The 55,551-nt window shown below is 46.5% G+C and carries 63 protein-coding genes, 1 tRNA gene and 1 pseudogene (2 of these 65 running past the window's edge); 21 read left to right on the top strand and 44 right to left on the bottom strand.

Features of this window, described 5'->3' with window-relative positions:
• The 9 genes from MTBPR1_RS01920 to MTBPR1_RS01885 form a co-directional block, all read right to left on the bottom strand.
• Positions 1 to 21 carry the 5' portion of a substrate-binding periplasmic protein gene (locus MTBPR1_RS01920; RefSeq protein WP_069185842.1) on the bottom strand. It extends 747 nt beyond the left edge of the window, so only the first 21 of its 768 coding nucleotides appear in the window; it begins with the start codon at positions 19 to 21; the stop codon falls past the left edge of the window.
• A gap of 491 nt (positions 22 to 512) precedes the next feature.
• A tRNA-Pro gene (locus MTBPR1_RS01915) sits at positions 513 to 589 on the bottom strand.
• A gap of 72 nt (positions 590 to 661) precedes the next feature.
• Positions 662 to 1,384, bottom strand: coding sequence for a MerR family transcriptional regulator (locus MTBPR1_RS18255; RefSeq protein WP_083222826.1), 723 nt, complete (start codon positions 1,382 to 1,384; stop codon positions 662 to 664).
• 25 nt (positions 1,385 to 1,409) lie between these two features.
• Positions 1,410 to 1,706 (bottom strand): integration host factor subunit alpha, encoded by a 297-nt coding sequence (locus MTBPR1_RS01905; protein WP_069185841.1) that lies wholly within the window; start codon positions 1,704 to 1,706, stop codon positions 1,410 to 1,412.
• 111 nt (positions 1,707 to 1,817) lie between these two features.
• A complete protein-coding gene (locus tag MTBPR1_RS01900) occupies positions 1,818 to 2,786 on the bottom strand; it encodes a beta-ketoacyl-ACP synthase III (protein WP_069185840.1) in 969 nt (322 codons plus the stop codon).
• Between the two features lie 18 nt (positions 2,787 to 2,804).
• A complete protein-coding gene (gene plsX, locus MTBPR1_RS01895) occupies positions 2,805 to 3,842 on the bottom strand; it encodes a phosphate acyltransferase PlsX (RefSeq protein ID WP_069185839.1) in 1,038 nt (345 codons plus the stop codon).
• 26 nt (positions 3,843 to 3,868) lie between these two features.
• Entirely contained in the window at positions 3,869 to 4,051 is a 183-nt protein-coding gene (rpmF, locus tag MTBPR1_RS17690) for a 50S ribosomal protein L32 (protein WP_083222825.1), read from the bottom strand.
• Positions 4,052 to 4,138: 87 nt separating this feature from the next.
• Positions 4,139 to 4,681, bottom strand: coding sequence for a YceD family protein (locus MTBPR1_RS01890; RefSeq protein WP_069185838.1), 543 nt, complete (start codon positions 4,679 to 4,681; stop codon positions 4,139 to 4,141).
• 2 nt (positions 4,682 to 4,683) lie between these two features.
• Positions 4,684 to 5,238, bottom strand: a complete 555-nt coding sequence (locus tag MTBPR1_RS01885; protein ID WP_083222823.1) for a ubiquinol-cytochrome C chaperone family protein — start codon at positions 5,236 to 5,238, stop codon at positions 4,684 to 4,686.
• Between the two features lie 93 nt (positions 5,239 to 5,331).
• On the opposite strand from MTBPR1_RS01885, the gene MTBPR1_RS01880 reads away from it, so the two are divergent.
• The gene (locus MTBPR1_RS01880) at positions 5,332 to 5,781 is read left to right on the top strand and encodes an outer membrane protein assembly factor BamE (protein WP_083222822.1); all 450 of its coding nucleotides are present in this window, start codon (positions 5,332 to 5,334) and stop codon (positions 5,779 to 5,781) included.
• A 35-nt stretch (positions 5,782 to 5,816) separates the two neighbouring features.
• Here MTBPR1_RS01880 and MTBPR1_RS01875 read toward each other — a convergent pair whose 3' ends face one another.
• The 14 genes and pseudogenes from MTBPR1_RS01875 to icmF form a co-directional block, all read right to left on the bottom strand.
• A complete protein-coding gene (locus MTBPR1_RS01875; RefSeq protein WP_069185837.1) occupies positions 5,817 to 6,278 on the bottom strand; it encodes a hypothetical protein in 462 nt (153 codons plus the stop codon).
• A gap of 71 nt (positions 6,279 to 6,349) precedes the next feature.
• Positions 6,350 to 7,300 carry a thiamine-phosphate kinase gene (gene thiL, locus MTBPR1_RS01870; protein ID WP_083222821.1) on the bottom strand — a complete coding sequence of 317 codons (951 nt, stop codon included), beginning with the start codon at positions 7,298 to 7,300 and terminating at the stop codon, positions 6,350 to 6,352.
• Positions 7,301 to 7,302: 2 nt separating this feature from the next.
• Positions 7,303 to 7,803, bottom strand: a complete 501-nt coding sequence (nusB, locus tag MTBPR1_RS01865) for a transcription antitermination factor NusB (protein WP_069185836.1) — start codon at positions 7,801 to 7,803, stop codon at positions 7,303 to 7,305.
• Between the two features lie 5 nt (positions 7,804 to 7,808).
• On the bottom strand, positions 7,809 to 8,270 hold the full coding sequence (locus MTBPR1_RS01860; RefSeq protein WP_069185835.1) for a 6,7-dimethyl-8-ribityllumazine synthase: 462 nt from the start codon (positions 8,268 to 8,270) through the stop codon (positions 7,809 to 7,811).
• Position 8,271: 1 nt separating this feature from the next.
• On the bottom strand, positions 8,272 to 9,405 hold the full coding sequence (gene ribB / locus MTBPR1_RS01855; RefSeq protein ID WP_069185834.1) for a 3,4-dihydroxy-2-butanone-4-phosphate synthase: 1,134 nt from the start codon (positions 9,403 to 9,405) through the stop codon (positions 8,272 to 8,274).
• Positions 9,395 to 9,988, bottom strand: coding sequence for a riboflavin synthase (locus MTBPR1_RS01850; protein ID WP_069185833.1), 594 nt, complete (start codon positions 9,986 to 9,988; stop codon positions 9,395 to 9,397). The genes ribB and MTBPR1_RS01850 overlap by 11 nt, the downstream gene beginning before the upstream one ends.
• A 27-nt stretch (positions 9,989 to 10,015) precedes the next feature.
• A complete protein-coding gene (gene ribD, locus MTBPR1_RS01845) occupies positions 10,016 to 11,176 on the bottom strand; it encodes a bifunctional diaminohydroxyphosphoribosylaminopyrimidine deaminase/5-amino-6-(5-phosphoribosylamino)uracil reductase RibD (protein WP_338031268.1) in 1,161 nt (386 codons plus the stop codon).
• Positions 11,145 to 11,603 (bottom strand): transcriptional regulator NrdR, encoded by a 459-nt coding sequence (nrdR, locus tag MTBPR1_RS01840; RefSeq protein ID WP_069185832.1) that lies wholly within the window; start codon positions 11,601 to 11,603, stop codon positions 11,145 to 11,147. Before nrdR ends, ribD begins: the two co-directional genes overlap by 32 nt.
• A 25-nt stretch (positions 11,604 to 11,628) precedes the next feature.
• Positions 11,629 to 12,912 carry a serine hydroxymethyltransferase gene (gene glyA, locus MTBPR1_RS01835; RefSeq protein WP_069185831.1) on the bottom strand — a complete coding sequence of 428 codons (1,284 nt, stop codon included), beginning with the start codon at positions 12,910 to 12,912 and terminating at the stop codon, positions 11,629 to 11,631.
• A 58-nt stretch (positions 12,913 to 12,970) separates the two neighbouring features.
• Positions 12,971 to 13,417: a ribose 5-phosphate isomerase B gene (gene rpiB / locus MTBPR1_RS01830; protein WP_069185830.1), complete on the bottom strand. Its 447-nt coding sequence runs from the start codon at positions 13,415 to 13,417 to the stop codon at positions 12,971 to 12,973.
• 107 nt (positions 13,418 to 13,524) lie between these two features.
• Positions 13,525 to 13,752: a DUF6898 family protein gene (locus MTBPR1_RS01825; RefSeq protein WP_069185829.1), complete on the bottom strand. Its 228-nt coding sequence runs from the start codon at positions 13,750 to 13,752 to the stop codon at positions 13,525 to 13,527.
• A 61-nt stretch (positions 13,753 to 13,813) separates the two neighbouring features.
• Positions 13,814 to 14,689 (bottom strand): annotated as a pseudogene (locus MTBPR1_RS01820) (hypothetical protein); the annotation flags it as partial.
• 17 nt (positions 14,690 to 14,706) lie between these two features.
• Entirely contained in the window at positions 14,707 to 15,156 is a 450-nt protein-coding gene (locus MTBPR1_RS01815) for a Crp/Fnr family transcriptional regulator (RefSeq protein WP_069185827.1), read from the bottom strand.
• Between the two features lie 314 nt (positions 15,157 to 15,470).
• Positions 15,471 to 18,734: a fused isobutyryl-CoA mutase/GTPase IcmF gene (gene icmF / locus MTBPR1_RS01810; RefSeq protein WP_069185826.1), complete on the bottom strand. Its 3,264-nt coding sequence runs from the start codon at positions 18,732 to 18,734 to the stop codon at positions 15,471 to 15,473.
• A gap of 434 nt (positions 18,735 to 19,168) precedes the next feature.
• Here icmF and MTBPR1_RS01805 point away from each other — a divergent pair, with 434 nt between their 5' ends.
• A complete protein-coding gene (locus MTBPR1_RS01805; protein ID WP_069185825.1) occupies positions 19,169 to 20,461 on the top strand; it encodes an O-acetylhomoserine aminocarboxypropyltransferase/cysteine synthase family protein in 1,293 nt (430 codons plus the stop codon).
• 84 nt (positions 20,462 to 20,545) lie between these two features.
• Positions 20,546 to 21,559, top strand: a complete 1,014-nt coding sequence (hemB, locus tag MTBPR1_RS01800) for a porphobilinogen synthase (protein WP_276204524.1) — start codon at positions 20,546 to 20,548, stop codon at positions 21,557 to 21,559.
• 78 nt (positions 21,560 to 21,637) lie between these two features.
• Here hemB and MTBPR1_RS01795 read toward each other — a convergent pair whose 3' ends face one another.
• Both MTBPR1_RS01795 and MTBPR1_RS01790 read right to left on the bottom strand, forming a co-directional pair.
• Positions 21,638 to 22,150 (bottom strand): chemotaxis protein CheW, encoded by a 513-nt coding sequence (locus tag MTBPR1_RS01795; protein ID WP_069185823.1) that lies wholly within the window; start codon positions 22,148 to 22,150, stop codon positions 21,638 to 21,640.
• Between the two features lie 148 nt (positions 22,151 to 22,298).
• Positions 22,299 to 23,141: an alpha/beta fold hydrolase gene (locus MTBPR1_RS01790; protein WP_069185822.1), complete on the bottom strand. Its 843-nt coding sequence runs from the start codon at positions 23,139 to 23,141 to the stop codon at positions 22,299 to 22,301.
• 97 nt (positions 23,142 to 23,238) lie between these two features.
• On the opposite strand from MTBPR1_RS01790, the gene MTBPR1_RS01785 reads away from it, so the two are divergent.
• The gene (locus tag MTBPR1_RS01785) at positions 23,239 to 24,018 is read left to right on the top strand and encodes an enoyl-CoA hydratase-related protein (RefSeq protein WP_069185821.1); all 780 of its coding nucleotides are present in this window, start codon (positions 23,239 to 23,241) and stop codon (positions 24,016 to 24,018) included.
• A gap of 36 nt (positions 24,019 to 24,054) precedes the next feature.
• Here the strand turns inward: MTBPR1_RS01785 and MTBPR1_RS01780 are convergent, their stop codons facing one another.
• Positions 24,055 to 24,528: a flavin reductase family protein gene (locus MTBPR1_RS01780; RefSeq protein ID WP_069185820.1), complete on the bottom strand. Its 474-nt coding sequence runs from the start codon at positions 24,526 to 24,528 to the stop codon at positions 24,055 to 24,057.
• Between the two features lie 130 nt (positions 24,529 to 24,658).
• On the opposite strand from MTBPR1_RS01780, the gene MTBPR1_RS01775 reads away from it, so the two are divergent.
• The 5 genes from MTBPR1_RS01775 (at position 24,659) to MTBPR1_RS01755 (ending at position 29,468) form a co-directional block, all read left to right on the top strand.
• Positions 24,659 to 25,156, top strand: coding sequence for an RDD family protein (locus MTBPR1_RS01775; RefSeq protein ID WP_069185819.1), 498 nt, complete (start codon positions 24,659 to 24,661; stop codon positions 25,154 to 25,156).
• A 20-nt stretch (positions 25,157 to 25,176) separates the two neighbouring features.
• Entirely contained in the window at positions 25,177 to 25,899 is a 723-nt protein-coding gene (locus tag MTBPR1_RS01770; protein WP_069185818.1) for an arginyltransferase, read from the top strand.
• 169 nt (positions 25,900 to 26,068) lie between these two features.
• Positions 26,069 to 27,202, top strand: a complete 1,134-nt coding sequence (locus tag MTBPR1_RS01765; protein ID WP_069185817.1) for a TRAP transporter substrate-binding protein — start codon at positions 26,069 to 26,071, stop codon at positions 27,200 to 27,202.
• Positions 27,203 to 27,348: 146 nt separating this feature from the next.
• Positions 27,349 to 27,894, top strand: a complete 546-nt coding sequence (locus MTBPR1_RS01760; RefSeq protein ID WP_240492842.1) for a TRAP transporter small permease subunit — start codon at positions 27,349 to 27,351, stop codon at positions 27,892 to 27,894.
• A 2-nt stretch (positions 27,895 to 27,896) separates the two neighbouring features.
• Positions 27,897 to 29,468 carry a TRAP transporter large permease gene (locus tag MTBPR1_RS01755; protein WP_069185816.1) on the top strand — a complete coding sequence of 524 codons (1,572 nt, stop codon included), beginning with the start codon at positions 27,897 to 27,899 and terminating at the stop codon, positions 29,466 to 29,468.
• Positions 29,469 to 29,598: 130 nt separating this feature from the next.
• Here MTBPR1_RS01755 and bioB read toward each other — a convergent pair whose 3' ends face one another.
• The 3 genes from bioB to recO form a co-directional block, all read right to left on the bottom strand.
• Positions 29,599 to 30,597: a biotin synthase BioB gene (gene bioB / locus MTBPR1_RS01750; protein WP_069185815.1), complete on the bottom strand. Its 999-nt coding sequence runs from the start codon at positions 30,595 to 30,597 to the stop codon at positions 29,599 to 29,601.
• Between the two features lie 278 nt (positions 30,598 to 30,875).
• The gene (gene parC / locus MTBPR1_RS01745; RefSeq protein WP_069185814.1) at positions 30,876 to 33,107 is read right to left on the bottom strand and encodes a DNA topoisomerase IV subunit A; all 2,232 of its coding nucleotides are present in this window, start codon (positions 33,105 to 33,107) and stop codon (positions 30,876 to 30,878) included.
• Positions 33,108 to 33,162: 55 nt separating this feature from the next.
• Positions 33,163 to 33,879: a DNA repair protein RecO gene (gene recO, locus MTBPR1_RS01740; protein WP_069185813.1), complete on the bottom strand. Its 717-nt coding sequence runs from the start codon at positions 33,877 to 33,879 to the stop codon at positions 33,163 to 33,165.
• A gap of 110 nt (positions 33,880 to 33,989) precedes the next feature.
• On the opposite strand from recO, the gene MTBPR1_RS01735 reads away from it, so the two are divergent.
• Both MTBPR1_RS01735 and MTBPR1_RS01730 read left to right on the top strand, forming a co-directional pair.
• The gene (locus MTBPR1_RS01735) at positions 33,990 to 36,179 is read left to right on the top strand and encodes a tetratricopeptide repeat protein (protein ID WP_069185812.1); all 2,190 of its coding nucleotides are present in this window, start codon (positions 33,990 to 33,992) and stop codon (positions 36,177 to 36,179) included.
• Between the two features lie 12 nt (positions 36,180 to 36,191).
• On the top strand, positions 36,192 to 36,548 hold the full coding sequence (locus tag MTBPR1_RS01730) for a hypothetical protein (protein WP_126464943.1): 357 nt from the start codon (positions 36,192 to 36,194) through the stop codon (positions 36,546 to 36,548).
• 14 nt (positions 36,549 to 36,562) lie between these two features.
• Here the strand turns inward: MTBPR1_RS01730 and MTBPR1_RS01725 are convergent, their stop codons facing one another.
• From MTBPR1_RS01725 to folK, 10 genes are all read right to left on the bottom strand, one after another.
• Positions 36,563 to 36,868, bottom strand: a complete 306-nt coding sequence (locus MTBPR1_RS01725; protein ID WP_069185810.1) for a hypothetical protein — start codon at positions 36,866 to 36,868, stop codon at positions 36,563 to 36,565.
• Positions 36,869 to 36,885: 17 nt separating this feature from the next.
• Complete coding sequence (era, locus tag MTBPR1_RS01720; RefSeq protein WP_069185809.1) at positions 36,886 to 37,800, bottom strand: GTPase Era; 915 nt, start codon at positions 37,798 to 37,800, stop codon at positions 36,886 to 36,888.
• Entirely contained in the window at positions 37,797 to 38,489 is a 693-nt protein-coding gene (gene rnc / locus MTBPR1_RS01715; RefSeq protein WP_069185808.1) for a ribonuclease III, read from the bottom strand. The genes era and rnc overlap by 4 nt, the downstream gene beginning before the upstream one ends.
• Positions 38,490 to 38,492: 3 nt before the next feature.
• Complete coding sequence (gene lepB, locus MTBPR1_RS01710) at positions 38,493 to 39,197, bottom strand: signal peptidase I (protein ID WP_069185807.1); 705 nt, start codon at positions 39,195 to 39,197, stop codon at positions 38,493 to 38,495.
• 62 nt (positions 39,198 to 39,259) lie between these two features.
• Positions 39,260 to 39,670 (bottom strand): holo-ACP synthase, encoded by a 411-nt coding sequence (gene acpS / locus MTBPR1_RS01705; protein ID WP_069185806.1) that lies wholly within the window; start codon positions 39,668 to 39,670, stop codon positions 39,260 to 39,262.
• Positions 39,671 to 40,408 (bottom strand): pyridoxine 5'-phosphate synthase, encoded by a 738-nt coding sequence (locus MTBPR1_RS01700; RefSeq protein ID WP_069186068.1) that lies wholly within the window; start codon positions 40,406 to 40,408, stop codon positions 39,671 to 39,673.
• Positions 40,401 to 41,006, bottom strand: a complete 606-nt coding sequence (locus tag MTBPR1_RS01695) for a DUF2062 domain-containing protein (RefSeq protein WP_069185805.1) — start codon at positions 41,004 to 41,006, stop codon at positions 40,401 to 40,403. The genes MTBPR1_RS01700 and MTBPR1_RS01695 overlap by 8 nt, the downstream gene beginning before the upstream one ends.
• 8 nt (positions 41,007 to 41,014) lie before the next feature.
• Positions 41,015 to 43,171, bottom strand: coding sequence for a RelA/SpoT family protein (locus MTBPR1_RS01690; RefSeq protein ID WP_069185804.1), 2,157 nt, complete (start codon positions 43,169 to 43,171; stop codon positions 41,015 to 41,017).
• A 13-nt stretch (positions 43,172 to 43,184) separates the two neighbouring features.
• Positions 43,185 to 43,580, bottom strand: a complete 396-nt coding sequence (gene rpoZ / locus MTBPR1_RS01685; RefSeq protein WP_069185803.1) for a DNA-directed RNA polymerase subunit omega — start codon at positions 43,578 to 43,580, stop codon at positions 43,185 to 43,187.
• A gap of 71 nt (positions 43,581 to 43,651) precedes the next feature.
• Positions 43,652 to 44,167 carry a 2-amino-4-hydroxy-6-hydroxymethyldihydropteridine diphosphokinase gene (gene folK, locus MTBPR1_RS01680; RefSeq protein ID WP_069185802.1) on the bottom strand — a complete coding sequence of 172 codons (516 nt, stop codon included), beginning with the start codon at positions 44,165 to 44,167 and terminating at the stop codon, positions 43,652 to 43,654.
• 108 nt (positions 44,168 to 44,275) lie between these two features.
• On the opposite strand from folK, the gene MTBPR1_RS01675 reads away from it, so the two are divergent.
• The 7 genes from MTBPR1_RS01675 to MTBPR1_RS01645 all read left to right on the top strand — a co-directional run bounded on the left by MTBPR1_RS01675 (position 44,276) and on the right by MTBPR1_RS01645 (position 47,770).
• Entirely contained in the window at positions 44,276 to 44,878 is a 603-nt protein-coding gene (locus MTBPR1_RS01675) for a LabA-like NYN domain-containing protein (RefSeq protein ID WP_069185801.1), read from the top strand.
• A 5-nt stretch (positions 44,879 to 44,883) separates the two neighbouring features.
• Positions 44,884 to 45,531: a uracil-DNA glycosylase gene (locus MTBPR1_RS01670; protein ID WP_069185800.1), complete on the top strand. Its 648-nt coding sequence runs from the start codon at positions 44,884 to 44,886 to the stop codon at positions 45,529 to 45,531.
• 12 nt (positions 45,532 to 45,543) lie between these two features.
• On the top strand, positions 45,544 to 46,155 hold the full coding sequence (gene thrH / locus MTBPR1_RS01665; protein ID WP_069185799.1) for a bifunctional phosphoserine phosphatase/homoserine phosphotransferase ThrH: 612 nt from the start codon (positions 45,544 to 45,546) through the stop codon (positions 46,153 to 46,155).
• The gene (locus tag MTBPR1_RS01660; RefSeq protein WP_069185798.1) at positions 46,148 to 46,324 is read left to right on the top strand and encodes a DUF4169 family protein; all 177 of its coding nucleotides are present in this window, start codon (positions 46,148 to 46,150) and stop codon (positions 46,322 to 46,324) included. The genes thrH and MTBPR1_RS01660 overlap by 8 nt, the downstream gene beginning before the upstream one ends.
• Before the next feature lie 84 nt (positions 46,325 to 46,408).
• The gene (locus tag MTBPR1_RS01655) at positions 46,409 to 46,693 is read left to right on the top strand and encodes a hypothetical protein (protein ID WP_069185797.1); all 285 of its coding nucleotides are present in this window, start codon (positions 46,409 to 46,411) and stop codon (positions 46,691 to 46,693) included.
• 73 nt (positions 46,694 to 46,766) lie between these two features.
• Complete coding sequence (locus MTBPR1_RS01650; protein WP_126464940.1) at positions 46,767 to 47,378, top strand: hypothetical protein; 612 nt, start codon at positions 46,767 to 46,769, stop codon at positions 47,376 to 47,378.
• 122 nt (positions 47,379 to 47,500) lie between these two features.
• Positions 47,501 to 47,770 (top strand): hypothetical protein, encoded by a 270-nt coding sequence (locus MTBPR1_RS01645; protein ID WP_069185795.1) that lies wholly within the window; start codon positions 47,501 to 47,503, stop codon positions 47,768 to 47,770.
• Positions 47,771 to 47,847: 77 nt separating this feature from the next.
• On the opposite strand, the gene MTBPR1_RS01640 is transcribed toward MTBPR1_RS01645, so the two are convergent.
• The 3 genes from MTBPR1_RS01640 to dapA form a co-directional block, all read right to left on the bottom strand.
• On the bottom strand, positions 47,848 to 49,554 hold the full coding sequence (locus MTBPR1_RS01640) for a methyl-accepting chemotaxis protein (RefSeq protein WP_083222820.1): 1,707 nt from the start codon (positions 49,552 to 49,554) through the stop codon (positions 47,848 to 47,850).
• Positions 49,555 to 49,816: 262 nt separating this feature from the next.
• On the bottom strand, positions 49,817 to 50,302 hold the full coding sequence (gene smpB, locus MTBPR1_RS01635) for an SsrA-binding protein SmpB (RefSeq protein ID WP_069185794.1): 486 nt from the start codon (positions 50,300 to 50,302) through the stop codon (positions 49,817 to 49,819).
• A 4-nt stretch (positions 50,303 to 50,306) separates the two neighbouring features.
• Positions 50,307 to 51,179: a 4-hydroxy-tetrahydrodipicolinate synthase gene (gene dapA / locus MTBPR1_RS01630; protein ID WP_069185793.1), complete on the bottom strand. Its 873-nt coding sequence runs from the start codon at positions 51,177 to 51,179 to the stop codon at positions 50,307 to 50,309.
• Between the two features lie 220 nt (positions 51,180 to 51,399).
• Between dapA and MTBPR1_RS01625 the strand changes: the two genes are divergently transcribed.
• Genes MTBPR1_RS01625 through MTBPR1_RS01615 form a run of 3 tightly spaced genes read left to right on the top strand, consistent with a single transcriptional unit; the run spans position 51,400 to position 54,938 of the window.
• Positions 51,400 to 53,388, top strand: a complete 1,989-nt coding sequence (locus tag MTBPR1_RS01625) for a lytic transglycosylase domain-containing protein (RefSeq protein WP_069185792.1) — start codon at positions 51,400 to 51,402, stop codon at positions 53,386 to 53,388.
• 1 nt (position 53,389) lies between these two features.
• Positions 53,390 to 54,085 carry a haloacid dehalogenase type II gene (locus tag MTBPR1_RS01620; RefSeq protein WP_069185791.1) on the top strand — a complete coding sequence of 232 codons (696 nt, stop codon included), beginning with the start codon at positions 53,390 to 53,392 and terminating at the stop codon, positions 54,083 to 54,085.
• A gap of 4 nt (positions 54,086 to 54,089) precedes the next feature.
• Complete coding sequence (locus MTBPR1_RS01615) at positions 54,090 to 54,938, top strand: alpha/beta fold hydrolase (RefSeq protein WP_069185790.1); 849 nt, start codon at positions 54,090 to 54,092, stop codon at positions 54,936 to 54,938.
• A gap of 49 nt (positions 54,939 to 54,987) precedes the next feature.
• Here MTBPR1_RS01615 and MTBPR1_RS01610 read toward each other — a convergent pair whose 3' ends face one another.
• Both MTBPR1_RS01610 and MTBPR1_RS18250 read right to left on the bottom strand, forming a co-directional pair.
• Positions 54,988 to 55,494, bottom strand: a complete 507-nt coding sequence (locus MTBPR1_RS01610) for a bactofilin family protein (RefSeq protein WP_069185789.1) — start codon at positions 55,492 to 55,494, stop codon at positions 54,988 to 54,990.
• Positions 55,478 to 55,551, bottom strand: the final stretch of a protein-coding gene (locus tag MTBPR1_RS18250; RefSeq protein ID WP_069185788.1) for a M23 family metallopeptidase. Its footprint extends 1,237 nt past the window's final position; 74 of the gene's 1,311 nt are visible here — the last part of the coding sequence; its start codon lies beyond the right edge, outside the window — the gene reads right to left on this strand; it ends in the stop codon at positions 55,478 to 55,480. Before MTBPR1_RS18250 ends, MTBPR1_RS01610 begins: the two co-directional genes overlap by 17 nt.

Genomic DNA, 55,551 nt, shown 5'->3' with positions numbered 1-55,551 from the left:
TGAGCGAAAAAAAACTGGCATAACTCTCTCCCGTTAACAATATAGTACCCATATACGAATGTATAAAATTAAACCTAGCAGATTGATAAACAAAGACCCAACTACTAATTCCAATGTTCAATACTTCTTAAATAAAGGAATGGAGATTGATAAGTCCGGTTTGGGTCTAGGCTGTGTGAAACTTGAAATGTGTTAAAATCTTTTTATCCAGTTGATAAGAGGTCCATATGAAGCGTTTTATTGAAGGTGAAGACCGCAGCCAGAGCACATTATTCCTAGAACACTAGGGTGATTATGTTGGCGCGGACAACCCAGTACGCATCGTCGATGTGTATGTTGATGAACTTGATCTGAACAGTTTAGGTTTTCACAGGCTTAGGGCATGCTGGATTGCTCTAAAATCTTAGTGATACTGAAGTCATGGATTAGAAGTAGGGAATTTTACAGCTACCTATGTGGTATCTAGAAAGAAAAAGGACCTAGCTAAAAATCAGCTAAGTCCTTGGTCTCTATGGTCGGGACAGCGGGATTCGAACCCACGACCCCTACACCCCCAGTGTAGTGCGCTACCAGACTGCGCTATGTCCCGACATTGGTGAGCGGGAATATATATAGGGCTGTTGGGGGATGCAATGGTTAGTTTTGAAAAAGTCGGTCTTTTTTAGGCGACTTGGTCGATCTGTTTTTTTATATCCTTCAACTCAGCAAGAACTTCTTCCAAGCTTCTACGTTGCTGATGGGTGAGCATCTTTTTGACGATGATTTTTGGGGCTGGTTCATCGGGGCCGCGCACGGGTTCTGGCTCTGGTGCGTCTGGTAAGATGCTATCGGTTTCAGGCCGTGTGTTATTGGGTTTGAGTGTGAAGGTCAGTTTGCGTTTTTCAACAACCGGGGCTTCCGGCATATCCTCAGGGATAGGCATATCCGGCTCGCTCACATCCTCTTGGGGCTCAACCGGGGCCATGTCAAAGAGGCTGGCTTGTGGAGTTGCAGATTGAGCCTCTGTTGGCGTTTCAGGAGCGGGTGCTGAAATATCTGTATTTAGGTCTGGTTCAATTGCCTCTGGTGCGAGTATCGCTTGGACCTCAGCTTCAACTTGAGGCTCATTGTCTTGTTCGCTGGCTTCATTGATGAGTTTACGTGCCCCATCTTCGCGCAAAAGCTTTTGCACCCCTTTGATGGTATAGCCTTCATCATGAAGGAGTGATTGCAGGCGGCGCAGTAAAGCAACATCGTCAGGGCGATAATAACGTCGCCCCCCTGCCCGTTTTAGCGGTTTGATTTGCGGGAATTTACTTTCCCAAAAACGCAGCACATGAGTGGCCAAATCAAGTTCTTTGGCCACTTCACTGATCGTGCGAAATGCATCATCCGATTTGGTCATTTGTGAAAACTTTGCCTAAAACAGCTTAGTTATTTTCGTTAATGCGGGCTTTTAGAACCTGTGAAGGGCGGAAAACCAGCACTTTACGTGGCAAAATCGGAACTTCTTCCCCTGTTTTGGGGTTGCGCCCGATACGTTCACCCTTAGAGCGAACGGAGAAGCTACCAAAAGAGGAAATTTTCACTGTCTCATCATTGGCTAATGTATCAGCGATCATATCCAAAACGGATTCAAGAAGGTCTGCCGATTCATTACGAGAGAGACCAACTTCCTGATAAACAGCCTCGGTCAGTTGGGCGCGGGTAATCGTTTTTTCACTCATAGGCGCAATCCTCGCAAAAATAGGGTCGAAAACAGACTTTAACGGTACCTGAGCAGGATTAATCCGTCAATATCAAAGGTTTGATTGTATTAGTTTTTTTAATAACAAGTCCTACCAACGGACGAGTGCAGAACCCCATGTCAGGCCGCCGCCCATGGCCTCAAGGATGAGAACATCCCCGCGCTTAATGCGACCATCTCGCACTGCAGCGTCGAGCGCCAGTGGGATGGAAGCCGCAGAAGTATTGGCATGCTGGTCAACCGTGATAACAACCTTTTCAGGGTTGACCTTCAGTTTTTTTGCAGTGCCGTCCAAAATACGTTTGTTGGCTTGGTGAGGAACAATCCAGTCCACATCATCTGCGCTTAAATCATTGGCTGCCAAAGCTTCTCTAACAACTTCTGCCAGGTTGACGACGGCATGGCGGAAAACTTCTTTACCGGCCATGCGCACATGACCTGTCGTTTGGGTCAAAGACGGACCGCCATCAACCATCAAAATACCCTGATGGCGCCCATCAGAATGTAAATGGGTCGATAAAATACCGGCGGAGTCGTCACTTGCTTCTTCAGCGCGCAAGATCACGGCACCCGCCCCGTCACCGAAAAGAACGCAGGTGGTGCGGTCTTCCCAATCAAGCAGACGTGTAAAAGTTTCAGCCCCAATAACCAGTGCTGTTTTACCCTGCCCGGCTTTTAGGAAATTATCCGCCGTTGCCAAGGCATACATAAAGCCGGAACACACCGCCTGAACGTCCATGGCAAAACCATGGGTCAAGCCAAGCTGGGCCTGCACTTTGGTTGCGGTGGAGGGAAATGTATTATCCGGTGTGGTGGTGCCAAGGATAATCAGGTCGATATCCTGTACATCAATGCCCGCATGTTCAATCGCTTTAAGGGCGGCTTTGCGTGCAAGGTCAGATGTCAGTTCGCCTTCTTCGGCAATATGGCGTTGTTTAATGCCTGTGCGGGCCTGAATCCAGTCATCCGATGTTTCGACTTTTTCAGCCAGATCATCGTTAGTTACGACATTTTCAGGAAGATATGATCCGCATCCGAGGATTCTTGAACGTAAGGCCATAAAAAACTGCCACCAAAATTATGAGTCTTCGCCGCTATGGGCATCCATCAAACGCTCAAGATCTTTTTTAATCAGGTCGTTAAAGCCATGATGAACAAGATCATGTGCCACACCGACCGCATTGGCAAAGCCAAGAGCGTCTGTTCCACCATGGCTTTTAACGCATATTCCGTTCAAACCCAAGAACATAGCGCCGTTATATTGGCGGGGGTCCATTTTTTTCTTAAAAGTCATCAAGGCGGGCTTGGCAATAAAGGCGCCCAGCTTGCCCAAGAAGCTGCCTGTTAGGGCATCTTTTAGGAAGTGAACGAGCAATTGCGCCGTGCCTTCAACCGTTTTAAGGGCAATGTTACCTGTAAAACCATCGGTGACGATTACATCAACGGTGCCTTTACCAATATCATCGCCTTCAACAAAGCCGTAGAAATCAATATCCAGCGGTGTATCGCGCAAAATCGTGTGCGCCTGTTTGACCGAATCATTGCCTTTAAGGTCTTCTTCACCGATGTTGAGCAAGCCAACTTTGGGTTTTTCAAGACCAAGGACGTTACGGGCGTATACTTCCCCCATAACGGCAAATTGGGTCAGGTTATCTGCGTCACATTCCACATTGGCACCAAGGTCAAGCATGACTGAGCCGCCTGTACGATGTGGAAGGTACGTTGCGATTGCAGGGCGATCAATGCCGGGCAGCGTGCGCAGTGCAAACTTTGCCATGGCCATTAAGGCACCTGTATTACCCGCAGAAACAATACCGTCAGCATCACCGCTTTTAACCGCATTGATGGCCAGGCGCATAGACGAGTTGCGACGGTTGCGCAGGGCAACGGCCGGTTTGTCATCATTGGTCACAACCTCTTCGGTATGGACAATGGTGCAAATGTCTTTGACCTGTGGATACTGAATCAACAAAGGCTCCAACTGACGTTCATCCCCTACGAGGAGGTAACGAACACCAGGGAGCTTTGTCTTGCAGATGCTTAAGCCTTCAACGACCATAGCAGGGGCGGCATCGCCCCCCATAGCGTCAATGGCTAGCGTCATATCGTTTGACAAGGAGATAACCTTTCAAGCGAAACTGATTAAACAGCTTCGACGTCGGTAACCTCACGGCCATCGTAGTGACCGCATTCAGAACAAACGTGGTGCGGACGCTTCAGCTCGCCACAGTTAGGGCATTCGTTATACACAGATGCTTTAAGTGAATCGTGTGAACGACGCATGTTGCGACGAGATGTGGAAACTTTCTTCTTAGGAACAGCCATTATTCTGTACTCTTTACTGTAACTCGAAAACGAGGGAGGCGGTTATTTAAACGAAAGTGTCATATAGAGCAAGCCAATAATGGCGCTTTAGTCACTTTTATTTTTTATTTCTGCTAAAACAGAGAATGGATTGTTGGATTTAATCTCTTCCTCAGTGATTTCAGGGCCCACACCAATTTCGGTATAAGCGATCCCATCAGCACGGGGGTAAGGGTCAATCTCCAATCCCAGCTCTTCTGCCAAAGCATCGGCGAGGTCTATCACACCATCTATGATGGGATCAAGCTCATCTGTAGCATCAATGTCGATTTCGACTTCTTTTTCATCATCTTGATGTTTAAAAGATGAGTCGTAAACCCGTGTAAATGCCAGATCAATGCCGGTTTTTACAGGTTTAAAGGTGACAACACATTGTTGTATAATTTCACAATGGCCTTCATAGCGACATTCAATTTTTTTACCTGATAGGCGCTGTAAAACGGCCTGAGATTTGAAGATCGTCATCTCATCAAGGTCAAAACGCTCACTAAGGGCAGCGCGTTCTTGCTCAGTTGCATCAATGTGAATGCGTTTCGGATTAGGGCCGAGTTTATCCACAGCAAAGGGATGGGTGAATTCGTTTTCACTCATGATCATGTCTCTTTTGATGGCGGCGTACCAAACTGGATTTCGCCTTTTTGGAGGTCATTAAGGTCTGCATTATCCAGATTTGTGATGATGTCACGAAGATATTGCGCCATTTTTGTGAGCGATTCGTCACTCACGGGTGTTTTGAGATAAAGATTTCGATCAAGGGCTGACTTGAGCAAAGCGTCTTCATCTTGGGCATTTAACCCCTCTTCATAGACGGTAATGCGCCCATAAAAGGCCTCAGCCATACGAGGGACACGTCGGGCAAGCCCCATGTCGCCAACGCCCAGTTCGCGTAAATTCTGGTCCATATCGGCAAACATCAGGTCCCAAAGGGATTGGGCGAATTCTTCTGTGGCCTCGCCGCCTGCTTTTAGCTTTCTAAACAGCGCATAGGCATGGAGCAAAATCATATCAAAGCGCCCTTCTACCGTATCGGCGACTTCAAAGTCGCTATAGAAAACAGGAAGGCGCGATTGATTGACCATCGCAATATACAAAGCCTGAACTTCTTCAGAATAGGCAGGCTTGGTTTTAAACAGTTTGGTGAGAAACACGACAGTAAAGTCTCCAATAAAACTTGATCATCGGGTGTTATAAGATATTGTAGGGGCTCTGATCAAAGTGAAAATCTAGGTTTATAGGTCACGATGTTAAAAATGGTTCGTTCAAAAACAGTTTTCGGTGTTGGTTTACTCATGGGTGCAGCCTTGATGCTAAGTGCCTGTACGTCGCAGTTTGCAACACGTGGCAACCTGCCGAGCGAAGAACGCATGGCTGAAATTATACCCGGTGAAATTCATGCACGAGATGTTGCAGAGATATTGGGTACGCCATCGACATTTTCAACATTTGGCGGCGAATCTTGGTATTATATCAGTGAACGCGTCGAATATTATGCCTTTATGGAGCCAGAGATTCTGGACCGCAAAGTAATTCAGGTTAAATTTACCAAAGAAGGCATGGTTGAGTGGGTTGAGAAAAAAGACAATCAACAGGGCCGCAAAATCCAGTTTGTTGAACGTGTGACAGCAACAGCGGGTAATGAAATCACCTTCTTTGAACAGGTCTTTGGTAACCTAGGTCGCTTCAACAAATAATATACCATTGGTTTTCTGCTTGTGCAGGAATGGTCTTACTTAGTATCCGCGACCGACTGGATCAGAATATCTTCCACATGTGTGGCATCTTCACCCAAAACTTTCTTGGTGATGCGCTTAAGGCGTTTTTTCAACGCGGCAATATCTAGGGATTCTTTATTGCGCAACAGGCGTGGCATAAAGACATAAAGGTCGCGCAAGTACGCATCTTCCAGGCGGATCATTTGTGCGTTGATCAGCTCTTCCTGACCAAGGGCAACTTCTAGATCAAACTGAACTTTGATACCGCCAGCAACGCGTTCACCTTGAAACATGGGGATGGTAAAGGGTTTGATGGCAATAGTGGTGGTTGTGGTTTCTTTTTCAAGCTCGAGCTCTTCAGCTGTTTTTTCAGGTGGAGGCCCTTCAAACGGACCAAGCTTGAGGAAATATAATACCCCAACAGCGGCCCCAGCAACGACCAGTAGTAAAACCAGAAAAAGAATAGCTTTTTTCATTATTTGCGCCCAATGCCCTCAAGAATTAAGCCATTATCGTTAGGCTTTTAAGGGAATGCAAGTTTCTCAAATTAAAAATGACGATATCCCGGTGTAATATTACTTAAGCAAGTCCCGTCTTCTTTCATCAGACGAAGGGCCTTTTGCTCTGTAATTCTGCCGATAATGCTGATGTCTGTATTGGTTTTCTTTGCACTCTCAAGCAGCTTTTCTCTATCTTCAGGGGCAATTGTAAAAAGCAGTTCATAGTCATCCCCGCCATTTAAAATGCTGTTTAGCAGTGAAGAATCCTTTTCAAGCGCCTGTTGAGCTGCCTTTGAAAGCGGGATTTTTGAAAGCTCAATATCTATCCCGACCTGCATGTGCGCCATGTCCGTGACCAACCCATCAGAGATATCAAGGCAGGTTTTTGCAAGCCCGACAAGTTCCTGACCAAGATGAATGCGCGGGATCGGCACATGATAGCGTTTGAGAAGATGCCCCCGTTGGTCCTCGAGCTTTCCTTGGGCGACAAGCAGGCCAAGGGCTGCATCGCCAATTGTACCACTTACGCACACAAGGTCCCCCACTCTCGCGCCAAGCCTTGGCAGGCTCATGCCCTGTGAAATGGTGCCAAAGGCTGTGAGAGAGAGGGTTAAAGGCCCTATGGTGTGGGTTGTATCGCCACCAAGAAGGCAAATGTCGAAATTATCCTGCATCTCCCCTAGCCCGCTTGCAAAGGATTTGATCCAGTCTGTGGTGATGTCTTTGGGGTATGAGGCATTGAGCGTGTAATGGGTCGGTCTTGCTCCCATGGAAGCCAAGTCCGAAAGATTGACCCCAAGCAGTTTTTTGGCGATTAAAACCGGGGCATCATTGGCAAAGAAATGAACGCCAGCCACAAGTGTATCTGTGGTGACAACAATTTCTTCACCAGCACCGTGGTGAAAAACAGCAGCGTCATTTTTTAACGCAAAAGCTCCTTTAGCCTTTTGAGCTAAAGGAGCCATAATTTGTGCGATTTGTTCAAATTCACCCAGCACGATTAAGCCTTGGTAAGTTCGTCAGCTCGCAATGTTTTGGCAATGCGGTCTAACACACCGTTTACAAAGCCCGGCTCTGGGCCTTCAAAGAAGGCATGGGCCACATCCACATATTGGGTAATGACAACGCGCACAGGCACGTCTTGGCGGATGTAAAGCTCGTAAATACCACTCATCAAGATGATGCGCACGATGGCTTCTAGGCGATCAACGCTCCATTCTTGAGAAAGGCCACCTTCCATGATGCCTTCAAGCTCGTCACGGCGCTTGGAAACACCACGCAGCAAATCGGTGAACAATTGCTTGTCCGGCGCTGCCAGCGGGCTTGTATCGCGATCTTCATCGCCTTCTTCTTGTGGGGTATTCCAACGTGTTTTTTGAAATTCGATCAGAACATCATCAACATTGCTGTCAGAAAGTTCCACTTCATATAAAGCCTGAACAGCTGCAAGGCGGGCTGAGCTTCTTTTTACGGATTTACTTTTTTTAACTTTATCGTTCATGGTCTCTATCTAGGCAAAAGGTGAAGTTCTTTTTTAAGCTCAATCATTTGCAAACACGCGCGTGCGGCTTTACCGCCCACGTCTTTTTGCTCCCGATCAGCACGAACCAAGGCTTGTTCACGGTTTTCTGCCGTAATCATACCAAAGCCATGGGCGAGATTGTGATTAACGCTCAGGTCCATCAAGGCGCGGGAGGTTTCATCAACTACCACATCATAATGGGTTGTCTCACCACGGATCACACAGCCCAAGCTGATGAAACCGACATAACGTGAGCCCATTGCGCCAATTTCCATGGAACGAATGGCATAAGAAAAGGCAGGCGCCAATTCAAACACACCGGGAACCTGATAGCGCTTTAGCTCATAGCCTTTGCCTTCAAATTCCTTTTCAACCGATGCATATAAGTCATCGGCAATATCGTCGTAGAAACGGGCCTCTGCCACAAAAATACGAGGTTTATCCATTTTACTCCTCCATTGCCGGAATGGTTTGTTGATCAACGATGGCCAAGCCGTATCCGTCAAGGCCGATGATATTCTTACGTTCTGAATTACTTAAGAGGATCATATCGCTAATGCCAAGATCCAGCAAGATTTGCGCACCTGTACCATAATCACGCAGCTGACCTGAGGGTTTGCGACCCGTTGCATGGGCTTCAACACGCTCAGACAGGCTGGAACGTTGCGGCTCACGCAGCAAGACAATCACACCACGACCCACTTCAGAAATATGGCGCATGGAATTATGCAGCTCTTTTTCTTTACCTGCATCGTGATCACCCAACACATCATCAAGGACGTTGAGAGCATGCATACGAACCATCACAGGCTCATCTGTGGTGATATCGCCTTTGATCAAGGCAACATGTTCTGCATATTCTACATTATTGGTGTAAACGCGCATCTCAAACTCACCACCATAAATGCTGTTGAGCTTGGTTTCAGTTTTCTTTTCAATAATGCGGTCATGTTTGCGGCGATACGCAATCAAATCAGCAATGGTGGCAATTTTTAAATCCAGACGTTTGGCGTATTCAACCAAATCCGGCATACGTGCCATTGTACCGTCATCATTCATAATCTCACAGATGACACCAGAGGCATCAAGGCCAGCAAGGCGGGCTACATCAACGGATGCTTCTGTATGACCAGCACGGACCAAAACGCCGCCATCGCGTGCCCGCAACGGAAAGACATGGCCCGGTGTGGCAATGTCTGCACGTGTGGAGTTTACATCAATGGCAGTTTTAATCGTTAAGGCACGATCACCTGCGGAAATCCCCGTTGTGACGCCTTCGCGCGCTTCAATAGAAATTGTAAAAGCCGTTTCATGGCGCGATGCATTATGGGTGGTCATCAAGGGCAAGCCAAGGTGATCAATGCGCTCGCCCGTCATGGCAAGGCAGATCAAACCACGACCATGTGTGGCCATAAAATTAACCGCATCGGCGTCACAGGTTTGCGCCGGGATCACCAGATCGCCTTCATTCTCACGGTCTTCATCATCGACAAGAATGAACATACGCCCGTTTTTGGCATCTTCGATGATCTCTTCGATGCTAGACAGATATTGACTATATTCGCTCACTTTATTTTTCATCCTTTTCTAGCAAACGCGCCACATAACGCGCCAGCATGTCGATTTCAAGGTTGACGAAATCGCCGACCTTGGATTGACCAAACGTTGTCACTTCCATTGTATGGGGAATGATATTGATACCGAAGACGTCATCTTCAACTTCATTTACCGTTAGGGATACGCCGTTTAGCGTAACTGACCCCTTGGGCGCAATGAAATTCTTTAATTCTTGAGGTGCTTTAAATTTAAAGCGGTGTGAATCACCTTCAAGTGTGAGAGACACAATTTCAGCAATGCCATCTACATGACCAGAAACAATATGACCACCAAGCTCATCACCAACGCGGCACGCTCTCTCAAAGTTAACTTGTGTATCAACTTTCCATGAACCCATGGTGGTTTTAGAAAGAGACTCGCCTGAGGCTGTAATCGCAAACCAGTTTGGGCCTTTTTCAACAACGGTCATACACGCACCGTTACAGGCGATTGAAGCACCGATATCAACAGTGTTGAGGTCATAAGCGGTTTCAAATTCAAAGCGGGTGTCGCCTGCTTTTTCAATGTTTTTTACACGTCCAAGGTCAGTAATAATGCCAGTAAACATGACAGTAATATTCTTTCAGTTATTCTTTTAAGAGAGGTCAAAATCACGTCGGCGGTATAGCTCAACGAGATCATCACCGGAATTAAAGAGATTTGTGCGATCAAAAAACGGGGTGTCTTCTAGATGGTCCACACCAAAGGCCTGTGATACCGGGATACCGTCATGACCCATCATGCGCGGTGCGCGCATCCAAGACAGGCGATCGACCAGATTACGGCGCAACATGGCCGCAGCCAAGTGACTACCGCCTTCAACCAACACACGGGTAAGACCGCGTTGGGCAAGCTCATAAGCGACCCAATCAAGGGTGATGCCGTTTTCATTGTTCGACTTTGACGGGGTGATAAGCTCGATGCCTGCGGCCTGATAGGCTTCTGCGCGGATATCGTCTTGGTCACCCAAGGTAAACATCCATGTGGGGATGTTTTGGGCTTGGGTAACAAGATGGCCCGTTAGGGGCAAGCGCATGCGCCGATCAACAACAATGCGCACAGGAGAATGCCCTTCAAGCCCGTCCAAGCGACAGGTGAGTTTTGGGTTATCTTCGCTTGCTGTCCCAATGCCAACCATGATGGCATCGTGATTGGCGCGCAACAGGTGGCCTTGCTGGCGTGTGGGGGCTTCGGTAATCCATTTACTTTCCCCGGTATGAACAGCAATTTTACCATCCAGTGTGGTCGCCATCTTCATGGTGAACATGGGACGGTTTTTCAGCACTTTAAGGAAGAAACCTTCATTAACTTCCAAGGCTTCATCGCGACAGATATTTAAGACAATGTCAATGCCTGCTTCTTTAAGCTTTTTAATGCCACGCCCAGAAACCCGTGGGTCTGGGTCTTCAAGTGCAACAACAACGCGTGAAATACCTGCTTTAATGAGCGCATCTACACAAGGCGGAGTTTCACCAAAATGTGAACAGGGCTCAAGCGTTACATATGCGGTTGCCCCGCGCGCAGCTTCCCCTGCCCGACCCAAAGCTTCGGTTTCGGCATGGGGGCGTCCACCGGGCTGTGTCCAGCCACGGCCCAGTACAATATCGTCTTTAACAACAAGACAGCCCACAGCCGGGTTCGGCCACACGTTACCAAGACCGCGTCTGGCAAGTCCAAGGGCTGTTTTCATATAGGCTTCATCGCTTGTTGCAGCGATGGGAGCCTTATTGGTTATTTGTTCCCAAATTTTCGACAAAGTCCTCGAAGTCCTTTGCTTCACGGAAATCTTTATAAACGGATGCAAATCTTACGTATGCTACTTTATCCAATTCCAGCAAAACGTCCATCACCTTTTCACCAATGGCTTTGGAATTAATCTCGGTTTCACCGGATGTTTCAAGCTGACGCTGGATAGAACTGACAATACGTTCGATCTGATCTTCCTCAACGGGGCGTTTGCGCAGTGAGATACGAATAGAGCTTAACAGCTTATCACGATCAAACGGCGTTTTGGTACCATCGCGTTTAACGACCATGAGATCACGCAGTTGCACACGTTCAAACGTGGTAAAGCGTGACGCACAGGCCGGACAATAACGGCGACGGCGAATAGCAGCGCTGTCCTCGGTGGGACGCGAGTCTTTTACTTGAGTATCGTGATTTCCACAAAAAGGACAGCGCATGTCATTCGTTCCTTAAAGGCTAACCTTAGAAGTCTTTATACACAGGGAATTGTTTGCAAAGCTCGCTAACTTTGGCGCGAACTTCTGCTTCAACGTCTGCGTTATTGTCTTCACCATTGGCAGCAAGGCCGTCTAGAACGTCAGAGATCAAATTACCGATCAACTTGAATTCTTCTTCCTTAAAGCCACGTGTTGTGCCAGCGGGTGTACCAAGGCGAACACCGGATGTTACCATTGGTTTTTCAGGGTCAAACGGGATGCCGTTTTTGTTACAGGTGATGCCTGCACGTTCCAATGCCGCATCTGCCATTTTACCTGTTACCCCTTTAGGGCGGAGGTCAACCAGCATGAGGTGCGTGTCCGTACCACCTGTCACAATGTCACAGCCGCGCTCAACCAAAACAGCAGCCAATGCTTTGGCATTTGCCACAACTTGTGCGGCATAGTCTTTAAATTCTGGGCGAAGCGCTTCACCAAATGCAACAGCTTTTGCCGCAATCACATGCATGAGTGGACCACCTTGCAAGCCCGGGAAGACAGCAGAGTTGATCTTTTTGCCCAGATCAAGATTGTTGGACAGGATCATACCGCCGCGTGGACCGCGCAGTGTTTTGTGTGTTGTTGTTGTTACAACATCCGCATATGGCAGTGGGCTTGGGTGCTGACCACCAGCCACAAGACCGGCAAAGTGAGCCATATCAACCATCAAGAGGGCGCCGACTTTATCAGCAATTTCACGAAAACGCTTGAAGTCGATTTGACGTGGAATGGCAGAACCACCCGCGATGATAAGCTTTGGGTTGTTTTCAACAGCCATAGCTTCAACTTCATCATAATCGATGTCTTGGGTTTCACGAGACACGTCATATTGAACAGCGTTAAACCATTTACCAGACTGTGCAGGTGGGGCACCGTGTGTAAGGTGACCACCAGAAGCCAGTGTCATGCCCATGATGGTGTCACCGGGCTGGAGCAAAGCCATAAAGACTGCACCGTTGGCTTGTGCGCCAGAGTGTGGCTGAACGTTGATATATTGGCAGTCAAACAGCTCTTTTGCGCGATCGATCGCTAATTGTTCAGAAACATCAACATACTCACAACCACCGTAGTAACGACGGTTTGGGTAGCCTTCGGCGTATTTGTTGGTCAAAACCGTACCTTGAGCTTCAATCACAGCGCGCGATACGATGTTTTCAGAAGCGATCAGTTCGATCTGGTCTTGCTGACGGCCGAGTTCTTCACGGGTAGAAGCATAAACCTCTGGATCGGAGTCTGCCAAAGTAGCAGTAAAGAAATTTTCAAAAGACATTTATGTGAGCCTTTCCAGTTAAGAGGAGAAAAAAGAAAATGCTTTTAAGAGCTATGCTTCAAAGCGGTGGATTAGACAGTTTTTCGACACGACGAGCGTGACGACCGCCTTCAAATTCTGTAGTGAGGAAAACATCAAGGCAATCAAGGGCGGTGGCTTCACCGATCATACGATCCCCAAAAGCAATGACGTTTGCATCGTTATGTTCGCGACACATGCGCGCCCCCAATGCATCATGGATTAAAGCACAACGCACCTCGCTAAAACGGTTAACCGCAATGGAAATGCCAATGCCAGAACCACAAACAACAACTCCGCGATCAGCTTGACCGTCTTTAATGGCTTGAGCCAATTTATAGGCGTAATCAGGGTAATCAACGGAATCTGAACCTTCACACCCCAGATCGAGAACTTCAAAACCTTTTGTTTTAAGGTCTTCAATAAGGGTTGATTTAAGCCCGAAACCGCCGTGATCACAGGCGATTGCAATTTTTTGAGACGCCATAATCGATGATCCTCATCAATGGTCAATGTTGGCGATTATGTAGCACAGCCAAAGGCGAAGATACAATGAAAAAGCCACGTAAACTTATTGGAGTTAAGGGATTACTTTTACGCAATCCAGCCATTGGTTTTTTGTTGGGCCTGTTCGCGTTTTTTTCTGATCTTATATTCGAGCTTTTGTTTGGCGTTTTTTTTCACAAAAGCTTCTCCCATAGAGCGAAGCCCCGTTGCAATGGCTTCTATACCGCTGTCGGGATCAATCGCATGGACACGAATGTATTTTCCATACAAACGCGTTTCATAGAAAACTTGGCGTAAATGTACCTGTTGGGACATGATGTAGGGTCTTAAAATTAAAATTATTCCTACTGCTAATGTAATAGCTATTTTGCGTAAGTCAATTTACAGCCGCAGATGTTTGTGGAGATATTGGAACTGCTGCTGTGGGTTGGCCCTTTGAAACGGGCAGATTATCTGAGAGTTCTCTATAGAAAAAGGTCATATGTTTATAGAGATCGTTGGTGCATTCTTGAGCTTGTCTCAGGTTATAGACCAGTTTGCGCATTTCGTTGCAGATATCACATGTGACACTAAAGCTGCTGCGCAAGGCACAGTTATAGATTTCCCCTAAGGCCTGATCAATGCAATCAAGCAGGTAGTTAAAATCAAATTCGGCTTGGGTTTTTGGTGACATTTTATCCAACAGCCATGAAAGCTGTACAAGGTGGCGTTCCATCTTCATGGAATTCAGCTCTGAAATACTGTCAAAGATTGAAGGTTCCAGCTCTTTTTGGTCAGCTTGCTTAAGTACTTTTGCTGCAAGGGTGTTGGGGGCCGTAATGGCGGGTGCAGGTGCAGCGCCATCTTTTTTAAGGTGAGTACGATCAGGCCCAGCATAATCATAAGTGACAACGAACTGGCGATCACTTCTGCAAAGGTCACGAAATGTCTTGATGATGCTTTCTACTGAAATTGGTTTTTCCAAAACAAGATCACACCCGCCGTTAAGAAAAGATCGGTTTGCTTGCGGGCTTTTGTTATTGGTCATGACCAAAATGGAAAGAAACGGGTTTTTACAATTCACGCCATGGCGGATTTTTTGTGTGAGTTCACAAATCTCATTTAAGCCAAATGAGGCATCAAGCACAAGAATGTCATAATGTTTGCGCTGTAGCTCCTGCTCAGCCTTATACATGTTGCTCACATCATAAATTTCACCAAATCCCACACCTTGCAGGCCACCTCTTAAGCTATTTCGTTTTTGCGGGTTTGGATCAGCAAGAAGGAAATTTACATTTCAAAGGAAGGTCGTGTGGTTTTAGGGGGCGTATTTAAGCGCTTAACTGTTTTTGTCTGGTTGGAGTTGATCTTTTCAAACAGGCCAGCGGTTTGGTCTGATGTATGGCGCACGCGTGTGATGACCATTTTGATCAATGAATAGAGAAAGGGGTCTGTGTCTTTCAGCCTGTCATTAAAGGACTCTTTATCGACCATGATGGCTTCAACAGGTTCATGAACGACCACACTGGCAGAACGGGGTAGATCATTGATAATCGCCATTTCACCAACCACACCCCCCTCTTCAACTAAAGCAAGGGGTACTTGTGTGCCGTTGGGCCCTCTTTTATATATCTTCACACTGCCTGTTTGAATGATATAGGCAAAATCAGCAGGCTCACCTTCTTTGAATAAGATTGTATTTGCAGAGAACTTTGTTCGTTTAAATTCGTTCACACCCATTTTAGCCCTCACCGCCCAATTACGTTACCCCATTTTGGCTTTTTGCCTTTTATCCTGTTTATTCAATTAATTATGTGCCTTTTTGAGATGTTTCAATAGACCCATTTGGGTGAGGTGGGCTGCAAAAAATTTCAAGTCATTGATTTAAAATGAAAGTTTTTCATTTTTATTTTTTTTGTCGCATTTGAAAGATGAAAAGCTTTTTAAAATCAATACCTTTGTATGTATTTACCTATCTATATGAACTAAGTAAAAAGCCCTACCGGAGCAACCGATAGGGCTTTTTAAGAGATGTCTTAAGGTCTGTAAGTGACTTACATGTTACGACGATATTTTCCGCCAACTTCAAAGAGCGTGTCCGAAATTTGCCCCATAGAGCAATAACGAACAGCTTCCATGAGAACTTCAAACATATTGCCGCCAGAACGCGCTGTGTCTTTGAGCTTGTTCAAGGCTTCTTCACCTTTTGCACGGTTGCTGTCTTGGAAGTTCTTAACGCGGCTGATTTGGCTTTCTTTCTCATCCGTTGTTGAACGGGCCAGATCAGGTGTTACAGGCTCATCGCCTTTCGGGTTCAAGAATGTGTTCACACCGATGATCGGTAGAGAGCCATCGTGCTTTTTCATTTCATAGTACAATGATTCATCTTGGATTTTGCCACGTTGGAAACCTGTTTCCATGGCCCCAAGAACACCACCGCGCTCAGAAATACGTTCAAACTCTCTTAGAACGGCTTCTTCAACAAGGTCAGTGAGCTCTTCGATGATGAAGGCCCCTTGGTTCGGGTTCTCGTTTTTCGCAAGACCGAATTCCTGATTGATGATCATCTGAATAGCCAAGGCACGACGCACGGACTCTTCAGTCGGTGTTGTAAAGGCTTCGTCATAGGCGTTTGTATGCAAGCTGTTACAGTTGTCATAAGTTGCCAGCAAAGCTTGAAGCGTTGTGCGGATATCGTTGAAATCCATTTCTTGGGCATGGAGTGAACGACCAGATGTTTGAATGTGGTATTTCAGTTTCTGTGAACGCTCATTTGCACCGTATTTAAAGCGCATAGCTGTTGACCAGATACGACGTGCCACACGGCCCAGAACCGTATATTCAGGGTCCATACCGTTTGAGAAGAAGTAGGACAGGTTCGGGGCAAAATCATCAATGTGCATGCCACGCGCCAAATAGCTTTCTGCATAGGTAAAGCCGTTAGACAGTGTGAAGGCCAATTGTGAGATTGGGTTCGCGCCTGCTTCTGCAATATGGTAGCCGGAAATGGATACCGAATAGAAGTTGCGTACATCGTGATCAACGAAATACTGTTGGATATCGCCCATCATTTTCAAGGCAAATTCAGTGGAGAAAATACAAGTGTTTTGACCTTGATCTTCTTTTAAGATATCGGCTTGAACGGTACCGCGTGTATTTGCCAAGGCCCATGCTTTGATCTTTTCGATCTCTTCATCGGTAGGCACGCGACCATTATCTTTCTCAAACTTTTCGATTTGCTGATCAATCGCTGTGTTTAAGAACATCGCCAAAATCATCGGTGCCGGACCGTTAATGGTCATGGAAACAGATGTTGAGGGTGCGGTTAGATCAAAGCCATCATACAGCACTTTCATGTCATCCAGTGAGGCAACAGACACACCGGAGTTACCGATTTTACCATAGATGTCAGGGCGGTGATCCGGGTCCTGACCGTATAATGTTACGGAGTCAAATGCAGTAGAAAGTCTTTTTGCATCAGAGTGTTGTGATAGGTACTTAAAGCGTTTGTTTGTACGGAAAGGATCGCCCTCGCCTGCAAACATACGTGTTGGGTCTTCGCCTTCACGTTTAAAGGCAAATACACCAGCTGTATAAGGGAAGCTGCCCGGCACGTTTTCTTTAAGAAGCCATTTCAGGATTTCACCTTCGTCTTCAAACTGAGGCAAAGATACTTTTGGCACCTTCAGTCCACACATGGTTTCATACTTCAAACCTGTGCGAATTTCCTTGTCGCGAATTTTCACAACATATTCATCGCCAGAATAGTTTTCTTTAACCGTTGGCCAGATTTCCAACAGCTTGTGGCAACGACCATCAAGGTTTTGATCACGGTCTTTGATCAGTTTCTTGATCGACTTTTTACCCTTCTCGCCGGCATCTTCAAGCATGCGCTGTGTTTCGCGCAGCTGTTGACGCTCACGTGCGATTTTAGACTGTTGGGCAATATCTTTATGATAGCCACGCACCGTATCGGCAATATCAGCCAAATAACGACGACGATCCGGTGGAACAATTGCCGTTTTGGGGGAGGAATGACGAATGCCGGGAGACTCTTTTAAAACAGTCTTGAGTGAACCAAGCTTCTTTTTGCCCATAAGGGTGACAAGCTCGTAATAAAGCGCTGTGACACCTTCATCATTAAAGCGAGAGGCAATAGAGCCAATAACAGGCATATCTTCTGGCTTGGCGTGGAATTCTTCACGGTTGCGCATAACTTGTTTGGCAACATCACGAAGGGCATCTTTTGCGCCTTTGCGATCAAACTTGTTAATGGCGACCAATTCAGCAAAATCAAGCATGTCGATTTTTTCAAGCTGAGAGGCAGCACCAAATTCAGGTGTCATCACATACATGGGGAAGTCAACGTAAGGAACGATACCCGCATCACCTTGACCAATGCCCGGTGTTTCAACAATCACAAGATCAAAGCCCGCCAATTTACAAGCGCTGATCATTGAGGTCATGCTTGGCGGGACTTCTGATTTATTGTCACGTGTGGCAACAGAACGAACATAGATATTATCTACATTGTTGGCGTTCATGCGGATACGGTCACCCAAAAGTGCGCCACCTGTTTTGCGACGTGTGGGGTCAATGGCGATCACGGCGATACGTGGCTCGTTTGAATACATGCGAAAGCGACGGATCAATTCATCTGTGAGTGATGATTTACCCGCACCACCTGTACCTGTGATGCCGAGAACCGGGATTTTAGTGCCGATTTTCTCGCCACCTTCATCAATTTGCTTTTTCAGCTTGGCGTCCAATAGATCATTTTCAAGCGCTGTTAAGATACGCGCGAGATCATTGGTGTCGCCTTTTTTCAGCTTCGCAAGGCTTTTCGGGCTGGCGATATCTTTAACAGGAGAATAGTCAGCACGTTTAACCATATCCAAGATCATGCCTTCAAGGCCGAGTTTGCGACCATCTTCAGGAGAATAGATCTTCTCAACACCGTGGCTCATCAAATCTTGGATCTCGTCAGTGACGATTACACCGCCACCGCCGCCAAAGACTTTAATATGGCCTGCGCCACGTTCTTTGAGCAGGTCGATCATATATTTGAAATATTCAACGTGACCACCTTGATAAGAGCTTACGGCAATGCCTTGTGCATCTTCTTCAATAGCAGCTGTTACAATCTCATCAACAGAACGGTTGTGACCAAGGTGGATCACCTCAGCACCGCTGGATTGAAGAATACGGCGCATGATGTTGATTGATGCGTCGTGACCGTCAAAAAGACTAGCGGCCGTTACAAAACGAACCGGGTTCTTGAGTTTATGAGCCTTTTTCTTAGTGCTACCGTCTGGCATATGATCCTCCCAAAGTGCTGATTAAATAATTCGGTATTGAAATGCCGATTTATTTGTTTTCAAAACGCCCTAACCCAATAATGGGAGGACGTTACAAAAAGCCAAGCCAAAAATGCAAATCAATTAATATTCATTAATGACGTTTACGTAAACGTAAAGCAAAAGGTTTAAAAGGTAAAGCGTCAAATTGTAAATAATTTCAAGGCTAACCATTGCACTTTGTAGCAAGACAAGAAACCCTGCCCTTTATATATAGGTAAAAATAGATTCATGAGTATGTTATCAAAGACTTTTAATAACAGTTTTAATATGTTGTAAGAGTTCAGGGGATATACATTTATTTTACGTATGAAGAATAAACCGTCTTGACGCAACAGTGCTTAGGTGGTCTCTTAGCAACAATTTTAAACTCTTATATAACTAGGAAAGCTTTCATGTCTGATAAGAAACTTCATCCTGAAACACTGGCACTCCATGCTGGTTATCGCAACGACGAAACGGCAAAATCTGTTGCTGTGCCTATCCATCAAACGACTTCTTATCAGTTTGATAGTGCTGAACATGCGGCAAACCTGTTTGCGCTCAAAGAGTTCGGAAACATCTACACACGTATCATGAACCCGACAACTGATGTGTTGGAACAGCGCCTTGCTGCCCTTGAAGGTGGTGTGGCTGCCCTTGGTGTGGCATCTGGTCAGGCTGCGGCAACATTTGCTATTTTAAACCTGTGCCAAGCAGGTGACAACTTTGTGACGTCCACTGACCTTTATGGCGGGACATGGAACCTGTTTGCAAATACGTTTAAGCAAATGGGCATTGAAGCACGTTTTGTTGATCCGGCTGATCCTGAAACTTTCCGTGCAGCAACAGATGATAAAACACGTTGTTATTTTGCAGAAACTCTGCCGAATCCTAAACTGAATGTTTTCCCAATTAAAGAAGTGGCTGATATCGGTCGTGAGTTGGGTGTGCCATTAATCGTGGATAACACGGCAGCACCGCTGATCTGTCGTCCATTTGATCATGGTGCGGCTGTGGTGATGTATTCCACAACCAAATATATCGGTGGTCACGGTACGTCTATTGGCGGTGTGATCATTGATGGTGGTAATTTTGATTGGGAAGCTGGCGGTGATCGCTTCCCAACCCTGAACCAGCCTGATCCAAGCTATCACGGTGCGGTCTGGACAGAAGCGGTTAAGCCCCTTGGTCCGATTGCTTATATCATTCGTGCACGTGTAACTCTCTTGCGTGATATTGGCGCGGCTGAAAGCCCGTTTAATGCATGGCAGACAATTCAAGGTTTGGAAACTTTGCCACTGCGTATGCGCCAACATTGTGAGAATGCCGATAAGGTTGTTCAATTCCTGCAAAACCATCCAAAAGTCTCCAACGTGATCCACCCTTCTATTCAAGACGGTGAAGCAAAGCGTCGTGCAGATGCCTATCTTGATGGCGGTTATGGCTCACTTGTGGGTTTTGAACTTAAAGACGGTCTGGATGCAGGTCGCAGCTTTATCGATTCACTTGAACTACTTTATCATGTGGCGAACATTGGTGATGCGCGCTCTCTTGCCATTCACCCTGCAAGCACAACACACTCTCAAATGAGTGAAGAAGAACAGGCCAAAGCGGGTGTCACACCGGGTTATGTGCGCTTATCTATTGGTATTGAACATGCTGATGATATTATTGCTGATATCGAACAGGCATTGGGTAAAGCGTAATCTTTATTGCACTTTTGCCATAATTTAAGCATAAACGCCGGGCTATATATGGTCCGGCGTTTTCGTTTCTTGGGGGTATCTGTCTTGTCTCGTCCGCATTTTTTAACAAATGAAGCTTTTCCACGCACGCGCATGCGCCGCAATCGCCAACATGAATGGTCGCGCCGTTTAGTCAGTGAAAACAGCTTAACTGTTGATGATTTCGTTTGGCCGATCTTTGTGCTTGAAGGCGAAAACCGCCGCGAAGCTGTGGCTTCCATGCCCGGTGTGGAACGTTTGTCAGTGGACCTTTTAGTCGGTGCGGTTGGCGAAGCTTATGAGCTGGGCATTCCTGCCATTGAAATCTTTCCCTACACCGATGAAAGCTTAAAGACACCTGATGCCAAAGAAGCGCTAAACCCGGATAATCTTGTTTGTCGTGCCGTGCGCGCCATTAAAGAGAAATATCCAGACATGGGTGTCTATACCGACATTGCGCTTGACCCTTATAACAGTGATGGTCATGACGGTCTGGTAAAAGAGGGTCGTGTGCTTAATGATGCAACGCTGGAAGTTTTATGTAAGCAAGCCATCGTTCAGGCCCAGGCCGGATGTGATGTGGTTGCCCCTTCTGATATGATGGATGGGCGCATGGGCGCTATTCGTGATGCCTTGGATGGTGCAGGTTTTCATAATGTGCAGATGATGTCTTATGCGGCGAAATATGCCTCTGCTTTTTATGGCCCGTTTCGCGATGCTGTGGGCTCGGCAGGTTCCCTTGGAAAAGGTGATAAGAAAACCTATCAGATGGATCCGGCCAATAGTGATGAAGCTTTGCGCGAAACTGCCCTTGATATTGCAGAAGGTTCAGACATGGTGATGGTCAAGCCGGGCATGCCCTACCTTGATATCGTACATCGCTTAAAAGAAAGCTTTGGCATGCCCGTATCGGTTTATCATGTGAGTGGTGAGTATGCCATGTTGAAGGCGGCTGTTCAAAATGGCTGGCTGGACAATGACCACGCCGTTCTTGAAAGTCTGTTATGTTTTAAACGCGCCGGTGCTGATGTGATTTTCACCTATTGCGCGGTTGAGGCAGCAAAATTGCTGGCAAAATAACGCATCGTCACATAGAGAATAAAAAAACGCCGTATCAATCAAATGATACGGCGTTTTTTAATAGCTTGGCTTAACTGATTAGACAGCAGCTTTTGCAACTTTTTGATCGCCTGTTTGGATATCGAGCATACGATCAACATCCAGAACAACCATCAATTGACCATCAAGGCGGTAAACGCCTGAGGCAAACTCGCGCCAGATTGGGTCGAGTGTCGATGGGTTGCGCTCATAATTCTTTTCATCAAGGCTGAGAACTTCACCAACTGTATCTACAAGCAGGCTGTATAGCTCGTTGATATGTTCAACGGTTACGCCCATGCTCTGACCTTCGTCGTCACGCTTTGGCAGACCAAGGCGAACGCGCACGTCAATTACGGTAACGATACGACCGCGAAGGTTGATGGAACCCGCAACTTCTTTTGGTGCCAGCGGGATGAAGGCAATATGGTCCGGCATCAAAATGTCCTGAACTTTCAGAACGGGAATACCAAACAATTGATCAGCGATTTTGAAAGTCACGTAATCTTCTAAACCGTCCCCTTTGATGAGGTCTGTAGATTGCGCGTCATTTGTTGTCACGAGCTGATTCATTTTTTAACTCCGGCCATTAGCATTTCGGCTTGTCATTTGGGAATTTACTCATAAGTTTATCCCCCCTGATTTGATTTCACACCAAATCTACACAAAATATACCTCTGAGTTAAGCCAAATTGTTGTTTTATTCTACTTATTTTTATAATTACCCGGCAAGCCAGCGTTTTACAAGCCCGATTTGGCTTTCATCCATCAACGTTGGGGCGTGTCCAACCTTGGGGATTTCAACCAGCTCGGCATCGGGGCCGCGTTTTAACATTTCTTGGGCCGTTTCAGCAGTTAAAAGGTCAGAATCCTCACCACGTAGAATCAGCACAGGGCATTGAATGGCTTCCCATATGGGCCAGAGGTCCACATCAACGGGCTCAGCCTCTTTAAAAGGTTCCCCAATCGCGGGGTCATAATGAAAGCCATATTGACCATCTTCACATTTTTTTGCGCTATGTTCCGCCAGATGTTTCCATTGCTCATCACTCAGCTCACCAAAGGGCGCGTGAATAAGGCGGATATGTTGTTCCAATGCCTCAAGGCTCGGAAATTTAGGGTCCATGCCCAGATAATCCCCAATACGAGCTAAGGATTCTTTGGGAATAAAAGGCCCCACATCATTCACAATCAGGCGTTGAATGGGCGAATTGGGCTGGATCGCCAGCATCATGCCGATGATGCCGCCCATGGAAGTGCCAATCCAATCAACTTTTTCATCGCCGATCTTTGCCAGCAGGGTTGCCATGTCACTCACATAAAGAGGAAAGCCATAATCAGCTGGGTTCAGCAACCAATCACTATATCCCCTGCCCGCTATATCTGGGCAAATAACCTGATGGGTCTCGGTTAAGGATTGAGCGAGCTCATCAAAATCACGTCCGTTGCGGGTTAAGCCATGGGCGCAGATGGCTGTGCGTCCACTTTCAGGAAAGCCCCATTGGGTATAGGCAATACGATGAAAACCATGGGGGCCGAGACTTAGAAAACTTTTCTGCTGCATGAGTGCGCATCCCTTTATTCAAAAAATTTGCCTTATCTTGCAAAGTTGGTAGTTTGTTCGTCAAACAGTTTATTTTTTAAAAGTGAGAAAAATAAGAATGAGCGAGCCTATTTTGCTGCAACGTGATGGCACAATCGCCACCGTAACGATCAATAATCCTGAAAAACGCAATGCCTTGACCAAGCCCGCTTGGCAAAAGCTTGGCGATGTAATGGAAGAACTTTCAGCCGATAATGATCTGCGCTGTATCATCTTGCGCGGTGCGGGCGATGAGGCCTTTGCCGCAGGTGCTGATATTGGGGAATTTCCTGAAGAACGCTCAAGTGCTGCCCAAGCCAAAGCATATGGCGAGATTGTGACGCGCACGGTAAAGGCTATTGAAGAATGTCGCCATCCAACACTTGCCATGATCAAAGGGGCTTGTACTGGTGGCGGGCTGGAAATTGCATGTGCGTGTGATATGCGCATCGCTGGGGAAAGTTCTCGTTTTGGTGTGCCGATCAACCGTTTGGGCCACACATTGGCTTATCCTGAACTGGATGCCATCTTGCGCCTTGTCAGCCCGGCTGTGATGTTAGAGCTTTTGCTGGAAGGCCGTGTGGTTGATGCGGACTATGCCCTGCGTGTGGGCATGATCAACCGTATTGTAGAAGATTGGGAAGTTGAAGAAGAAGCCAAGCTTTGCGCAGAACGTATTGCCAAAGGTGCCCCACTGGCAGCGCGCCTGCATAAAAAGATGGTCTCACGCTTAAAACAGCCCTCTCCTTTAACGCAAGAAGAGCTAGATGAAGCTTTCTCGACCTGTGATTCAGAAGATTACCAAAATGGCTATCGCGCCTTTATGGAAAAGAAGAAGCCGATCTTTAAGGCCAAGTAAGCGCTTTGTCATTCTGGCGCGGGCCAGAAACTATTTTTACAGTGTTTTATATCCGCCTTGGAAGTATAGCAAAGGCCCGCCATTGTCTTGCAGGTCCATATTTGTAACTTCACCAACGAAGATGGTGTGGTCGCCACCTTTATGTGTTTCTGCGCGTTTACATTCTAATGTGGCAAGTGTCCCCTTAAGGACGGGGCTGCCGTTTTCACCTTCTGTCCAGTCAACCTTTGAAAACTTGTCTTCTTCTGGGCCTGCAAACAGGTTGGAGACATTTTCTTGGGTCTCTGAAAGGATGCAAATATTAAAATTAGGCTGGTTTAGAAAAACATCCGTGAGGTTACTCTCTGTCTTAAGGGAGAATAGAACCAAAGGCGGCTCTAGCGAGACAGAAGCAAACGAGTTGATCGTGACACCGATGTTTTGATCATCAGCCGTTTTTGTGGTGACGACAGTGATCCCCGTGGCAAATTTACCAAGCGCATCACGAAACTCTCTTTGGTCAAAACTCATCTTCTTACCTCGAACGTTATCTTGAATGATTCAATAGAGATAGAAAGAACAACCGTCAATAACTTGTTTAATCATTCTTATCCGCTATATTTTATATAAGTAATCATCAAGGTCGTTTTGAGGGGAAATAATGTTTGGTTCGCAATCTGGTGCATATTCAGGGGATAACAAACAAGCTGTTGGACCTGATCCTGTTGATCAACCGGAATATTATGACGGGATTTCACAAAAGAGAATCATTGCCTATGTGATTGATTTTATCGTTTGTTTTGCTTTGGGCGCTGTTGGTGTGGTGATTGCAGCAATTGTTGGCGTAATGAGTTTTGGCCTGTTGTTTGCCCCTATGATGGCTTTGTTTGCCCTCATCCCCATTGTCTATCATACCGTTTTGATCGGGTCTTCCAAAAGCGCGACCTTTGGTATGCGTTTTGTTGGCATTCGGGTTTATCGCACGGATGGGCAACGCCCAGAGATGACGCAGGCCTTTATACAATCGGCTCTCTTTTTCCTAACTGTACCGCCAACAAGCTTTTTTATTCTGCTTGTCTGTTTGTTTAATATTCGCAGACGCTGTCTTCATGATATACTTGCAGGGACGTTAGTGCTTAATATCCCTGAGCGGGATTAATAAATTTATTTGAGTGAGACATGCGCCCGGATCGTGCCCAGTCAAAGGTCTTTTTCTATACGACATCTCCCCTCACCTGTCCGTATCTGGAAGGTCAGGTTGAGCGCCGTATTGTGACAGAGCTAAGCGGTAAGGATGCCAATACACTTCACAATGCCCTATCTAAAGGTGGTTTTCGTCGCAGTCACTATATGGCCTATGCGCCTGTATGCCCAAATTGTTCAGCCTGCATTCCTGTGCGTGTTGATGCGGCACATTTTGATTTTTCTGGGCGCTGGCGCAGAGTTGAGAAAAAATTCTCCAAACTAAGTGTTGAGTTCTGCGCGCCCCTTGCCACACAAGAACAATTTATCCTTTTTGAAAAATATCAGAGAAAACGCCACGGCGATGGTGACATGGCCTCTATGGATTTCTTTGATTATCGTTCCATGGTGGAAGAAACACCTGTTGAAACCTCTATCATTGAGTTTCGCGATGAAGGTAAGCTTGTTGCCACTTTATTATTAGATCATCTGGATGACGGTCTATCTGCTGTTTACAGCTTCTTTGATGAAGATAAGAAATATAGTGGTATGGGTAATTATATGGTGCTGTGGGCCATTGGTGAAACTGTTGCGCAAAATCTCCCTTATGTGTATCTCGGCTATCTGATTAAGGATTGTCGCAAAATGTCCTATAAAGAGCGTTATGCCCCCCTTGAAGGCTGTGTCGATGGCCAATGGGTTGCGCTGGATACCGACTAATACTTACAAAAAACCTAAATATTGCAATGCAGTACGCATTAATAGGTACACTCTTTTAATTGCATGTCATTCTCAGCAAGCGTAAGCTGAATACTTATTGGTTATGTAAGACCAAAGCCTGAAGATAATTTTCAGGAAAGAATTTTAATGTGATTAGGGAGGTTTTCACATGAAGCGTCGTGATTTTCTATCCGGAGCTGCCAGCGGTGTAGCATTGGGTGCAGGAGCAATTGCACTATCAGCATGTGGCGAGGATAAGAAAGAAGCTAAGCCTGCAGCACCTGCAGTGATGAAGAAAAAACGTGAACTGAAAATGGTAACCACTTGGCCGAAGAATTTCCCCGGCCTTGGTACTGGTGCAGCACGTGCAGCAAAACGAATTACAGACATGTCTGATGGTGAGCTAACCGTTAAACTGTTTGCAGCGGGTGAACTTGTCCCCCCATTTGAATCATTTGATGCGGTATCTAGTGGTACAGCAGATATGTACCATGCTGCTGAATATTACTGGCAAGGTAAGCATAAGGCATTCAACTTCTTTACAGCGGTTCCTTACGGTCTGACAGCTGGTGAGATGGATGCATGGATTCACCATGGTGGTGGTCAGGAACTTTGGGATGATCTTTCTGCCAAATTTAACATCAAGCCCTTTGCTTGTGGTAACACAGGTGTGCAAATGGGCGGTTGGTTCAACAAAGAAATCAACACTGTAGAAGACCTTAAAGGTCTTAAAATCCGTATGCCGGGTCTGGGTGGTGAAGTGCTTCGCCGTTTGGGTGCTGCTGCGGTATCCCTGCCCGGTGGTGAGATTTTCCCATCTCTGCAATCTGGTGCAATCGATGCAACAGAATGGGTTGGCCCATGGAACGATCTGGCCTTTGGTTTCTATAAAGTGACCAAATACTATTACTACCCAGGTTTCCACGAGCCAGGCTCTACATTGTCTTGCGGTGTGAACCTTGATGTCTGGAACTCTTTGAGCTCTGCCCATCAAGAGATTGTACGCAACGCAACAATGGCTGAAAACAACTTCATGATGGCTGAATTTAACGCCCGTAATGGTGACAGCCTTGATGTCTTGTTGTCTCAACATGGTGTTCAGCTGCGCAAATTCAACGATGATATCATGACTGAAATCGGCAATGCTGCTGGTGAAGTTATGCGCGAAGTTGCAGCAGGTGATGAAGTGACAGGCAAAATCTTTGAGAATTTTGCAGCCTTCCGTAAGAAAGCAATGGGTTGGTCAGACTTGTCTGATCGCGCTTTCTGGGAAGCACGTCAGCTTCCATTCAAGTACGAATAATATCTACAAAATAGGGCGGTTTTGCTTCGGCGAAATCGCCCTTATTGTATCAATTTCAGTCATCACTTCTATGATAATAGCAAGTCAATCAGGGGCTAGCTTATCAGGTAAACGAGGCTGGCAGTTATAAACTTAGGAGAAAATCCTTGGGGTCTCTTGCGGCTTTGATGCGCGCCATTGACGGGCTTAACCAGACAGTCGGTAAAACGGTTGCGTGGTTGGCTGTAATCATGGTGGTTACACAATTCTCCGTCGTTGTCATGCGCTACGTTTTCGGCATCGGTTCCATTATGATGCAGGAATCAGTTGTTTATATGCATTCGTTCCTTTTTATGGTCGGCGCTGGATATACGTTGCTCCATAATGGTCATGTTCGGGTCGATGTTTTTTATCGCGAAGCCAGTATCAGGAATAAAGCCATCATCGATCTTTTTGGCGTTGTCTTTTTGTTGCTTCCTGTCTGTCTTTTGATTTTTACGTCATCATGGGATTACGTGATTGATTCTTGGGCTATTTTTGAAGGCTCTAAAGAAACCAGCGGTATCCATGCTTTATTTATTTTAAAATCGATTATTCTGGTTTTCTGTGTTCTTTTGGCCTTGCAAGGCATTGCTATGGCTCTGCGCTCGTTCCTTATTCTTAAAGGGGCGCTGGTGCCAGAAGAAGACCATGAAGTTCACGAGGTGCCTTGATCATGGAAATTGCAGAAATTTTATGTCTCGCCATGTTTGTGGTCACTTGTGGCTTTTTAATGCTTGGCTTCCCGGTGGCCTTTACCCTAGCAGGCACAAGTATTTTCTTTGCCGCCATGGGGGTTGCAACGGACGTCTTTAGCTGGTCCCTCTTTGGCGCGCTGCCATCACGTATTTTTGGCAATGCCATGACCAATGAGGTTTTGATCGCCGTCCCCCTCTTCATTTTCATGGGGGTGATGTTAGAGCGATCCAAGGTGGCAGAAGAACTGCTTGATAGTATGGGCATGTTGTTTGGTTCCCTGCGCGGTGGTTTGGGCGTTTCAGTCTCAATTGTTGGGGCTTTATTGGCGGCTTCAACCGGGATTGTGGGCGCAACGGTTGTCACCATGGGTTTGCTGTCTTTACCGACCATGTTGAAACGTGGCTATAATCCCTCACTGGCATGTGGGTCGATTTGTGCGGCGGGAACATTGGGGCAAATCATTCCGCCTTCCATCGTACTTGTGCTTTTGGGCGATCAGATTTCAAATGCTTATTCAGATGCGCAACGCTCGCTAGGGAACTTTTCACCAGAACCGGTTTCGGTTGGGGATTTGTTTGCCGGGGCCTTAATTCCGGGCCTTGGTCTTGTGGGTATGTATATTACCTATCAATTACTGGTGGCTTGGTTCAAACCTGAGACCTCCCCCCCAATCCCAGAAGAAGAACTCAATGTAGAAGGTTTGGGTAAACGCATCGCCCATGCCTTGATCCCGCCAATCATTTTGATTGTTGCGGTGCTTGGTTCTATTTTGGCTGGTGTTGCGACCCCAACAGAAGCAGCCGCCGTTGGTTCTGTCGGTGCTTTGTTATTGGCAGGCCTTCGTCTTGATGAAAGCCATGGCATTCCCTTTTACGGGGCGGGTCTTGCTCTTGTGGTGATGTTGTTTATGACCAACACAATGGACCTGCGCTTGGGCATGAATGAAACCAGTGGCGCCAATATGTTTGGGATCATTGCTGTTTCTGTATGTTCACTGGTGCTGGCCTTTGGCATTTTTATGGCAGCAAAACGGGTGTGGGATGCAAACATTTTACAAACCGTCTGTCGCTCTACAATGGATATTACCTCCATGGTGTTTGTGATCCTGATTGGTGCTTCTGTCTTCTCCCTCGTCTTTCGTGGGCTTGGCGGGGACGATATGGTTCATGAATTGCTCAGCGATCTACCCGGCGGTGTTGTCGGGGCTATGCTGGTGGTGATGGCAGTAATGTTTGTCCTTGGTTTCTTCTTGGACTTTATCGAAATCACCTTTGTCGTGGTGCCGATCGTTGCACCTGTTCTTTTGATGATGGATCTAAACCCTGTGTGGTTGGGTGTGATGATGGCGATGAACTTGCAAACATCGTTTTTGACACCACCTTTTGGTTTTGCGCTTTTCTACTTGCGCGGTGTGGCCCCCAAAGAGGTCTCTACCATGCAGATTTATAAAGGTGTTGTCCCGTTCATTATCATTCAGGTCATCGGCCTGTTGTTACTGTCCTTCTTCCCGGGCCTTGCAACATGGTTACCAAGTGTGATCTTTGGATAAGTAAAAGATACATACAATAAAAAAGGCCGCTTCAAGGAATTCCCTTAAGCGGCCTTTTTTTATTATTCATACTGGCGAAAAATCCAGAAACCATAGTCTCTGGCTTTCGCCAGAGTGACGGGTTTGAACCTTACTCGCCTGCTTCTAACATCGGCTTACCTTCGCGGTGTTCTTCCGGCTCAATGCCAAGGCGGGTGAACATATCTTGGTCAGCTGCGACACCTTGGTTGCCTGTTGTGAGCAACTTATCCCCATAAAACATGGAATTGGCCCCGGCAAAGAAGCAAAGCGACTGTAATTCTTCGCTCATTTCTTCACGACCAGCACTTAGGCGAACGTAAGAGGCTGGCATCACAATGCGAGCCACAGCAATGGTTTTTACGAAATCGAAATGATCGATTTTCGCTTTTGCTTCAAAAGGCGTGCCCTCAATGGGGATGAGCATATTAATGGGAATACTTTCTGGGTGTTTTGGCAGGTTTGCCAAGGTCACCATCATGGAAGCACGGTCTTTTTGGGTCTCGCCCATACCGATGATGCCACCTGTACAAAGCTTGATCCCGTTATCGCGGCAACGATCTAACGTGGCGAGGCGGTCATCAAATGTACGCGTAGAAACGACTTTGTCGTAATACTCACGCGAAGTATCGATATTGTGGTTATAATAATCCAGACCCGCTTCTTTTAGCTGTTCTGTCTGGTCATCAGACAACATGCCCAAGGTCATGCAAGTATCCATGCCAAGGCCTTTAACGGACTTCACCATATTTAGGATTTCCGGCATGTCGCGGTCTTTAGGTGAGCTCCAAGCAGCGCCCATACAAAAACGAGTTGCCCCGCCTTCTTTAGCAGCTTGTGCGGCTTTAATGACTTCCTCGGTTGGAACCATTTTTTCTGCTTTAAGCTCGCTGTCGTTATGGGCAGATTGTGAACAATAGTTACAATCTTCTGCACAGCCACCTGTTTTGATGTTTAACAATGTGCTCAGTTGCACACGGTTTGGGTCAAAGTTCTGGCGGTGAACAGATTGTGCATGAAACAGCAAGTCATTGAACGAAAGTGCAAAAAGTGCTTCAACTTCTTCAGTTGTCCAGTCGTTGCGAGGTGTCGCAGAAATTGTGGGGGTCATTGTTTCTTTCCATAATACCTGAGTGGCGTACCACGTTATTTAGGCACATAAATACGTGAGTGCAAGCTTGATTTCAAGATAAATCGGCACTCGAATACCGATTAATTTATTGTTAGTATATAAAACAATGACTTAAGCCTATTGGGGCAAATGCGCAATGGCTTCATCAAATCATCTGTCGCAATCTATCATACCTAATGAGGCGGTATTCAGGTGCCAAAGCTGTTTGATATCTACAAGTAGAGGCCCCTGCTGTTGCAGGGGCACAGTGTTTTTGTTTAAGTAAACTTGTTGTTACGCGGGAAGCCGTTTGGCGCCATACGCCCTGCCCCAGCACGTTTACCAATCCATGGTAAAAGGTCGGTTACAGTTCGGGTGCGATCGCTACCGCCGCCCATTTGCCAGCTTAAACCGTCTTCAAGGGTAAAGGTGATGACATCAGACATACCGCCATCGCGATATTTTTGTAAGATCACACCACGCCCGCGGTTCATCTCTGGCAGTTCTTCAATTTTAAAGACGAGGATTTTACGGTTATCACCGACAACCGCAACAGCATTACCTGTTAAAGGAAGGCAGGTTCTTGCTTTTTCACCTTCTTGTAGGTTGAGTACTTGTTTACCGTTTTTGGTTTGGGCAACAACGCCTTTTTCCTCAATGGCAAAACCACGCCCGGCACTTGAAGCGACCAGCAGTTTGCGCTCGGGTTCATGAACGAACATGTCGATAATTTCATTTTCATTGCCGATATCCACCATCAGGCGCACGGGCTCACCATGGCCCCGGCCTGGTGGCAGCTTATCACAGCCAATGGTGAAGAAACGCCCGTTAGAGCTAAAGGCCAAGAGTTTATCTGTTGTATAGCCTTTAATGACAAAGCGGGCTTTATCACCGTCTTTATATTTAATGGCGCTTTCATCGTTGTTATGGCCTTTGAAAGCCCGAATCCAGCCCATGTGGGAACAAACGACTGTCACAGGTTCGCGCTCAATAAAGGCTTCAAAATTCACCACATCGGCACTTGGGGCATCGCCAAATTCACTTCGGCGTTTGCCCAGTTCGGTTTTTTGTCCAAATTGCTTTTTGGTGTCGCGAATTTCATCTGAAATGGTTGACCATTGTTTGGTCTCATCAGCCAAAAGCGCTTCAAGGCCAGCTTTTTCGTCACTCAGCTCTTTATGTTCGCTCTTGAGCTCCATCTCTTCGAGTTTACGTAACGAGCGCAAGCGCATGTTCAAGATGGCTTCTGCTTGAACTTCTGTCAGCTTAAAGGCCTTCATCAAATCATTACGGGGATGATCTTCTTCACGGATGATGCGGATGACTTCATCAAGGTTCAAAAAGGCAATGATATAGCCTTCGAGAATTTCCAAGCGGCGATCAATTTTTTCCAGACGATATTTCGAGCGGCGCTGCAAGACCACACGGCGGTGATCAAGGAAAGCTTGCAGAACTTCACGCAAATTCATCACACGCGGGGTTTGGTCCGCATCCAGCACATTCATATTGAGGCCGAAACGGACCTCTAAATCTGTCAGCTTAAAGAGCTGTTCCATCAAAACTTCAGGTTCAACCGATCTGTTGCGTGGTTCCAGCACAATGCGTACTTCTTCGGTTGATTCATCGCGGATATCAGCCAGCAGAGGCAGTTTTTTCGCAATGAGAAGCTCAGCAACTTTTTCAATCAGCTTGGATTTCTGAACCTGATAGGGAATATCAGTGACAACAATCTGATACATACCATGGGAAAGTTCATCTTTTTCCCATTTTGCCCGAATGCGAAATGATCCTTTGCCCTTGGTATAGGTCTGAATGATTGTGGCGCGATCATCAACGATGACACCACCTGTTGGAAAATCAGGACCAGGGATCAGGTCCACCAGCTTTTCAATGCCCGCATTGGGGAATTTGATCAAATGAAGCAAACCATCACACAGCTCACCCGCATTGTGGGGCGGAATGTTGGTTGCCATACCCACGGCAATACCGCTTGAGCCGTTTGCCAGCAGGTTTGGGAAGGCAGATGGCAAAACCACAGGCTCTTCTTCTTCCCCATCGTATGTCTGGCGAAAATCAACGGCGTTTTCATCAATGTTGCGCAACAGCGCCATGGCGACGTCTGTTAAGCGCGCCTCGGTGTAACGCATGGCCGCGGCATTATCACCATCGATGTTACCGAAGTTTCCTTGCCCATCCACCAAAGGATAGCGCACGGCAAATTCTTGGGCGAGACGCACCATGGCTTCATAGACTGAGCTGTCACCATGGGGGTGATATTTACCAATCACATCCCCCACAACACGCGCACATTTCTTAAACCCTTTTGCCGGGTCTAATTTAAGTTGGCGCATGGCAAACAAAAGACGACGGTGAACAGGCTTTAGCCCATCGCGCACATCAGGCAATGAGCGTGACATAATGGTCGACATGGCATAAGCCAGATAACGATCACCCAATGCATCAGCCAATCGGGTTTCGCGGATCTCACCAGTATTTACAGTTTCAGACATTGGTCCCCAGATAAGGAAGTGTTTTGATCAAAAAATTTGAGCCTAGTTTAACCATCTATTTCAATCGGTCAATAAAACGCGTACGTGCAGAGGGAATCTTCTTGTTCATAGGCGCAAGTACACAACGCTCAATAAAATGAGCGGTGACTATAAAGACGGATAAAAGGTCTTTTTTCGTTGGTTTTACCTCATCTACAAGTAGATAGTACGGCAGCGGGAAAAGCTTGTCTTTAAAGGGCTCCCCGGCATTTCGGCTAACCGCGCGTCCGGTTTTGGGCGAGATGTAGATCAAATCCCCCGTTTGTCTGCTCGCTGCACAACAAGATAGGTCCAATCCAAAGCCAAGCTCATTTAAAAGACCTAATTCCCATCGTTGATAAAGCTCCGGCCACAGGCGGGTTTCGTCCAACATATCCAATAAGATGAGGGTGGCCCCAAATATCCCTTCAGCTTCTTGACGCTCCGCCAAGCAGGCCTCGCACATGGCGCAAACGGTGTTGAGGTTGGTGAGCTTTTCACGGCTGCTTAGGGCCTTTGCCCCATGGGCGGTTTCCATTTCAACCTGAAAAACACCAAGATGTTCTTCTAATCGACCTTTCCATTCCACGGATAAAAGATTCCCCGGTTGCAGGAGGGCTGCGAGTTTTTTGCTGGCACCACCGCGCACAAGGCCCAAATGGCGACCGTGTTTGCGGGTTAGAACAGATATAATAACGCTGCTTTCCCCATGTTTTCGGGTCGATAAGACGATGGCGTGGTCAGTCCAGATCATAAGTTTCTGTAAAAAAATTGAAAAAAAGCAAAAACACTATGGGAACATGGCCCATGATTTCATATGATGGAAGCCAAAATTATCACTATGGTGTAACGGGGACCTGAAACGTGTCTGCATTTTCAAGCTTGAACGATCAAGCGCAAGAAAATGAACCTTCTGAAGAAGGTGTTGATTCTAAAGATAAAGATGGCGCGCAAAAGCCTGCGCCCATTAGTGTCTCCTTGTCTTTGGCCGCTGCCATTCGCGCCCATAAAAAAGGTAAGATGGAAAAGGCCGTGCAAATCTATAGCGGCATTTTAAGGAAATATCCCGATCATGCGGACGCCAATTACCTTTTGGGTGTCGCTGCTTTTGAGCGCGGCCTTAGGGAAGATGCCATCGCCATGATCGAAAAAGCCATTGAGACGGAGCCAACAAACGCGTCTTATTATGGCAAGCTTGGTGAAATCCTCACCCTTATGGGATATGTGGAGCGTGCAGATGATGCCTATGGCAAAGCTGCTGAGCTGGCGCCTGAGGATGTGCGCTTTCATTTAGGACGCGCACAGATTTTAGAGCGCAATGGTGAAATTGAGCGTGCTTTAAAACAATATCGCCATATCCTTGATAATTGGGACGAATCTTATGAGGCCTATTATCGCTGCGCAGCCATTGAAGCGCGCCGTGGTATGCGCGATGAGGCCCGCGTTCATGCCAAGCGGGCCTTGGAAATAAAGCCAGAATATGCCGAAGCCCATTTCCTTTATGCTTTGCTCTCACTTGGCAATGGTGATGTGAAGCTGGCACGCAAACATTTTTATGCTGCTTCAAAATATAGCCAAAAACGCAGTGACTATCATATGAAGGTTGCTAGCAAGTTGATGCAGCTGAATGATTATGATGGTGCCTTGCAGGCCTTGCGTTGTGAAACCAAGCTTAAACCCAATAGCGCGCAAGCCTATTGCCTGATGGGTGATTGTTTATCTGCAAAGAAAGAATATGACGGTGCGGTGTTAAGTTATGACCGCGCTATTGAAAATGATCCGGCTTATGCCTTGGCCTATGCAAACCGCGGTTTGGCATTAAGGGCGGTGGGTCATGTGAATGAAGCCCATGATTCTTGCCAAAAAGCCGTGCAAATTGCCCCAACTGACTGGCAGGCGTTGAATGCTCTTGGCGTTTTACTGCGCGAAGATGATAAGCTGATTGATGCGATTGATCGTTTGGGCAAGGCTGTACGCTATGCACCTGATCAGATGCGCCCTTGTGTTGAGCTGGCTTTGGCCTATCAGGATAATCTCGATCTGGATAATGCCCTTCACCATATTCGCGAAGCCCATGCGCTTGCCCCAAAAGACAGTGAAGTAAAATTCCGCTTGGCACAAATTCAGCTCCAAAGCGGCAATTGGGCTGAGGGGTGGAAAAACTATGAAGCGCGCAAACGCTTGCCCACTTATAAGCCCTTACTATCAAAGCAGGATTTAAGCGCGCCTGAGTGGGATGGAAAACCCATGGCCGAAAGCCGCATTGTGCTTTATGTGGAAAATGGCTTTAGTGAAGCCATTCAGTTCATGCGCTTTATCCCCATGGTGAAAGAGCGTATCAGCGATATTTATATTGCCTGTCAGAAGGATTTAGCACGTCTGTTTGCTGCTGTTGAGGGGGTGAGTGGTGTCATCCCGCAAGATACGCCCCTGCCCCGCCATGATGTGCAAGCCAGCTTAAATAGCCTACCTCATCTTCTAAAAATTCAATCTTTTGCTGATGTACCCGTCTTTAGCCCTTATATGAGTGCCTCTACAAAAGATGTAAAACTCTGGCAGGACCGTATTGCCAAAGATGCGACCGCGCGCAAAGTGGGGCTTGTCTGGCAAGGCGATAAGTCTTATCGCAAAGACAGCCGACGCTCGCCGGGGATCTGGCCGTTTTCTCGCCTATTTTATATGCGTGATCTGGATTTCTTTGGTATGCAGGTTGGTGATGGCAGTGATGTCCTAGCAGACCCGCAATTGGCAAAGGTTGTGCGCAATTATGGCATTGATCTGCTTGATTTTGCTGATACGGCTGCCTTGATTGAGGCCTTAGACCTTGTCATTACCTGTGATACAGCTGTTGCCCATCTTGCAGGGGCCATGGGCAAACCTGTGTGGATGGTCTTGCCTTACGCCTGTGATTGGCGTTGGGGCGTGCCCATCGGTGGTCAAGGTGTAACCTCTGAATGGTATCCATCCATGACGCTTTATCGCCAATCCGTTCATGGGGATTGGGCCGATGTTTTTGCCCGCCTTGGTCAAGAACTTGATAATTTTAACGCTTAAAGGAATAAGACTGTGGGACGCCAAACTCCAGTAGATATGGTCATTAAAAAACTGCGCACAAAATTAGGACCTGATCCTTTGTTATGCACAGAAGAACATCGCATTCAGGTGACTGATGAGGAAAATGCTGAACTGTTCGTCAGTGTGGAACATGACCTTGAGCCCAACTGCACATGGTTGGCTATTTTTTCAGAAGAACTGGAAATGGACTTTGATGTGAAGATCGATGAAAAGTCCGGTAAAATCTTAAAAGACAAAAAGATCAAAGCGGTCAATGAAATGATCAAATTCACAGGTGTGGATGTTTTTGTTGAGACCGTGGCAAAGAAGGTCTTGGAATTTAACGAAGAATTACGATCTTCACGTTAAACGCATTTGATTGTTCAATAGCCCGTAATACCCAAAAAAGTCACCAGAATTAACAAGGCGGAGGTTATGAGGGGAAAGCCCACATAGCCCCAGCTTAAAAACATGGTGGCTTTAAACAAGCGCGGACTGGTGCATCTTTTTCTCAAAAATACACCCACTACACCAATAAGGACGGCAAGAAACGGCAGTTCAAGAAACGTGCTGGTATAGACATGGAAAAGTCCCATGTCCCATCGCATCTGCTCGGGCATGAGCCACATGGTTAGGCTTAAAATCCAGACAAGTACCATAATCAGGCTTGAGAGACGAAAGAACAGCATGGGGTGAGACCTTTGCCTTAAGCGTTGTAATCTAGGCCCCAATAGTTATAGCGCTCAGGGTCGTCGCTCCATTTATCGCGCACTTTTACAAACAAGAACAGATGGACACGGCATTCCATGATCTCTTCCAGTTGTTTGCGCGCATTAGCGCCAATGGCTTTAATCTGCTGACCACCTTTACCCAGAATAATCTTCTTTTGACCGTCACGCGCTACATAAATGATCTGTTCAATCTTAATGCTGCCGTCTTTCTTTTCTTCCCAGGTTTCTGTTTCAACCGTGGTGGAATAAGGCAGTTCTTGGCGCAGTTTTAGATAAAGCTGCTCACGGGTGATTTCTGCTGCGAGCAAGCGCTCTGGCATGTCAGAAACTTGATCTTCAGGAAATAGCCAAGGCCCTTGGGGGAGCTTTTGGGCAATAAAATCAACAAAATAATCAAGACCATCGCCTTTTAAGGCAGAGACCATAAAGGTATCGGTGAAGATTTCTTCCCCATTGAGCTTTTCTGTTAGGGTAAGTAACGTACCCTTATCCACCAGATCAATTTTATTAAGGATCAAGATCGCCTTGCGTTTTTGTTCCTTTAACGTATTGATGATGGTTTGGGTTTCGTTACAAATGCCGCGTTTGGCATCAACCAGCACAACGATATGGTCTGCATCCGCGGCCCCACCCCACGCTGCTGCCACCATGGCACGATCAAGGCGGCGTTTAGGCGCAAAGATACCCGGTGTATCCACAAAGATGATCTGAGTTTCCTCTTTCATCATAATACCGAGCACACGGGTACGTGTGGTTTGCACTTTTGGAGAAACGATGGAAACTTTGGTGCCGACCATATGGTTGATCGCGGTTGATTTCCCCGCATTTGGGGCGCCAACAAAAGCGACAAAACCGGCACGTTGTTTAGAGATGTCCATGTCTTCGTTCATTTTTTTTGATCCAAAAGTACTTTAAGAAGTTCACCCGCAGCGGCTTGCTCGGCTTTTCGTTTTGAGGAGCCTTGGGCGCGTTGGGGAGGATGGTTTAAGACGCGCACTTCAATTTCAAACAAAGGCGCATGTGCTGGCCCGGTTTGTGTCACGATCTTATAGTCCGGAAGTGGCAGGCCTTGGCCTTGGGCCCATTCTTGTAGGGCGGTCTTGTTATCTTGTGGTGGTGTGGGGTCTTCTAAAATCAGCTCAGCCCAGAACTTTGTGATAAAATCCTGTGCGACCGATAGACCACCATCTAAAAACAGCGCGGCAATCACCGCTTCACAAGCATTTGCCAAAATAGCGGGGTTTTCGCGCCCGCCAAGGGCGGCTTCAGCTTCAAGCATGTCAATATATTGACCAAGCTCGATATTCATAGAAACACGCGCCAAGGCTTCTTTGCGCACCAATGCGGTATGACGGCGTGCTAAATCACCTTCTGTGTCTTTAGGAAAACGTTTCAGTAGGATATCGGCAATGACAAGGCCCAAAACACGATCACCCAGAAACTCTAAGCGCTCATTATCATGGGCAGAGCCGTCTTTTTTGCGCCGATGGGTGCTGGAATGGACAAGGGCAAGTTTAAGACGGCTTTTGTCTTCAAACTTATAACCAATTGTCTGTTCAAGCTGATTTGGGCTGCGCATATGTTATTCGATACCTGTGAAAAGGCGGCTGAAACGAATAGAGGATAAATCCCAGATGGGTTCCAGCGTATCTTTAGAATAAAACAGGAATTCTGCACGCCCGACAAGGTTTTTCGCTGGAATGAAGCCCACTTCAGTCAGCCAGCGGCTGTCTTGAGAATGGTCACGGTTATCACCCATGGCAAAATAATGCTCTGGCGGGACCGTATAGACCGGTGTGCTGTCGCTCCAGTGCCAATTGTCGTTTTCTTCTGCAATTTCATGCACAACGCCATTTGGCAATGTTTCGATATATTTGGTCACCCGTTGCACGCTGCCGTGCTGGTTGCGTGTGACAAATTCACCGACTTCTTCACGTTTGACCGCTTCACCATTGATATGGAGAATGCCTTCAACAACCTGAATTTTATCGCCCGGCAGGCCGACAATGCGTTTGATGTAATCTTTTGATGTGTCTGTAGGCAGTTTAAAAACCGCCACATCGCCGCGCTCAGGCTGAGTTTCCAGCACGCGCCCATCAAAGAGATTAACGCCAAAAGGCAAGGAATAGGTGCTGTATCCATAAGAAAATTTGGATACGAAAAGATAGTCGCCAATCAACAAAGTCGGCTTCATTGAGCCGGACGGAATATTGAAGGGTTCATATGCGATAGTGCGGATGCCTAAAGCAAGGACAATAGCCCAAAAAACTGTTTTAATCGTATCCATGGATATGCTTTGATTTTACGTTAATTTACGGAGGTGATGAATCGTCTCTTATGGCCTGAATGTCAAGCACCAACTGCCTTTGGAACAGCAGAAATTATAACAATTGCATGTGCCATGGGATATTCGTCGGTTAAAGACACATCAATTTGGGCCTCCATCCCTTCAGGCAAGAGTTTTTCAAGCCTCTCTTTTGCCCCACCGCGAAAGGTCATAACAGGCTTGCCTGAAGGCAAATTATCATTGACCAGATCGCGCCAAAACACCCCATCGCGAAAGCCTGTGCCCAATGCTTTTGCTGCGGCTTCCTTGGCGGCATAGCGCATGGCATAGCCATTTGCCACATGGGCGCGACGTTCAACTTTTTCTTTTTCTTCAATGGAATAGACGCGATTGATAAAGCGATCCTTGAACCTTTCAAGGGTGTTTTCAATGCGGCGAATATCAATCAGGTCCGTGCCAACACCAATGATCATCTAGGCCCCCGTTCTGGCTTCATTCATCAGGCTGCGCATTTTATCCATGGCTTGGGCAAGGCCACAGAAGATGGCTTCCCCAATAAGGAAGTGCCCGATATTGAGCTCAACAATGGTGTCTATTTCGGCAATGGGCTTAACGGTGTTATATGTTAGCCCATGACCGGCGTGACATTCCAAGCCAAGCTCATCAGCGTAGGCAGCCGCCTTAACAATACGTTGAAGCTCTTTATCGCGTGCTTCACCAGTTTCTTCACAATATGCACCGGTGTGAAGTTCAATCACGGGTGCGCCAAGGGCTTTGGCTGCCTCTAATTGTGCGGGGTCTGCCTCAATAAAAAGCGAGACGCGAATGCCTGCTTCACTCAGCTTGCTTACAAAAGGTTTGAGATGGTCAAAGTTACCTTTGGCATCCAGACCGCCTTCTGTTGTGCGCTCTTCGCGTTTTTCAGGCACAATACAGGCTGCATGGGGGCGATGACGCAAGGCAATACCGAGCATTTCTTCAGTAGCAGCCATTTCAAAGTTAAGCGGTAAATCCACTTCATTGGTTAAGCGCGTGATATCGTCATCTGAAATATGGCGGCGATCTTCGCGCAAATGGGCTGTAATGCCATCAGCACCCGCTTGGGCCGCAAGTTGAGCAGCGCGCACAGGATCAGGAAAAGAGCCGCCACGGGCATTGCGGATGGTTGCCACATGGTCAATATTGACCCCGAGGCGCAATTTTCTATTCATCATGAGGATGTCCTGCAAAAGTAGATTTCTTTGCGATGGCATGGCGTTTTACACGGCGACTATGATAGCGCTTGACCATGATGCGAATGGGGAAAAAGAAAAGAGCCCAGCTTAAGGCAAAAGCAGGCAAACCACCAATAAACATGGGCCAAAAGACAGGCCATGCCACATCACCAACATAGGTCCAATCAAGACTTTTTACCGCTTCGATCAATTTATCAAAAAAGACGAAAAATTCGAGGTTTTCTTCCTCGGCTGCACCACTACCTGCGCCAAGCATAAGCCCGGTTTTATAGGTGGCAAGCCAGATAAAGGGAAAGGTCCACGGGTTACCCACTACGGTGCCAATGGCAGAGGCGAGAATATTACCCCGCGTTAGCCACGCAATTGCCGCACCTAAAATAATATGCAAACCCATAAAAGGTGTGAAGGAAATAGCCGCGCCCGCAGCAAAGCCAGCTGCGATGCTATAAGGGGTTCCGGGCAGGCGCGCAACGCGATGACCGACATATTTGGAAGAACGTTTCCATCCCATGGCAGGCCAGAAAAAGCCGATGGCTTTTTGATGGAATTTAGGCTGTTGGCGTCTTCTAAACATGGCTCCCCTTAACTGCGTGAACGTTCAACAGAATTGATTTCAGGGGTTGCACGTAGTGCTGCAATGATATTGGTGAGGTGGCGCACATCTTCAACTTCCACATCAATGATCATTTCATAGAATTCTTGCGTGCGATGGGTGATTTTCAAATTGTGGATATTGCCACTGTTTTTGGCAATGACCATGGAAAGCGACCCAAGCGCACCTTGTTCGTTAATGACGGTTAGTTTGATGCGCCCTACATGTTTGGTGTTTTGTTCCTGCTGGGTCATATCCCAAGATACATCAAGCCAGCGTTCCGGCTCATTTTGGAACTGCATGAGGCTATCACAGTCAATGGTATGGATGGTCACGCCGCGCCCCGTTGTGACAATACCAACAATGCGATCACCGGGAAGCGGATGGCAACATCCGGCAAAATGCATGGCCATTCCCGGAATAAGCCCGCGAATAGGGACAGATTCAGGATGGGGTGAATCTTTGTGTTTACTAACCGGAATTTTTGTGGAAGTTGTTGTTCTCTTTGATTTAATACCGGGGAAAACAGCCTCGACAATTTCACGGGCTGGCAGATGACCACTGCCCACTTCAGCAATTAAATCTTCAGCATCATTTGAATTGAATTTTTTAAGAACGCCTTGTAAGGCTTTTTCTGCAAATTCATATTCTTCCTGCCTAAAGGCGCGTTGCAACATGATTTTGCCAAGGGCAAGATATTCATCGCGTTGTTGCAGGCGAATATAGCGGCGAATACAAGCGCGCGCTTTCCCCGTGACCACAAAACGTTCCCATGTGGGTGAGGGTTGCGGCACTTTTGAAGTAATGACTTCGACTTGATCGCCATTTTGCAATTCGGTGCGCAAGGGAACGATACGGCGGTTGATCTTGGCCCCAACACAACGGTTGCCGATTTCTGTATGGACCGCATAGGCAAAATCAACAGGCGTTGCCCCGCTTGGCAGGTTGATTAAATCCCCTTTAGGTGAGAAACAGAAGACTTGGTCTTGGAACATATTAAGCTTGGTATGTTCCAGAAATTCTTCGGGGTCATCCGCACTATCGAGAATATCAAGAAGTTCGCGCAGCCAACGATATTGGCGCCCTTCTGTCATCTGGTTGTTAGATCCGCCCTTGGCCTTATAATGCCAGTGGGCCGCCACGCCATATTCTGCAATTTCATGCATTTCACGGGTGCGGATTTGAATTTCAATACGGTGATGGTCCGGCCCAAAAACCCCTGTGTGCAAAGATTGATAGCCATTGGGCTTAGGGGTTGAAAGATAATCCTTAAAACGCCCCGGCACCGTTGGGTATTTGCCGTGGATGATGCCAAGAATGCGGTAACAATCTTGGATATCATCAACAATAACACGAAAGGCCATAATGTCGCAGAGCTGCTCAAACCCCACATCTTGGCGCTGCATTTTGCGCCAGATGGAATATGGCGCTTTTTCACGACCGCTGATTTCCGCTTTAATACCGTTTTCTTTAACCGTGTCGCGCAGTTCTTTTAAGATGCGCCCAACAAGGTCCCCACCCTGTTCACGCAGGAATTCAAGGCGGGTGATGATGGAATCGCGCGCTTCAGGATTGAGCTGTTCAAAGGACATGTCCTGAAGCTCGTCCTTGATCTCATGCATGCCGATACGTTCAGACAATGGGGCATAGATTTCCATTGTTTCGGCAGCGATACGACGGCGCTTTTCCGGCTTTTTAATGAAATGAAGTGTGCGCATATTGTGCAAACGGTCAGCCAGCTTAACCAACAGCACACGAATGTCATCAGACATGGCGATAACCAGCTTGCGCAGGTTTTCCGCCTGTTTGGTATGGGAGGATTGGAGTTCAATCTGGGTGAGTTTGGTGACACCGCCTACAAGGCGTTGCACGCGCTCACCAAAAGCTTCTTCAATATCTTCTGATGTGACTTCGGTGTCTTCAATGGTGTCATGCAACAGGGCTGTAATGATGGTATCTGTATCCAGACGATAGTCTGTCAAAATACCAGCCACCTCAAGCGGATGCATGAAATACGGGTCACCGGACGCACGTTTTTGCGAGCCATGGGCCTTCATTGCAAAAACATAAGCGCGGTTGAGGGCTTCCTCATCCGCGCTTGAATCATAGGCTCGGACCCGTTCAACAAGTTCGTATTGACGGATCATGTTTTACCTACTCTTAATCTTCGTCGTCGATTTCAACTTCGTCTTGGAAAGCCAAAGCGCCAGCTGCATCCAAAGAAGCGCTGTCGTCTTGTACGTTCAAGGCATCAGCAAGTGCATCGGCGTTTTCTTCAGCGTCTGCTGCAACTTCTTCAGTTTCAGCTTCTTCTGCTTCATCGCGTGCAGGTGCCATGCGTTGTGAGCCACGAATGAGGGACTCTTTCAATTCAGGGATTGCAATTGTTTCATCAGCAATCTCACGAAGAGATACAACCGGGTTCTTATCGTTATCACGCTCAACAGTTAGTTCTGCACCAGCAGAAATATCACGGGTACGCTGAGCAGCGGACATAACCAGCTCAAAGCGGTTTGGGATCTTAACGATACAATCTTCAACGGTAACGCGAGCCATAAAGACGTCACTCCAAAATATAAAAAATGCGAAGGGCGCAAAATATAGCGCCACCGCCTATGAAATCAAGCCTAATCTTGCTCAATTGCTTCAATAATTTGATCTTTTGGCAATTGAGTGATTAATTCTTGTAAAGATACCTGTTTTTTAGGGTGTGTCCAGTCTTGTGATATATCTTGTATCGGCAGCAGGACAAAGGCACGCTCATGCATACGCGGATGTGGAATGCAAAATGGCTTATCTTCAATTTTCCCCGCATCTTCAATGACTTCATCATAATACGCAATGAGGTCAAGGTCCAGCACACGTGGTGCGTTTGCCTCAAGGCGCACACGGCCAAACTCATTTTCAACCTTTAAAAGCTGCTCAAGTACCTCACGGGGGCAAAGCGCTGTCTCAATCACAGCCACGCCATTGATGTACCAAGGCTGGTCAGACATGGGCACGGGGGCTGATTTAAACCAGCGTGAAGCCTTAACCACCGTTAGGCCTGTCTCGCTAAGCCGTTTGAGGCACGCGTCCAATGTTTCAATAGGGCTGCCGTATTTTGGCGAAGGTAAATTGGCGCCAAGTCCGATAAGAATCATCTTATAAATCCTTGCGAAAAAAGAGATTTCGCGTAAAATAATAAGCGTTTTTATAGAGTTGCCGCCATATTTTGGCAATGATTTATATTTTAGTTATTGGAAGTAAAGATGATGTTTTATCCACAAGAGCGTATGGGGCTGTTTATTGATGGCTCTAACCTTTACGCTGCCGCGCGTGCATTGAATTTTGATATTGATTATAAGCGCCTTTTAGAAGTTTTTGCCAATAAGGGCCATTTGATCCGGGCTTTTTATTACACAGCCCTTGTTGAAGATCAGGAATATTCTCCGATTCGCCCCCTTGTCGATTGGCTGGATTATAATGGTTATACCATGGTAACCAAGCCGACCAAGGAATTTACCGATGCCCAAGGACGTCGTAAAATCAAAGGTAATATGGATATTGAGCTTGCCATTGATGTGATGGAAATGGCGGAACATCTCGATCATGTTGTTATCTTCTCAGGCGATGGTGATTTTCGCCGCCTTGTTGATGCCGTGCAGCGCAAAGGCGTGCGGGTAACCGTTGTAAGTACTGTGCGTTCAAACCCACCCATGGTGGCAGATGAATTGCGCCGCCAAGCAGATAACTTCATCGAGCTGTGCGATCTGGAAGATACAGTAACGCGCCCGATGGGGGTACGTTCTTCTCAGCCGGATTATGATGATGAATATCTGGACAATGATGACAGCTCTTTTGAAGAAGAGTAACGCCCATGTCTTGCCCTACCCCTTCTGTTCCTGCGCTTGATTGTGATCTATGTCCGCGTTTGGTGGAATTTCGCCTTGAAAATAAAGCGAAATTCCCTGATTTTTTTAATGCCCCCGTGCCCTCCTTTGGCCCGATTGAGGCCGAAGTACTGGTGGTTGGCCTTGCACCCGGTTTAAAGGGGGCCAATTGTACGGGGCGTCCTTTTACCGGTGATTATGCCGGGGATTTACTATATCCCACCCTTAAAACATTTGGTTTTGCCACAGGCACTTATGGTGGCACGGCTGAGGATGGTTTTGAGCTGCAAAATTGTCGTATCACCAATGCGGTGCGCTGTGTGCCGCCTCAAAATAAAACAACGGGTGCGGAAGAAAAAGCCTGTCGCCCGTTTTTGATTGATGAGATGAAGGCCATGACAAACCTTAAGGCCATCGTGGCGCTTGGGGGTGTTGGGCATAACGCTGTCATTCAGACCTTGGGCTTGAAAAAGTCCCAATGGAAATTTGGTCATAATATGCGACATGAAATGGCGGATGATTTGCCAATTTTATTCGACAGTTATCACTGTTCACGCTACAACACCAACACGGGTCGTTTGACCGAAGAAATGTTTCATGATGTTTTTCGCTCAGTATGCGAAGAACTAAAATAAAGGGGATAAATCGTGGAAATCGTATGTCTTGATCTTGAAGGTGTGTTAATTCCTGAAATTTGGATCAATTTTGCAGAAAAAACAGGGATCGAAGCCTTAAAAAGAACGACACGCGATGAGCCCGATTATGACGTTTTAATGCGTTATCGCCTTGATATCCTTGATGAACATGGGCTTAAAATGAAGGATATTCAAGAAGTGATCGACAGCCTTGGCCCCCTTGAAGGTGCCAATGAGTTTTTGGCAAAACTGCGTGAAGATTTCCAGTTGGTGATCCTGTCTGATACATTTTATGAGTTTGCAGAACCCATGATGCGCCAGCTTGATTGGCCGACCCTGTTCTGTCACCGTTTGATCGTTGATGAAAATGACCGCGTGGCGGATTATAAACTACGTCTGATAGACCATAAGCGCAAAGCGGTTGAAGCGTTCAAAAAACTGAACTTCCACACCATTGCAGCTGGTGACAGCTATAATGACACCACCATGTTAGGCGCAGCGGAAACAGGTATTTTGTTTAGTGCCCCTGATAATGTGATTGCGGAATTCCCCCAGTTTAAAACAGCCTTCACTTATGATGAGCTGATGGATCACATTCGTGCTGCGAGCCCCCGCTTTGGCTGAGATTATTAGCCTCAGACAGAAACGCAAAGATAAGGCCCGCTCAGATAAGGAAAAGCAGGCCGAAGAAAATCGTGCAAAATTTGGCCGCACGAAAGAGCAGAAGAAAAAAGAAGCTCTTGAACAAGCAAAAGATAAAAACAATTTAGACGATCATAAGTTGGATAAGTAAAGTCAAAGCTTGTGTGGGTTTTCGTTGTGTGATTTAATGCACTCTAAAGTTTAGTTCATAATTATAATAATCTTTAGGTGTGTGATGCGTTTATTTGTAGGTTGTTTAATTCTCTTTGTAAGCATTGTCCTTGGCAATGATGTTCAAGCAAATGAAGAAGGTATTCCGCCTTCACCTACATTAATGCCTGCACCGTCATTTATTAAAGGGCCCCCACCTTCAGCTCCTGCCCCCGGCCCAGCAAGTGGACCGCTTTCCGCTTTAAGTGATGCTGATTGTGAAAAGCTTAAAAAGATTTATCCGGGCTTGAAGGAGTCTTTGCAGTTTAAGTTTAAGCTGAGATATCCTCAGTGCTTGTCTGAGCTCTAGACAAGCGATGAACAAATTTCCTTATATAGAGATTGAGCGCAAAACGGATATCCTCGCCTTAGCCGCTTTTTTAATGGCTTTTGGTGGTGTCTTGATGCAGGGATATCATCTTGTTCGTGGCGCCCAGCTAACGCTTTTTGCACCAGAGCAAGTGATGTTGATTTTTTATCAATATCATCCAGAGGACACTCAGAAATATATTCGTATCGGTGCAAGGGTTGCTTATGCCAATAGCGGGCACACAGGGCATAATGCAGTGGTGCAAAAAGAGACTGTATCTTTTACGCTTGGCGGACAAACTTATAATCAGGTATGGCAGTCGGTTCATAAATTTAAGGGTACAGAAGCCCGGGTGGAAGATGAGATTATTAGCGAAGCCAAGCCCGAACCGATACAAGCAGGCAATGCCATTAGTCGTGAAATATATTTTGCCCCCCATAAGTTACGTTGTGCAAAAAAACAGTCAAAACAGAAATGTGATGAAGGTGTTAACTATCTGACAAAAGAGAGCTTTATCAATTTACTCTCTGATGTTGAACAGCTTGAGTTTACTTTTTCCTCTAAAATTTTCGATCAACCAGACCCTATAAAAGTATCGTGTAGTATTGATGTTGATTTTGAATTGATCTCCAAGTTGGCGGCTTTTGGCTCTGCTGCCCCCAATTGTTGGCCCCTTGATGTTTGATGCTCACAGTCTTGTGAAGCGACGTGATCCCCGCCTTCCTTAAAAATATGAGACAAATAATGATCGGCCCATAGCAAACAGAGCCGCTTTATATGTTCTTATTTTGAAATGGAGTTTCCATCATGTCCGTCCTTAATAAAAAAACAGTGATCAACGGTGTTGCTTGTGCCGTAATGGTTGGTGCCATGAGTACTGCTGTCATTCCTGCAGCGCTTGCTGCCCCCCAAGGCTCGTTTGAAGTTGCAGGCCATCATAATCCTTGTGAAGCAAAGAACCCTTGCGCCGCCAAAAATCCCTGTGCGGCTAAAAACCCGTGTGCTGCGAAGAACCCGTGTGCAGCCAAAAACCCATGCGCTGCGAAGAACCCCTGCGCAGCAAAGAAAAAGATGTAATATCCTTACAGGAATATGAGAATCAAAAGGCCACCCACATAATGGAGGTGGCCTTTTGATTGTCTAGGATGATGTTTTTAAGCTGCTTTGTCTGCTTTGTGAACATCGTTTAGGAAGTTCTCTACATAGCTTTGCAAATCAGAAGAAACCGTCATCAACTGGGTTGCTGAGCTTGAGACTTCTTTGGCTTTTACGCCTGTGTCTTTGGCTGCATCACTGACATTACCGATATTATCAGCCACGCGCTGCGTACCGTCGGCAGCTTGTTGAACGCTGCGGGTGATTTCATCGGTTGAGGAGCTTTGTTCTTCAACAGCAGCAGCCACACTTGAAGACATTTCACTGATCTGGTTGATCATGTGTGAAATTTCGCGAATGGCGCTCACCGCCCCATTGATCTCCCCTTGGATGTTGATGATCTGCGCGGCAATCTCTTCCGTTGCATTACTGGTTTGTGAGGCGAGGTTTTTAACTTCTGAGGCAACAACGGCAAAACCTTTACCAGCATCACCTGCGCGTGCAGCTTCGATTGTTGCGTTCAAGGCCAGTAGGTTTGTTTGGTTGGAAATATCACTGATTAGGCCGACAACTTCACTGATGCGATCAGAAGCATTGGCAAGGTGACCAATCTTTTCATTTGCCACATCAGCCTTTTCAACAGAATTAGACAGCAGGCTTGTTGTTTGTTGCACATCACTTGAAATCTGCTGAATAGAGGCACTGAGCTGAATACTCGCAACAGAAACAGAGTCCACATTTTGCGCGGCTTCCTGTGTATCTTGGGAAGCGCTTTCTACTTTTACACTGGTTGATTCTGCATTGCCGTTTAAGGAGTCTGCCGCATTATGGAGTGTCCCAATAGATTGGGAGACAACACCCAGCATATCGCCAATTTTAGTTTCAAAGTTTTTGGTCAGTTCAGCAACAGCTTTTTGACGCTCGATTTGTTTTTCTTGTTCTGCATGTTCGCGCTTTTCAAGGCGAATGCGCTCAATAGCACTTTCTTTAAAGACCTGAATAGCCTTGGCCATATCGCCAATTTCATCTTCACGATTAATGGACGAAACATCAGCTTCTAAGTTGCCATCGGCAAGTTGGTTTGTAACAGCCACAAGTCTTTTAATCGGCTTCACACCTTTGCGTGCCAGATAAATTGTGATGATGATAAAGAGGATGAGAACAAGGAGGGAGGAAATGATAATCGAGGTGGCAATATTATTGAAAAAAGCAGCACTTTTTTCTTTTTCAATTCCAACATAAAGGATACCGACAACTTCACCACTTAGGTTGAAGATCGGATTATATTCGGTGTAATATTCTTTGCCAAAAATGGTCGCTTCCCCGCGATAGGTTTTACCCTGTTTTACGACGGGATAGACACGACCATTTTTACCAAGTGGTGTGTTAATGGCGCGGGTGCCATCTGGCTTTTTGATATTGGTGGTTTTGCGCCAAAAGTCTTTTGTTTTTTCATCCCATTGGAAAATTGTTGCTGTATCGCCCGTGGCTTGGGTGATGCGGTCAATCATGAAATGGTTTCTAAACTTTGGAAAACGGATTGTTTTCAAATCCGTCACATTGCCATTTTCATCAACTTTAAATTTCAGGCTGGGGAAAAGCATCTGATACCCCATGGCAGCTGTGCGCAGGGATTTGGATTGTAATTCTTGAATAGAGCCTTTGAGCTCTGAATTCAGTGTCAGGATGGATGCCGTACCTATACCAAGGGATGATAAGAGTAATAATAAAGTTGAGAAGACAACCATCTTCGTCGTAATGCGCATAACTACACCTCGTTAATAGATATAGTCGAATAGCTCGCCCCCCAGCCTTCGACAAAATAATGGCGCTTACTATACTTTAGAATTAGAAATTGCCTCATCAATTTAGGTGAGGTGTTAATTTTTTGTTAAATTTTTAGCTAAGGTATTGATTTTTAATTAAATAAAATTTTATTCAATTCGCCAATAGGTTGACTGTTTGGGCTTTAGGAGGAAGGAAATGGTTTTTCAAGATGCGAATCTTCTCGCATTAGAAGAATCGGTTTTAATATTTCTCACGCATTAAGCGCGCTTTATCACGTTTCCAATCGCGATCTTTAATACTATCGCGTTTGTCGTGGCTCTGTTTACCTTTACCCACACCAATGGCGACTTTGGCAATGCCGCGGTCATTAAAGTGGATATGTAAAGGCACGAGCGTGTAGCCTTTTTGAGTGGTCATCCCAAGCAATTTATCCAACTCTTTTCTATGCAGAAGGAGTTTGCGTGGACGCTTTGGTTCATGGTTAAAACGGTTACCGCCTTCATAAATCGGGATATTTGCATTGATCAGGTAAAGCTCGCCATCTTTTTCAGTGGCGTAGGCTTCTTGAATACTGGCGCGACCACTGCGCAGGGATTTGACTTCGGTACCGGTTAGGACCATCCCGCATTCAACGGTATCTTCAATAAAGTAATTATGGCGCGCTTTGCGGTTTTGTGCCGCAATGCGCGCCGAGAAGTCGTCGTTATTTTTCTTTTTCGCAGCCATCGACTTAAATCATGTCGAGGTCAGCCAATGCCTTGCGTACAGTGGCTTTGCTGGCATCAGAAATTTCAACCAGTGGCAAACGGGTTTCACGAGAACAACGGCCCATCAGCTCAGCTGCATATTTAACCGGACCGGGGCTGCTTTCACAGAACATGGCATTGTGAAGCGGCAACAGTTTGAACTGAATGTCCATTGCTGTTTTCACATCACCTTCGCGCCATGCACGTTGCATGTCTGAACAGAGTTTTGGTGCGATATTTGCGGTTACCGAAATACAGCCTGACCCACCCGCAGATAGGAACTGAACGGCAGTCGCATCTTCACCTGAAAGTTGGCAGAAGTCTTCACCACAGGCCAGATATGTGTTGAGCGGACGCGTCAGATCACCCGTTGCATCTTTAACACCAACGATATTTGGCAATTTTGCCAGCTCAGCCATTGTCTCAGTGGACATATCAATGATGGAGCGACCCGGAATATTATAGATAATAATCGGCAGGTCAGCAGCCTCATGAATGGCTTTATAATGGGCGATCAGGCCTTCTTGTGTTGGTTTGTTGTAATAAGGTGTCACAACAAGACCAGCAGAGGCACCGGCTTCTTTTGCATGTTTCTGCAGGCTGACGGCTTCGGCTGTATTGTTAGAACCGGTACCAGCAATTACTGGTACACGCCCCTTGGCAACTTCCAGACACAGTTTGACCACACGGTGGTGTTCTTCGTGGCTGAGAGTCGGTGATTCACCTGTAGTGCCGACTGGGACGAGTGCGTCAGACCCTTGCTCGATCTGCCATTCAACGTGATCTTGGAACGCTTGTTCATCGATCTGTCCGTTTTTGAATGGCGTGATCAGGGCAGGAATAGAACCCTGAAACATGATTATCTCCTTGGTATGTGTAAGAAAAATAAAGCTTACACAAAACAAAACTATTTTTTGGATTGGGGAACATAGCCCTTCTCTTGGCAATGGGCAAGTTTTCAAAGTGAAAAAAGTTGAATCCTTCCTTGCCGTGGGCATGTGTGGCGCATAGAGTAACCATTCAAGCGATGGTCGTTTAAAGGAATTGTCGCAAAAAATAACAAGGGATGGATGACAATTGGGTTTGTCTCGATATAAGAAACACACAGTTGGCCTGTTAAGCGGGCTGTTTATTCTGTGTAGTTCTGTTGCCGTGCCACATGCGCAGGCGGCTTTGTCCAATGCGGATTATAAAATTGCTAAATCCGCTTTCCAAGATGCCAAAAAGAAAAAATGGTCACGCGCATCTAAAAAAGCGGTAAAAGCTAAAAACGCGACCCCGGCAAAGCTGGTTCGCTGGATGCAGATTATTGACCCGAAAAAGGATGTGCCTTTTCAGGAAATTGCTGCCTTTATCTCGCATAATTCAGACTGGCCGCGCCAATCTATCTTACAGCGCCGTGCTGAAGAGGCCATGAGCCAAAGCCTGCCACCAGAAGCGGTTTTGAAATGGTTTAACGGGCGCCAGCCCAGAAGTGCCAATGGACATATTTCATTAGCAGGTGCGCTTAAACAATTGGGCCGCACCCATGAAATGCGCGAACAGGTGCGCAAATCTTGGAAAAATGTCAATTTTGGCCGTGATCAGCAAAAACAGTTTTACCGCAAGTATAAGAAATACCTGACCTATCAGGATCATATTGATCGTTTGGATCGTTTGTTGTGGGAAGGTCGCTATTATCCGGCGCGGCGTATGTTGCCGTATGTGAAAAAAGACTGGCAACGCCTTGCTGAGGCTCGTTTGACCCTAAGACGTATGCGCGGCGGTGTGGACGGTGCCATTTCTCGGGTGCCCAAGAAATTTATCAACCATCCGGGGCTTTTATTTGAACGCATGCGTTGGCGCCGCATTAAAGGGCGTTATGAAGGCGCAACGGAGCTATTTTTTAAAGCACCTAAAAATTTGCCCTATGCACATGTGTGGTGGAAACAGCGTGTGATTATGGCGCGTCAGGCCATTCGTGAAGGCCATTATAGTGAAGCCTATCGCATGGTAACGAACCACGGGCTGGATTATGGTGCCAATTATGCCGATGCAGAATGGATTGCCGGCTGGATACAGTTACGCTTTTTAAAAGACCCCAATCTCGCGCTTGAGCATTTTGAAAAGCTCAATAAGGCCGTGAAATTTCCCATCAGTAAGGCGCGTGCAGCTTATTGGAAAGCACGTAGCTTTGATGATTTGAATAAAGCTCAAGAAGCCAAGACCTGGTATGAAAAAGCAGCGCAATATCCAACAGCCTATTATGGCCAGCTTGCCAGTGAGCGTTTGGGTAAAAAATCAAAAGTCAGTGTTAATTTAAAAGCCCAACCCAATAGACAAGAGCGCATTACATTTGAGCAAAGCGAGCTTGTTGATGTGGTGACATTCTTACAACGCCTTGGGGAGCGCGATGAGATGCGCTCTTTCATCTATCAGCTAAATACCATGAGTACTACGGCAGGGTGGCGCACCTTGGTCGCAGAGCTTGCCATTAAAGCCGGGCGTCCTGATTTGGCTGTTTATGTGGGCAAAAAAGCCTTGCGCGAGGGCCATGGTGTGATTGAAGCCGCCTACCCTGTGTTGGATGAAAAACTCATGCGTAAAACCCCTGAAGCCGCCCTTGTTCACGGTATTGTTCGCCAAGAAAGTGCTTTTTATGAAAAGGCGAAAAGCCGGGCTGGTGCACGTGGGCTCATGCAATTGATGCCACGTACAGCCTATCGTTTAGCCAAACAGAAGAACTACCGATATTCACGCAAGAAATTAACCTCCAGCCCGAAAATGAACGTCTGGTTAGGCAGTGAGTATCTTGATGTTTTGTTGAAAAAATTTAAAGGCTCGTACGTGTTGTCACTGGCTTCATATAATGCCGGGCCACATCGTGCGCGCCAATGGATAAGGGAATTTGGTGACCCGCGTACAGATGATCGTGATTATGTAATTGATTGGGTAGAACAAATTCCATTCAGCGAGACGCGTAATTACGTGCAGCGTGTGTTGGAGAATGTTCAAATCTATCGTTATCGCTTGAAAACAACCCAAATAGCATCATCCCTTGAAGCTGATTTAAAGAGAAAAAGATAAGATGGTTCAAAAGCTTGAAAATATTGAGGCTTGTGTCTTTGATGCCTATGGCACTTTGTTTGATGTCGCAGCCTCTTCGCGCCACTGTGCAGCAGATATTGGTGATAATTGGCTAAATTTCTCAGCCCTTTGGCGCAAAAAACAACTGGAATATACCTGGTTGCGCTCCATGATGGGGCGCTATCATGATTTTTGGCATGTCACAGGTGAAGCCCTCGATTTCACCATGGATACTTTCAATATGAAGGACCCTGCCCTTCGTGCAAGGTTGATGGAGCTTTATCTGAAACTTGATGCCTATCCCGAAGTAAAGAGAATGTTGGAAAACCTGAAGGATCGCGGGATTAAAACGGCTATTCTCTCAAACGGGTCGCGCACCATGCTGACCTCTGCTGTGCGTCAGGCTGGCATCTATGATAGCCTTGATGCTGTATTGAGTGTGGATGATGTGGGGATTTTCAAAATCGATCCACGGGTGTATCAAATGGCGGTTGATCAGATGGGGGTTAAGGCTGAAAATATCGCTTTTCAATCAGCAAATTCTTGGGATGCCGCAGGTGCAACCGTTTTTGGTTTCCAAGTGGTCTGGGTTAACCGTTTTGGTCAAAAGCCTGAAAAGCTTGGTCAAGATGCAATTCCACAATGTGAGATTAAGTCATTACATAAATTGCCTGAGTTAATTGATAATGGATTGTAAGCCGATGGCGTATCAGGAACGATTAATTTCAGCTGGGGACGGGCTTAAGCTTTATGTCCGCGATTATCGCCCTACCCGCGCAATGGGACGCACAATTTTGTGCCTGTCTGGACTAACGCGCAATTCCCAAGATTTTGATCATATTGGCGCAGCCATGTTTGAGCAGGGCCACCGTGTAGTCACAATGGATTATCGTGGGCGTGGTCAATCCGAGTTTGATGAAAACTGGGAAAACTATAACCCTGCAACCTATATTGGCGACGTGTTTAATGTATGTAGCGCTCTTGGGGTTCATGATGCTGTTTTTCTTGGCACATCTCTTGGTGGTTTACTTTCAATGGCAATGTGCGCCATGGCACCGGGGCTTGTTCATAGTGTGATCCTCAATGATGTCGGACCTGACCTTAACGAAGAAGGGTTAGCGAAGATTATCGCTTATACAAGTGATAATGCCAGTGTTAGTGATCTTGAGGGGGCGGTTGAAAAACTGAAGAGTTATTATCAGGAAGAAAAGAGCTTTGCAGATAAGGATTGGTTTAATATCGCCAAGAAAACTTACAAGCTAAAAGAGGGGCGTTATGTGCCCAATTGGGACGTAAAAATCGCTGAAAACCTGAAGAATGATCAATCAAAAGATGAGCGCAAAGACCTTTGGCCCTATTTTTATGCTTTGGGTAAGCGCCGTGTGCTTGTTATTCGCGGTGAAGAGTCCAATGTTTTTACAAAAGTGACTTTTGATAAGATGCTTGATGGGCTTGAACATATTTCAGGGATTGAAATCAACGGTGTTGGTCATGCACCAACCTTGGAAGAAGAAATGGCCCAAGCGGAAATCTTGCGTTTCATCCAATAAAAAAAGCCCGGCAGATTGACCGGGCTTTCTAAAATTTTCTTCTATGAAATCAAGCGGTTGCTTTTTTCTCATTCGAAGCTGATTTGTTTGTATTCTGTGTATTTCTTGAAGCCTGTGACTTCGTTGTTGAAGTCGGCTTTTCTTGCAATGGCTTTTTGTCGCTCTCAAGACTGAATTCACCTTCAGCCAGACGTTTACAATGGCCTTCAAGGAATGCACCTGTTTCAATAGACAGGTTGTCATGCAGGATATCACCAACAACATGAGAGCTTTTTGCCAAGCTTACATTTTGTGCTTTAATCTGACCGTCTACTTTGCCATGCACACGAATTGATTCAGCAATAATCTCACCCTTGATGTGAGCCGTTTCGCCAACGAGAATATCTTTACTCTGGATATCACCAGTGACACGCCCATCAATCTGGATTTCACCTTCACTGCTTAAGTTACCTGTAACAGAAAGGTCTTCGCTGATGATAGAAGGTGCTACGCGTTTTTTCGGCGTTGAAACGCTGGAGCTTTTTGGTGAGTTATTTTTATTAGCCTTGGAAAACATTGCGTCCTGCCTTGATAAATTTGAACGGATCGACATTTTTACCATTTACACGTACTT

This window comes from Candidatus Terasakiella magnetica, from assembly GCF_900093605.1.
Classification (GTDB): Bacteria; Pseudomonadota; Alphaproteobacteria; order Rhodospirillales; family Terasakiellaceae; genus Terasakiella; species Terasakiella magnetica.
The sequence above is the reverse complement of the archived record's forward strand: the minus strand, read 5'-3'. Positions and strand labels throughout refer to the sequence as shown.

Bases quoted from the DNA above. Each gene is read 5' to 3' on its own strand.
- MTBPR1_RS18255 (WP_083222826.1), bottom strand. From the start codon at position 1,384: ATGACCAAATCGGATGATGCATTTCGCACGATCAGTGAAGTGGCCAAA.
- MTBPR1_RS01905 (WP_069185841.1), bottom strand. From the start codon at position 1,706: ATGAGTGAAAAAACGATTACCCGCGCCCAACTGACCGAGGCTGTTTAT.
- MTBPR1_RS01900 (WP_069185840.1), bottom strand. From the start codon at position 2,786: ATGGCCTTACGTTCAAGAATCCTCGGATGCGGATCATATCTTCCTGAA.
- rpmF (WP_083222825.1), bottom strand. From the start codon at position 4,051: ATGGCTGTTCCTAAGAAGAAAGTTTCCACATCTCGTCGCAACATGCGT.
- MTBPR1_RS01890 (WP_069185838.1), bottom strand. From the start codon at position 4,681: ATGAGTGAAAACGAATTCACCCATCCCTTTGCTGTGGATAAACTCGGC.
- MTBPR1_RS01880 (WP_083222822.1), top strand. From the start codon at position 5,332: ATGTTAAAAATGGTTCGTTCAAAAACAGTTTTCGGTGTTGGTTTACTC.
- MTBPR1_RS01875 (WP_069185837.1), bottom strand. From the start codon at position 6,278: ATGAAAAAAGCTATTCTTTTTCTGGTTTTACTACTGGTCGTTGCTGGG.
- nusB (WP_069185836.1), bottom strand. From the start codon at position 7,803: ATGAACGATAAAGTTAAAAAAAGTAAATCCGTAAAAAGAAGCTCAGCC.
- MTBPR1_RS01860 (WP_069185835.1), bottom strand. From the start codon at position 8,270: ATGGATAAACCTCGTATTTTTGTGGCAGAGGCCCGTTTCTACGACGAT.
- ribB (WP_069185834.1), bottom strand. From the start codon at position 9,405: ATGAAAAATAAAGTGAGCGAATATAGTCAATATCTGTCTAGCATCGAA.
- MTBPR1_RS01850 (WP_069185833.1), bottom strand. From the start codon at position 9,988: ATGTTTACTGGCATTATTACTGACCTTGGACGTGTAAAAAACATTGAA.
- nrdR (WP_069185832.1), bottom strand. From the start codon at position 11,603: ATGCGCTGTCCTTTTTGTGGAAATCACGATACTCAAGTAAAAGACTCG.
- glyA (WP_069185831.1), bottom strand. From the start codon at position 12,912: ATGTCTTTTGAAAATTTCTTTACTGCTACTTTGGCAGACTCCGATCCA.
- rpiB (WP_069185830.1), bottom strand. From the start codon at position 13,417: ATGGCGTCTCAAAAAATTGCAATCGCCTGTGATCACGGCGGTTTCGGG.
- MTBPR1_RS01825 (WP_069185829.1), bottom strand. From the start codon at position 13,752: ATGTCCCAACAGGTACATTTACGCCAAGTTTTCTATGAAACGCGTTTG.
- MTBPR1_RS01815 (WP_069185827.1), bottom strand. From the start codon at position 15,156: ATGGGTGTGAACGAATTTAAACGAACAAAGTTCTCTGCAAATACAATC.
- icmF (WP_069185826.1), bottom strand. From the start codon at position 18,734: ATGCCAGACGGTAGCACTAAGAAAAAGGCTCATAAACTCAAGAACCCG.
- MTBPR1_RS01805 (WP_069185825.1), top strand. From the start codon at position 19,169: ATGTCTGATAAGAAACTTCATCCTGAAACACTGGCACTCCATGCTGGT.
- MTBPR1_RS01795 (WP_069185823.1), bottom strand. From the start codon at position 22,150: ATGAATCAGCTCGTGACAACAAATGACGCGCAATCTACAGACCTCATC.
- MTBPR1_RS01790 (WP_069185822.1), bottom strand. From the start codon at position 23,141: ATGCAGCAGAAAAGTTTTCTAAGTCTCGGCCCCCATGGTTTTCATCGT.
- MTBPR1_RS01785 (WP_069185821.1), top strand. From the start codon at position 23,239: ATGAGCGAGCCTATTTTGCTGCAACGTGATGGCACAATCGCCACCGTA.
- MTBPR1_RS01780 (WP_069185820.1), bottom strand. From the start codon at position 24,528: ATGAGTTTTGACCAAAGAGAGTTTCGTGATGCGCTTGGTAAATTTGCC.
- MTBPR1_RS01775 (WP_069185819.1), top strand. From the start codon at position 24,659: ATGTTTGGTTCGCAATCTGGTGCATATTCAGGGGATAACAAACAAGCT.
- MTBPR1_RS01770 (WP_069185818.1), top strand. From the start codon at position 25,177: ATGCGCCCGGATCGTGCCCAGTCAAAGGTCTTTTTCTATACGACATCT.
- MTBPR1_RS01765 (WP_069185817.1), top strand. From the start codon at position 26,069: ATGAAGCGTCGTGATTTTCTATCCGGAGCTGCCAGCGGTGTAGCATTG.
- MTBPR1_RS01755 (WP_069185816.1), top strand. From the start codon at position 27,897: ATGGAAATTGCAGAAATTTTATGTCTCGCCATGTTTGTGGTCACTTGT.
- bioB (WP_069185815.1), bottom strand. From the start codon at position 30,597: ATGACCCCCACAATTTCTGCGACACCTCGCAACGACTGGACAACTGAA.
- parC (WP_069185814.1), bottom strand. From the start codon at position 33,107: ATGTCTGAAACTGTAAATACTGGTGAGATCCGCGAAACCCGATTGGCT.
- recO (WP_069185813.1), bottom strand. From the start codon at position 33,879: ATGATCTGGACTGACCACGCCATCGTCTTATCGACCCGAAAACATGGG.
- MTBPR1_RS01725 (WP_069185810.1), bottom strand. From the start codon at position 36,868: ATGCTGTTCTTTCGTCTCTCAAGCCTGATTATGGTACTTGTCTGGATT.
- era (WP_069185809.1), bottom strand. From the start codon at position 37,800: ATGAACGAAGACATGGACATCTCTAAACAACGTGCCGGTTTTGTCGCT.
- rnc (WP_069185808.1), bottom strand. From the start codon at position 38,489: ATGCGCAGCCCAAATCAGCTTGAACAGACAATTGGTTATAAGTTTGAA.
- lepB (WP_069185807.1), bottom strand. From the start codon at position 39,197: ATGGATACGATTAAAACAGTTTTTTGGGCTATTGTCCTTGCTTTAGGC.
- acpS (WP_069185806.1), bottom strand. From the start codon at position 39,670: ATGATCATTGGTGTTGGCACGGACCTGATTGATATTCGCCGCATTGAA.
- MTBPR1_RS01700 (WP_069186068.1), bottom strand. From the start codon at position 40,408: ATGAATAGAAAATTGCGCCTCGGGGTCAATATTGACCATGTGGCAACC.
- MTBPR1_RS01695 (WP_069185805.1), bottom strand. From the start codon at position 41,006: ATGTTTAGAAGACGCCAACAGCCTAAATTCCATCAAAAAGCCATCGGC.
- MTBPR1_RS01690 (WP_069185804.1), bottom strand. From the start codon at position 43,171: ATGATCCGTCAATACGAACTTGTTGAACGGGTCCGAGCCTATGATTCA.
- rpoZ (WP_069185803.1), bottom strand. From the start codon at position 43,580: ATGGCTCGCGTTACCGTTGAAGATTGTATCGTTAAGATCCCAAACCGC.
- folK (WP_069185802.1), bottom strand. From the start codon at position 44,167: ATGATTCTTATCGGACTTGGCGCCAATTTACCTTCGCCAAAATACGGC.
- MTBPR1_RS01675 (WP_069185801.1), top strand. From the start codon at position 44,276: ATGATGTTTTATCCACAAGAGCGTATGGGGCTGTTTATTGATGGCTCT.
- MTBPR1_RS01670 (WP_069185800.1), top strand. From the start codon at position 44,884: ATGTCTTGCCCTACCCCTTCTGTTCCTGCGCTTGATTGTGATCTATGT.
- MTBPR1_RS01655 (WP_069185797.1), top strand. From the start codon at position 46,409: ATGCGTTTATTTGTAGGTTGTTTAATTCTCTTTGTAAGCATTGTCCTT.
- MTBPR1_RS01650 (WP_126464940.1), top strand. From the start codon at position 46,767: ATGGCTTTTGGTGGTGTCTTGATGCAGGGATATCATCTTGTTCGTGGC.
- MTBPR1_RS01645 (WP_069185795.1), top strand. From the start codon at position 47,501: ATGTCCGTCCTTAATAAAAAAACAGTGATCAACGGTGTTGCTTGTGCC.
- MTBPR1_RS01640 (WP_083222820.1), bottom strand. From the start codon at position 49,554: ATGCGCATTACGACGAAGATGGTTGTCTTCTCAACTTTATTATTACTC.
- smpB (WP_069185794.1), bottom strand. From the start codon at position 50,302: ATGGCTGCGAAAAAGAAAAATAACGACGACTTCTCGGCGCGCATTGCG.
- dapA (WP_069185793.1), bottom strand. From the start codon at position 51,179: ATGTTTCAGGGTTCTATTCCTGCCCTGATCACGCCATTCAAAAACGGA.
- MTBPR1_RS01620 (WP_069185791.1), top strand. From the start codon at position 53,390: ATGGTTCAAAAGCTTGAAAATATTGAGGCTTGTGTCTTTGATGCCTAT.
- MTBPR1_RS01615 (WP_069185790.1), top strand. From the start codon at position 54,090: ATGGCGTATCAGGAACGATTAATTTCAGCTGGGGACGGGCTTAAGCTT.
- MTBPR1_RS01610 (WP_069185789.1), bottom strand. From the start codon at position 55,494: ATGTTTTCCAAGGCTAATAAAAATAACTCACCAAAAAGCTCCAGCGTT.